A 57,671-nucleotide genomic window follows, 5' to 3' on the forward strand; every position below is an offset into this window, starting at 1 on the left:
GCACCACCACCCGTCGGCGGACCGGAAGCGCTACCGGACGCGCCGAGCGGCGAGCGGCCGTTCGGGGATACCGACACCGTCGTCCCTGAGCCCAAGCCCAAACCCGAGCCCGGCGGGCGACACCGTCGCGAAGAGCCGGAGGTGCCGGTCGACGAACCCGAAACCCCGCACCCGCGCGACGTTCTCAGCGGTGCCACGGCGGCGTGGGTCGCGGGCACCGCTCAGGGCTACGAGTGGCTGGTTCATCTGGAGCAGTGCATCGTTTCGCACATGATGCCCAACGTGGAGCAGCGCAGCGTGTAATCAACAGCGCGGGTTGCGGTACCTGCTTGCGTTTTGGCACTATTGCCCCACTTATGCCGCTGGTCTCCGATCCCGTTTCCGACAGCCTCGACGGTTTGTCCGTTGGTGATGCGCTGGGTGCACAGTTCTTCGTGCCCGGCCGGTCCGTCCCTGATCTGCTGGCCGGGCGACCGCCGGCCGCCCCATGGCCGTGGACCGACGACACCGAGATGGCCTGCTCGGTCTACGCGAAAATCCGCAGCCGCGGGCACATCGACCAGGCCGCACTCGCGGCTGTGTTCGCCGATCGCTGTGAACCGTATCGCGGCTATGGCGGCGGCACAGTCGTTGTGCTGCACGAGATTCGCGACGGCCGTCCCTGGGCCGAGGCCGCAGGCGCTGCCTTCGGCGGCCGCGGATCGTGGGGAAACGGAGCCGCGATGCGAGTCGCCCCGCTCGGTGCCTGCTTCGCCGACGATCTGGACCGAGCGGCCGCGCAGGCCGCACTGTCCGCCGAGGTCACCCATCGACATCCGGAGGCGATCGCCGGCGCGATGGTGATCGCCGCAGCGGCCGCCCACGCCGCGGCGACGCGCGGAAAGGGCTGCACGCCAAGCGAATTACTGCGGGCGGTCGAACCGTATCTGATCGACGGCCGAACCGCCGACGGCATCCGTCGAGCCGGAAAGCTACTCGGTCGATCGGTAGCGGAGGCAGCATACGAACTCGGCAACGGCGCAGAAGTCAGCGCCCAGGACACCGTTCCGTTCACCTTATGGGCGGCCGCAACCTTCCTCGATGACTACCCGTCCGCCATCACCGCATGCGTCGAGGCCGGCGGAGACGCGGATACTACGGCCGCGATAGTCGGCGGCATCGTGGCGGCGCACACGGGAATCGGACGTCGAGGCGATATCCGCGGCATTCCGGAGCGGTGGCTGGCCGCCCGCGAGCCGCTGCCGTCGTGGGCGACCGATTGACGCGGACGATATCCGGTGCCAGTTGCGCGCGAAACTATATTTCGAAATACGACCACACTGTTCTACAACTAGCCGGGATCGGCAGCACCCACTACAGCCCGTCCGCGCAGCCGCTCGGCATCTGCTGCCGCGCACGCCAGACTGCCCGGTCGGATAATAACGCGATAACGGTTGCAACAGATTAGCCACACACTCAGGCAAACGCTTTCAAGATTTCCACATGTCACGTCCAGAACCCAGTACGACCAGGCAAATACCCAGATATAGAGACCGCTCCGGCCGTAGTCGCCTGCGATTAGTTACGAGTCAAACAGAAGCCATAGTGTGATAACGGTCACACCAACGCAGGCAAACATCATCAGACCAGAGAGGTGTCAACCCCCTCGGCCGAGTTAAATTCTGGCTACTGAAACTTGTTTGCTGCACTTCGCGCATCTTGATACGATAATTTCATTCAACCAATGGTTGAAGATCAATGATGATCAGAATTTCCGTCAGCGTGATGATTTGTCAATGATTTCGGTTCAGAATACCTGGTTGAGCCGGTGGAAATCAAGCGCAGTTCACCGGAGGGAAAGCAGTGCAGGGGCTTACGCAAGAGGACGTTCGACATACGTTCGACGGGGGTCTCCCGTCGCAGAACAACATCGATTCGGTAATCATTGTCGGCGCCGGTCTCGCCGGATTGGGCGCCGCGTACGAATTAACTAAACAGGGAACCAAGGTCACCGTTCTGGAAGCGAATGACCGCCCGGGCGGGCGCACCTGGACCTACCATCACCCGTTCGCCGACGGCCTGCATGCGGAAGCAGGCGCGATGACGGTGACCGAGCATTGCCACTACACGATGCACTACCTCGGCGAGATGGGCCTGGCGACCGAACCGAGCGATCTTGTCGACACCGACTTCAGCTACTACCGCAACGGCATCCGGATCCGACCGGACCAGATCCCCGACCACGCCGAAGCGCTGGGTCTGCACGAGGACGAGCGAAACCTCACCGTCACCGACCTGTTCGCCAGATACGTCACCAAGTTCAACGAGAACATCGGCCCCGAGGTCGCGGAGCTCGACTGGACCCCGACGCCGAATCTGCTGGAACTCGACCAGATCTCGGTCCGCCGAGTGCTCGAGGACCAAGGCGCGTCCGCCGCGGCGATCAGCCTGATCGAGCCGCTGTTCCTCGAAATGCGCGGCGGCGAACTGGAATCCGCGTCGGCGATGGCTTGGGCCCGCTACGAGTCGAGCCCGCGCTCCTTCTCCACCGCGGACGCGCAGTGGTACAAGGTCAAGGGCGGCACCGACCGACTGGCCCAGGCGATGGCGGACAAGGTCAAAGATCGCATCTTCTATCGGAAGCCGGTCGTCCGCATCACCCAAGACGATCACGAAGCACAGGTCACCTTCCTCGACCGCGACCGGCTGCAGACGTTGCGCGCGGACCGGGTCATTGTCACCGCACCATTCAGCAGCGTGCGCAGACTCAACCTGTCGATGGCCGGACTGTCGGCCGAAAAGCATTCGGCTATCCGCCAACTCAGGTACGTATCGGTCCTGCGCATATACCTGCAGATGCGCAAGAAGTTCTGGCCGGAGAACCGCCTGATGCTGTCCACGGACACCCCGATCTGCACGATCCGCGACGCCACCCCGAGCCAACCCGGCCCCCGCAAGATCCTCGAATGCTGGCTCACCGGCTGGCCCGCCCAGGCGGCGGCGAGCATGAGCGAGGACGAGCGGGTGACTTTCGCGTTGAACGAGGTGGAGTCGATGCTGCCCGGCGCACGCGCCAACTTCGAGGTGGGCGCCTCGGTGGCCTGGGACAACGAACCATTCGCGGGCGGCGCCTACGTCCTGCCGGAAGTGGGCCACAGCGAGCTCATGGACCACACCCGAACACCTGAAGGCCGAATACATTTCGCAGGTGAGCACACCGCGTTCGAACCGAACGGCGGCTCGATGAACTACGCACTGGAGTCGTCTATTCGAGTTCTTCTCGAACTATCAGCCCTCTGACATTCTCGCCGACCGCCCCGATGCGCACCACAGGGACGGTCGGCACCATTTCGCGAGCAAGAAAAACTGAATCGCTACACCAGAAGGGAGGAGCGCTTTGCTTCATCCGCGCTTGCTGATCGTGTCGGATTGTGAGGGGATCGAGGATACGGTCAACGACCTCAAACGGCACGGTTTCGAACCAGAGCCGTCCTCGTCGGGAGCCAAAACTCTGGCGTCCTACCCCGACTTCGACGTCATACTCATCGATCTCGACTTCACCGATTTCGACGGACTCACCCTGTGCAGGGAAATCCGCCGGGCCAGCGACATCCCGATCATCGGCTTCTCCTCATTCGAACTAGACCAGGTCCTCGCGCTGGAAGCGGGGTGCGACGACTGCGTCGTGAAGCCGTACCACAGCCGTGAGCTCATGGCGCGTCTCCGAGGTCTGCTGCGCCGCGTGCACATGATGTCCCAACCTGCCCTCAATGTCGGCCAACTCGAGATCGACTCGGCGCTGCGCGAGGTCAGAGTCGGCAACCGGCTGGTCGAACTGACCCGCAAGGAATTCGAACTGCTGCGCCTGCTCGCCACCGAACCGCAGAAGGTCTTCTGCCGGGCCGAGCTGCTGCAACGGGTGTGGGGATATGACGATGTGGACGCCGAGGTGACATCGCTGGCCAGCCGGACCATCGACACTCACCTCAGCAGCGTCCGCAAGAAGCTCGGTTCGCCGGACTGGATCGTCACCGTGCACGGCGTCGGGTTCCGCTTCAACGACGAAGCGACCCGCGGCAAGTCGGCGCAGGCCGTCGAACCGGCCCGCGCCGGCGGTGCCGCGGGCTAGCCGCTACCCCGTCTGTATCTTCGATGGGGTGAGCTGCGTTGTGCCACGGTACAACTCGGCGAACTCCTTGATGATGGCGTCCTGTTCGGCTCGAACGTCACGCCCGTCACACAGCGAGTCCAGCACCGCGCTCGACTCCTGCTGCACCCGCTGCACCGCGTCGTACGGCATGTGGGTGAACGCCACCAATTGGTAAAGCGGCGTGTACAAGTCGGGACGCAGCTCGTGCAGCCGACGTTCCAGCGCCTTGCGCTCCAGGAACAGCGGACTGTTCACGTGATCGGAAAGCTCCTCGAGGTTCTGCATCGACAGTTCCGCGAGCGCGTGCCCCGCCTTCACCCGCACATCGCTGTATTCGTCGACCACGACCTCCGCGACGGTCTTGACGGTGCCGCCCTCGGACCGGACCGCGGCCTGGAACTTCTCCAGCAGACTCGCCAGCGTCGCGGCATCCTCGAAACTGCAGTTGATGCCCTGCCCGTAGAACGGGACCACCGCGTGCGCCGCATCACCGACCAGCACCGCGCGCCGATGGTGATACGGCGCGGTATTGATGATCCGCAGGTAACCGGGACTCCGACCGGCCAGCTCGTTGCCGACCGCCGCCATCCGCCCGAAGACATCGGGGAACTCGGTCGCGCAGTACTCGCTGATCGCCGCCGCCGACGGCAGGCCCGAAAAGTGCCGCTGCGCATTATCTCCCGCCGTCGGCTTGAACAGACTGGTGGTGAAGGTCTGATCCCGGTTCGGCTGGGCCTGCAGGAAGTGGTCGCCGCGCGGCCACAGGTGCATGCCCGTCGGGTCGGCGTCCCCGTAGTCCATGGTGATCTCGGCGTAGCCGTGCGCGATGGTGTCGCGCGTCATCCGCATGTCCGCCGGGTGCGCGGCGACGATGGCGTCGCGCACCGCACTGTTGGCGCCGTCGCAGCCGACGAGCAGATCCCCGCTGACCCAGGTCGACGAGCCGTCCCGATCCTGCAGCAGCGCCGAGGCGCGCGCGGTATCCACATCGATGCACTGCTGCCCGTAGTGGATTCGCGCGCCCTCCCGCAGCGCTTGATCGCGCAGCAGGTCCTGCAGGATGCCGCGCGGGATGGACAGCAGGTGGTGGTTGTACATCGTCCCGTACGCCTGCGTCGAGATCGCGCCGTCCCGATGGTGGATGATCCGCTTGGCCAGCACCGAGCCCTGCAGATACAGGCGGCGCCGGACCGACAGCGGCAGGCAGTCGAGCCCGCGCGAGGTGAGCGTCAGATTGAACGAGTGGCCCGACCCGGTTCCCGCCGACTCTGTTTGCCGCTCAAAGAGATCCACCTCCAAACCCTGCCGCCGCAGCAGCGTGGCCAACGCGCAGCCGACCGGCCCGGCGCCGATGATCACTACCGAGCGCATCGCTAATTCAGACATTTTCTTCTTCTCCTCCTTGGGCGGGCTGCGCGATGGCGCCGACGGCGCGGAAGTACTCGAACATCCGGTGGATCCATCCCGGATCCGCCTGCGGATAGGGGCAGCCGACGTCGGCGAGGGCGCGCCTGGACTTCTCGTTGTCGAAGGAATGCGCGCCGAGGCGCATCACGCCCTCGCGCATGAGCGGTACCAGCGGGCCGAGTCCGCGTCGTTCGTCGTCGTTCTCGGCGGTCTCGCGTTCCAGCGCGGCCATCCACTCGGATCCGCTGGTCGAGTCCGTCGCGTAGCCCTCCGCGCGAATGGTCTCGATGATGGTCGGCCAGGCGAGTCCGTCCGGGTGGTACAGATGCCAATTCTCGTTGTCCCGCTTGTCTTCCGACAGCCGGATGATGGCGCGCGCCACGTAGTCCACCGGCAGCAGGTCGATGGCCGGCGTCTCGACGATGTCGTCGGGGTAGCAGCCGAGCAGCGCGAAACCCTTCATCTGCAACCAGAAGAAGTCGTCGTGCCTGCACGCGCCGGTGCGGCGGTGACCGGCGATGCGGCCGACGCGGTGCACGGTGACCGGCAGCCCGGCCTCGCGCGCCCGGAACGCGAGTTGCTCGGCGACCCACTTGCTCTGGGAGTAACCGATGCCCAGCGACGCGGGGTCGCCCGGCACGGTGTCCTCGCCGACCCGACCGGACGTGGAGTCCGGCGGGAAGACGCCGAGCGTTGAAATCAGGCGCAACGGCGTGCGGTTGATCCCGCAGAAGTCCAACAGGTTTCGCAGTCCGTCGACGTTCGTGCGCTTGACGGTGTGATACGGCACGACGAAGTTGATGTGCGCGGCCGCGTGATAGACATCGGTCACCTCGCGCGCCAACGCGTCGTACTCGTTGCCGAGGCCGAACCGCGGTTGGTCGAGATTGCCGAGGCAGACGCCCACCTCGTCCAGCCCGGACGGGTCGAGCGCGAACTTGCGGAAGGTCCGGCGCAGGCGGTCCCGCCCGTCCGCGAGGCTGTCGGCGCGGACCAGGCAGTGCACGCGGCGCCCGGTGCGGAGCAGTTCGTCGAGCAGGTGGCTGCCGAGGAATCCTGTTGCGCCGGTGAGGAATACCGTGCCGTTGACCGGTTCCTGCCGCTCCCCCACGACCAGGTCGTGCAGCCGGGCATCCGTGCTGAGATCCGGGGCCGCGGCGGCAAAACGGTCGGCGAGGCTCTTCGTCATCCCGTGCGGGGTCGGCGTGCTCAGCAGCGTCGACAGCGCGACGTCGGTGTGGAAGCGCTGCTTGACCAGCCGGTGCAGGCGGGCAGCGAGCAGCGAGTGGCCGCCGAGGACGAAGAAGTCGTCCTCCGGCGTGGCCGGGCGGCGGCCGAGCACCTCGTCCCACAGCTCGGCCATCGTCGCCTCCGAATCCGTCCATGCGACATCGGAATTCGCGACGGCGTCCGGGGGCGTGGCCTCGATCGGCAAGTCCGCCAAGGCACGGCGGTCGGTCTTCCCGTTCGGCGTCACCGGGATGGTGTCGATGCGGGTGACCTGCCGCGGGATCATGTAGGCGGGCAGCACGGCACCGAGCCGGGTGCGCCAATCCGCCGGCGGCTCCGCGTCGCTCTGCACGAAGGCGTGCAGCGCGCGGTCACCACCGTCGGACACCACGATCACGGCCGCCGCGTCCACGGTCAATTCGCGTTCCAGCGCGGCCTCGACCTCGCCGGGTTCGACGCGGTAACCGCGGATCTTGACCTGGTCGTCCTTGCGGCCGCGGTAGTGCAGCCGCCCGTCCGGTGCCAGCACGACCACGTCACCGGTGCGGTACATCAGCTGCCCGGCGACGAACGGATCGGGGACCATGGCTTCGCGCGTCTTGTCCGGCAGCCCGATGTATCCGGGCGAAACGACCGGTCCGGCAACGCACAGTTCCCCTTCGACGCCGAACGGCGCCTGCCGGGCCGCGCCGGTCGAATCGGCATCCAGCACATAGGCGTCCACGCCCGCGACGACCCGGCCGATCGACGGAATGGTCGGCCACGTATCGGGATCGGCGGGCAGCTCGTCCCAGCTGCAGAGGTGGGCCTCGGACGGCCCGTAAGCGTTGATCAGCCGGGCGGCCGGATTCCGCCGGAACATCGCCCGCACGTCGCCGGTGATCACCAGTCGCTCGCCGGTGACATACACCTCGCGCAGATCCGGCAGTTCCACGGTGGACGACCGCAGCACGGCGGCGAGCTCGCGGAGCGTCACGTACGGCAGATAGGCCCGCTCGACCCGCTCTGCGGCGAGCAGCGCGGCCAAGGCCTCGAAATCGGTACGGGCCTGGGCGGGCGGTATCACCAAAGTGCCGCCGTTGCACAGGGTTCCGAAGACCTCGATGGCGAAGACGTCGAAGGCGGGCGGCATGTACTGCAGCGTGCGCATCCGGCGATCCGAGGTGAAGAGGGCCTGGTTGTGTACGAGGTTGGCGAGGGTGATCTCCGGCATCCGGACCCCCTTGGGGCGGCCGGTGGAGCCCGAGGTGTACACGATGTAGGCCGTGTCCTCCGGTGTCTTCCGCGGCTCCTCGAATGTGGCTTCCGTATCGGCGATTTCAGTCGAATCGATGACCTCGAGTCCCGCGGGCAACGAAGCATCGGTGAGGTCGATCTCGGGCACACGCACCAGAATCGTTGCGCCACAGTCGTTCAGGGTGAAGTTCAGTCGCTCCCACGGTTGATCGGCGTCGAGCGTGACGTAACTGCCGCCCGCGCGCAGGATGCCGACGACCGTCGCGATCAGGTCGAGCCCGGACCGCATCAGCACGGCGACCGGCTGCCCATCACGGACTCCTCGGGCCACCAGGACGGCCGCCACCGCGTCTGCCCGCCTTGCCAATTCGGCGTAGGTGGTTACCGTGCCGTCCACCGTAGTCGCGGGATCCGCACTTGCCGTCGCAGTGGTCGCCGCGAACAGGTCAGCGGTCAGCTCGGTGCCGAGCTCCGGCGCGTCGGTCCGGCGCGCGCACAGCTCGGCGATCGCCCGCTGCTCCGCGTCGCTCGTCCAGTCCAGGTCATCGACCTGCGCGTCCGGGTCGGTGAGCACACTGTCCAGCAGGATCTCCAGGCGCTGCGCCAGGTACTCCGTGAAGTTCTCGCCGTCGGCCGCGGCCGTCGCGTGCTCGACGACCAGCGTGTAATGGTCCGGGGTCTCGTCCACAGTGATCGCCAAGTCGTACTTGGCGCCGCCGGTTTCGTGCTCCCATGTCTCGACGCCCCACTCCGGCAGGTCCAAACGGCGCGCGGCGGCGGGCATTACGGTGACCATCGCGTTGAACAAGGCACCGTCCTGGCTGCCTCCGGCCGCGCGCAGCTCGCCGAGCACGGCCTCCAGGGGCGCGTGCCGATGCCGAAGGGCGTCCAGCACTTCCTGTTTCGCCGAACTCAGCACGTCGCGGATCGAATCACCATCGAATCGGTGCTGCAGTACAACGGTATTGGTGAGATGTGCCAGCACCTCGGCGTCGCCTGCTCCGCGCACGGAGATCGGAATACCGAGCAGCACGTCGTCCTGACCGGTCTGCCGGTGCAGCAGCACGAAGCTGAGCGCGACGAAGAACATACTGGTGGTGACGCCTTCGGCGGCGCAGAACTCACGCACCCGCGCCGACAGTCGCTCATCGAGCACCACCTGCCGGGTGACGTGTCGCGCAGGGCCCTCGGCGGGCAGCCCGAGCGGTGCCGCCGCCGGTGCGTCGGCCAGCTTGTCCCGCCAGTACCGCAGCGTCTCGGCGTCGGCGGACAGCTCGGTCCAGCGCTCGTAGGCCTCGATGGCCTGGCGGCGATCTTCCCGCGGCGGCTCGTCACCGCGCATTACCGCGGTGTAGGCGGCCTCCACCTGAGTGAGGTACGGCTTCCACGACATGCCGTCGAAGACGGTGTGGTGGATGTTGAACACCAGCATGCTGTTGCCCGCATCGCCGAACCGGAGGTGACGTACCCGCGCGAGCGGACCGGCGCGCAGATCGAAAGCGGCGCCGGCGATCTCGCGCACATGCTCGGCCACCCAGGCATCGGTGTCGCCATCGGGCCGGTCGCGCACGTCGACTTTCGGTGGCAGGTCGCGGTGCACCACCTGTTGCAGGTCGCCGTCGGCATCCATCTCGAAAGTGGTTCGCAGCGCGGCATGGTCGCGATGAACCACAGCCAATGCCTCGACGAGACAGTCGTGATCGAGCCGGGTGCCCAGGCGCAACACCAGTGGCTGGTTGTACGCCGTGGGATCGGCCCCGTAGATGCTGTCGAACCACAGTCCAGGTTGAGCCGGCGACGCGGGCAGGCGCTGCGCGCCGTTCGCGGTGTGTTGATCGGTAGCTGTCATCTCAGCCTCGCCGTTTGGTGCGGATCAGGTCGGCGACAGCACGGACGGTGCCTGCGCCGACGATGTCGTCGGGGGCCAAGGCGACGCCCAACACTTCCTCGAGCCGGGCGCCGAGGTCGATCAATTGCAGTGAGGTGACTCCGCTTTCGATGAGTCCGGCGTCCAGGTCGAGCTCTTCGGTCTTCGTGATGTCCGCCAGCGACGAGCGAACGACCGCGGCCAGCCGGTCCGGGGTGACACTGGATGTGGTGTCGTCGCTGACGGCCTCTTCCGCCTCCTCGGCGCTGTGCGCGGCGAGCCGCGAGCCGAGTTCCTTGCGGTCGATCTTCCCGTTGGTGTTGCGCGGGAACGCGTCGACCACCAGCACCGCCGACGGAACCATGTAGTCCGGCAGCTGATGTCGCAGATGATCCAGCAGTTCGGGTTCGGCGATCTCGTGCCCGGTGCTCGGCACACACCACAGCGCGAGCTGATCCGCGGCCCCATCGCTCGGGACGGCCTGCGCGACCGCCTGCTGCACGCCGGGGAACGCCTCGGCCGTCAGCTCGACATGCCTTGGCTCCACCCGGAATCCGCGCACCTTCACCATTTGGTCGGTGCGGCCGGCGAGCACGATCTCCCCGTCGGTGGTCCGCTTGGCCAGATCGCCGGTCCGCAGCAGTCGCTGACCGTCGTGCCGGACGAACTTCCGCTCGGTCTGTTCCGGGTCACCGAGGTACCCGGCGGCCACGCCGTCGCCGGCGATGCACAACTCGCCGATCCGGTCCGGCGGGCATTCCACCAATTCCTCGTCACGCACGGTCATTTCGACGGTGGGCATGGGCCGGCCGACGGGGATCTCGGCATTCTCCAGATCCGCAGCGGTGATCTTGTGCACCGCGGTCAACGCGGAGTTCTCGGTGCATCCGAAGGCGTTGAACACGTCGCCGTCGATAACCGCCAGCGCGCGCTCGAGGTGCGATGCGGAGGGGAAATCGCCGCTGACGATCACCGTCCGGACGTGCTTGAGATTCTCCGAGTGATGCTCGACGAGCAGGTTGAACAGGCCGACCGACAGGTTGAGCACCGTAATCCGCTCGCGGGCAATAAGTCTCGCGAGATCACCGAGCGGCGGCATCTCCTGTGGCGCGACCGTGAGGCGGCCACCGCGCAGCAGACAGGTCCAGATGTCGGTGGTCGACGCGGCGAACGCGGGCTGCGCGAGCTGCAGGAACCGGTCGTCCGGCCCGGGCGTGAAGCCGGTGAGATGCTGGGAGACCCGGGAGATCCCGCGATGCGCGATCACCACGCCCTTGGGCACGCCGGTCGAGCCGGACGTGAACAGGACGAACGCCGGCGCGGCGGCGGTGACCGCGGACGGCCCCGATTCCGTGGACAACGACGCCGCGGCCGACATCAGATCACTGACCGGCAAGCACGACTCCGCTGGAATCCCTTCCACCGCATCGGCATCCGTCACCGTCACGTCGGGCTCGGCGACCTGGAACATCCGTGACTTGTGCTCCGCGGGGTGGACGGGATTGAACGGAACCACCACCAGCCCGGCCTTGAGAACGCCGAGGAACACCTGATAGGTGGCGAGGCTGCGCTCGAGATGCACCCCGACCCGCGCGCCCGTGGTCAGCCCGCGTTCGCGCAACGCCCGCGCGATCTGGCTGCTGAGGTTGTCCAGTTCCGCGTAGGTCAGCGTGCTGCTGCCGTCGGAGATCGCCTCGCGGTCGGCATGTTCGCGCGCCGTCCGCACGAAGGCGTCGGCGATCGTTTCGGTGGTCGCGCCCTCGGCCGGGCCCGTCGTGACGGACTCGACCGGGGCGGTCAGTGTCTGTTTCATCGCGCTGATGTCACCGTTCCTTCCGGTGTGGATGGGCCTGGGCGGCGCGGCGCCAGGCCGAGGTGCCGCAGGCTGGTCCGGCCGAACGGGGTCGACGGATCCGCCAGGTCCAGCGGCAGATCGAAGTGGTCCCGCTCCGGCACGATCTGGGCCGTCACCGGGACCGACTGTGCGGCAAGATATTCCGCGTATACCTCGTGCTGACGCAGATACGTCCGGGTCTCGTGGCGCCCGGCGGCGAGCAGGATCGAATCACACCGCGGCGGCGGCATCCGCAACGGGCTGCACGCGGCCGCGAGCTCGGGCGTCAGCCGGACGGCCTCGTTGACGTAGGTCTCCGGGATCTCCGTGAGGTCGTACAGCCCGCTCAGCAGGCACGCGCTGCGCACCTGGGGCGCGCTGTCCCCGGTGAGCGCCGCGGCGAGCAGATGCGCGCCCGCGCTACTGCCTGCCACGTGCAACTGCTCCGGGTCGATGCCCAACATCGGCCCGGTGGTGACGAGCCACTCGAGCGCCCTGGCCACCGAGGCGATCATGCCCGGCACCGTGCGGTCCGGGGCGAGCCCGTAACCCACTGCGACATAAGCACATCCGTGCGCTACCGCGTGCTCGGCGGCGAAGCAGGCGTCATCGATGCCGGACTCCTGCCAGTGGCCGCCGTGCACGAAGACCAGCGCGGGCGTCTCCGGTCCCCGAGTGCCTTGCGGCACAGCGGGAAACACATGACACCGTTCGCCGTGTCCCTCGCCGTACGGCACCGCGATGTGCACGTCGAGCCCGGACCGGGCGGCGTCGCTGCGGGTCCGGTACCGCCGCAGCGAGCGGGCGGTATCGCGCGCGACCGAACTCGGCGAGTACTCGCGGTCGAGTAGCTTACTCATCGGCCTTACGCCCTTCGATGACGCCGTGTGGCGTCCAGCCTTCGTTGTGGATCTGCTTGATATCGACGAACCCGGCAGCGACGAGCCATTCTTCGTGCTCGTGCCACGGATAGATCGTGGATTCCTCTGCAGGCAATGTCGCGAAGTACACATTGTCCAGAGCGGTATAGAGCGGTCCGCGCCCGTCGTCGTCGGCGAACGCGTTGAACACGATCACCCGGCCGCCCGGCGGCAGCGCGGCGTACGCGCGCTCGAGCAGCGCCCGGTTCTGCTCGGGCGACCAGATCACGAACTGGTGGGCGAACAGCGCCATGTCGTATCCGCCGGGCAGCGGATCGCCGAACATGTCGCCGGCGACCACATCGATCCGATCGCCGAGTCCGGCGGCCGCGATATTGTCACCGGCCACCTCGACGGCGCCCGCGAGATCGAACACCGTGATCTTCAGGTGCGGATGGGCCTGGGCGAGGGCGATCGCGTTGACCGCGTCGCCGCCACCGACATCGAGGAGCTTGGTCACGCCGCTGTAGTCCACCTGGTGCAGCAGCACCGGATTCGACAGCTCCGACCAGGAGTGCATGCCGCGGAAGAACAGCGCCTCCAGCTCCGGCGTCTGCTCGAGCCGGGTGTAGAGGTCGTTTCCCTTGCCGGGCAGGTGCTTCAGGCCGAGGTTCTTCCCGGTCCGCAGCGACTCGGCGTACTCCTTCGCGGGCAGGTAGGACAGCCGCTGCTGGAAGTCGATGATGTTGCGGATGAGCGGCCAGGTGCCGTCGGCCATCGCGTCGTGCAGCATCGCGCTCAGCGTGTACTGCTCGCCCTCACGGTCGGTGAGGCCGAGCGAGGTGGTGCCGAGCAGCAGCTGGCGCGCGGATTTGCCGGGCAGACCCAGCCCCGCGGCGGCCTGGTCGCTGGTGGACGGGCCGTTCAGGTCGAGGTATTCGAACAGTTGCAATTCCGAGGCCGCGCGCAGCTGCTGAAAGGCAGCGAACCCGAACAACACCGGGACAAGCGAGGTGAGGTCGACCGGTTTCGTCAGCTCGGTCTTCAGTTCCGTCATCGTGATCGTAATCCTCCAGCGGTTGTTCTTGATTGGTGTCGGGCTTCTACATCCGGGTGCGGAAGGTCCACAGTTCCGGGAAGAAGCGGTGTTCGTTGATGGCACGGAGCCACGGTGCTCCGTCGGTGCCCGCAGTGCCGCTCTTGCCGCCGAGCATCCGTTCGACAACCAGCAGGTGGGTGGCCCGCCAGTGCGAGAATTGATAGGCGACCTCCAGGAGGCTCTCCGCCAGCCGGTGCGCGTTGTGATGCTGCTCCGGGTGCTGGTAGATCTGCAGCCACACGTCTTCGATCAGCGGGTTCGACTCATGTTGTTGTGCAGGCGGTTTCGCGAGGCACTCGGCCGGGATCGAAAATCCCTGCCGGGCAAGGTGTTGCAATACGGCGTCATATATTGACGGCTTCTCCAGTTCGACGCGCAGGAGCGGGTGCCCGTCACGGACTGCCGCCTCTACCTGTCGCTCCGGCCGGTTACCCATCACGAATTCCAAAGCGCGATAGGCGAAGGACTGAGTGCCGGAGGCGTCGTTGAGGACATGCCGGAACGCGATGAACTCGTCGACCGACATGCCGTTCATCGATTCCCAGCAGGCCACGAGCACCCGCTGGGTGCGGGTGGCCCGCGCCAGTGCCAGGCAGGTGTCGGCCACGTCGTCACGTGCCAACGCGGCCCGTGCGGTGTCGAGATCGTCGATCACCGCGCGGAACAGCAACTCCTTCACGTGACTGATCAGGATGAAGTTCAGCTCGCCGCGGGCGTCGCTACGCGGGACCTGCAGCTCGTGCAGCTCGTCCATGTGGGCGTAGGTGACGTACTCGGGCGCGAGATACTCAGGGGCGCTGGTCATCAGAGTCCTTCCAGGGCGCGGCACAGCACGTCGACCGCCTGTGCCACCTGCTCGTGCGTCACATACAGCGGCGCGAAGGCGAAACGGATCAGGTCGGGTGGTCGTGCGTCGACGAGCACGCCGTTGTCGGCGAGTGTGCTTTCGACCTTGTCCGCCTGGGGAACTCGCAGTGCGAGGTGCCCGCCGCGACGGTCCGCGTCCTCGGGGGACGCGAGCTGGTCCAGCATTTCCGGGCGGCGGTCGGCGAGGCACTCCAGGAAGAATCCACTGAGATCCGTTGAGCGCCGGTGCAGCTCGTGGATGCCCACCTCGATCAACGGGGCGAGGGCGTGATTCAGGCCGACCAGGCTCAGCAGCGGCGGTGTGCCGGTGCGTGCTCGATTGATGTCGTCGGCCGGTATGAAGGTCCGCGCCATCGCGAACGGCTTCGCGTGCCCGTGCCAACCCGACAGGGGGAAGTGCACGGTCGGCTGAAGTCTGGTGGGGACGTAGGTGAAAGCCGGTGCGCCGGGGCCACCGCCGAGGTACTTGTAGCCGCAGCCCACGGCGAGATCGACCGCATTGGCGTCGAGGTCGACCGGGAGCACACCGGTGGCGTGGCTGAGATCCCACACCGACAAGGCCCCGACGGCGTGGCACAGCGCGGTGATCGGCCGGATCTCGCGCCGCTCCCCCGTGCGGAAATCCACGGGTGCGGCGAGAGCCACCGCCACCTGAGAGCCGTTGTCCCGCAAGTATTCATCGAAGCCGCCGCTCGTCTCGACAACGAGCTCACGGTCCAGCAGCTCGGCCACCGAATCCGCGATGTACAGGTCGGTCGGGAACGACTCGCCCTCGATCAGCAGCACCGGACGATCCGGGCGCAGGCGGCAGGCGGCGATCAATGCGTTGAACAGCGTCGTCGACGTTGTCTCGCCGGCCACCATCACCTGTCCAGGCCCCGCGCCGAGCAGTGTGCCCAGCTTGTCACCAACTGTGCGAGGCAGTTCGAGCCACCCGTCCTGGAACCAGGCCTGCACCTGTCGAGGCGCCCACTGTCCGGTCACGACCCGATCGAGCTCGGCCGAAAGGGTGCCCCGCGGCGGGCCGAGGGAATTGCCGTTGAGGTGGATGGAGCCGTTGGTAGCGAACTCCCGCGCGTACTCGGCAAGCGGATCGACCTCGTCGCGATGCCGCGCTTCGTCGAGCAGGCGTGAGCTCGGCACGGTAACTCCGGATTCCGGTCGCACTGTCATGCCTGGCTCGCTTTCTGCTCGTCGTCGATCACGGGAACCCAGATCTGTCCGGTGATCTGCACGCTGGCGGTGCCGTCGTGGACGGAACCGGTGCAGCCGAAGACGGATTCGTTGCCGTCGCCCGTCACCTGGCGGACCGTCACGGGCGTCTTGCCGTCGGCGGTCAAGCCGAGCCCGGCGAGGCCGAGCGCGGCGGCCGCGGGGAGGCAACCGGCGTCCTCTGGAATGCCGAATCCCGGCGCGAAAACGCGGGCGAGCACTTCCTGTCGATCCGGGTCCCACCGGTAGGCGGTGAGATCCGTGAGCCCTACCTCCCGCATCCGCTCGAGATCCGGGACGGGCAGGGATCGCGGGTCCTCGGTGACCCGCACGAAGTTGAAAGCGCGGCCGATGCCGCCCGCATGGGAGGTACCCATGTTCCAGCCGAACAACCCGGGATGGTACGGAATCTGTTCGTGCACAACGGGTCCGTCGAACGGCACCCGGACCTCGGTGCCGTCGGTCCACAGCCATTGGCAGCCGACCTCGGCGGTCCGGCCGAGGTCACCGGGGTCGAGCTGACCGGTGCCGACCAGACAGGCGGCCACGCCGGCCAGCGAATGCGTGCCGAACGGTGTCTCGCCTTCGGTGTTGAAGATGCGCGAGGCGAAAGTCCGCTGCGCCCTGGAGCATTCGCTGACCAGCGCGCTCTCGTCCGAATTGCCGTGGCGCGCATACTCGGTGGCTTCGGCCACCACATTGTCGTCGCACCGGCCCGCCGGGATCAGCACGTCCAGCGTGCTGCCGCGGCCGGGTGCCGCGCCGAACATGTCCACTCGCAGTATTCGCATCACTCGCCTCCGAGGTGCTTCTCGGCGAAATCGGCAATGACCTGTTCGTCGCCCTGATATGGCTGGTCCGGACGCGGCCAGTGCACGACGAGGTCGGTGATGCCGATCTCCGCGAGCTCACCGGCGGCGTCCTCGTAGGCGGCCAGCGAACTGGTGATCCCGCCGACGGCCGCGTCGGCGACGAACAGCTTGCCGAGGGTCGCTGGGTCCCGGCCCACCCGCTCGCACGCGGCGTCGATGCCGCGCACCTGGTCCCGCAGCACGGGCACGACCTCGCGCAGCGGCCGCATGCGGAAGTCGTTGGGCGGGCCGGAGGTAACCCAATACCGCGCGTAGCCGGCGGCCAGTGCCATCCCGCGCCGGCCGGTCGCGGCCACGGCGAAGGGCAGGCGCGGCGCGTCGGCGGCGCGCGGGTGGAAATCCACGCCCGCCGCGGTGTACCAGCGTGACACCTTTGTCACGGAGCCGCGGACGAGCACGGTGTCGAGGAGTTCCACGAACGCCTCGAATCGGTCGGCTCGCTCACGCGCGCCGAGGTCCGGCCCACCGAGCACGCTGGCGTCGAATCCCGGTGCACCGGAGCCGAGTCCGCAGATCAACCGGCCGCTGGCGATGTCGTCGACGGTGACGAGTTCCTTGGCGAGCGCGACCGGATGGCGGAAGTTCGGGGTGGCCACGAGCAGGCCGAGGCCGATGGAGCTGGTGACGGTGGCGGCGGCCGTGAGGGTCGGGATCGAGCCGTACCAGTCGCGGTCGGCGAGCCAGCGCCACATCAGGTGGTCGTAGGTCCAGGCGTGCTGGTAGCCGAGCTGCTCGGCGGCCCGCCACCGGTCGGCGGCGACCTTCCACTCGTGCTCGGGCAACAGGACTATGCCGTGCTTCATCGGCGCGCCTCCTCGAGTCGCATGTCCGATACCAGCCGGGCCGCCCGGTCGAGCACGTGCAGGATGTCGCCGACCAGCGGTCGCATCGCCTCGTCGGACTGTTGGGTGACGACCGGGTGGTGCTGGCCGTCGACGTTGGGATACAGCCCGTGGTGCTTCAGGTCCGCGGCGAGGTCGGCGATGCGGGCATCGAGCTGTGCCACGAATTCGGCGTGGCTCACGGGGCGCCGGACGGTCAGGAAGAAGTTGTCGTACAGGTCTTCCTTCTCCCGGGACACGCTCACGCCGGGCGCGCCCACCGACTTCTGCAGCAGCGAATTACCGTCCGGCACCAGATGATCGGCGATGTGACTGTGCGTCACCTCGTTACGGGCGACCGCTTCGTCGAGCGCGGCGCACGAGCCGTCTTCCTGCCAGGGCATCTTGCCGCGGAAGAGTCGGCGAACCCCTCGATAGTCGGGCGCCCAGGTGCCGCTGAACGCGGGGTGCTGCAACGCCATTCGCGCCCTGATGTCGGCGTGATAGTGCTCCCTCGGGACGGTGGACGAGTAGAGCAGCGTCGCGCTGTACCCGTCGATGCAGGCGGACAGCAGGTCGAGCTCGCGCTCGCCGGGCCGGTCGGCGTCTTCGTCGGCATGCTGCCGCACGACGTCGTGCATGGCCCGCCACAGCAGGAACGAGATCTGGTGGCCCGCGATCCAGCGGTACCAGAACAGCCGCTCCTCCTCGACCGGCTTGGCGCCGAAGACGTTGTACTCCAGCGTCTCTCGGTCAACGGTGGTGGCGTCGTCATCAGGCGAGCCGTCGAAGTCGTCGCCGATCGGCGGCATGAACAGCACATGCGGCTGCAATGCGGGTGGACGGCGCCCCTTCGAGTCACGTCCGTTATGGCTACTCACGACCCTGCTCCAGGAAAGTAGATGAACTCCATCTCGAGACCGTTGGGGTCGACGACATACAGGCTCTGCATGCCGTCCGCATCGGTCACGATGTCGGAGGGTCCCTCGTCGCGGGCCCAGGCGAGATCGGTCGACTCGCGCGCCGTCAGCCACTGCTCCCGAAGTGCGACAAGGTCTTCCGGCCGGTTCACGGTGAGACCGAGGTGTTGGTATTGGTAGCCGAGCGGGTCCGGGCCGTCTTGCGTGTGCCCGGCCCGGTCGAAGACGTGGAATCGCACGTCCCCCGTTTTCAGCTCGACCAGCTTCTCGATTCCCGGCAGTCGGTCGAGAGTGAGTGGCGAGAAGCTGTCGAGCTTCCATTCCACCGTGGCGCCGAGGAATTCCTGATACCACCGGATCGTGGCGTCCACGTCGTCGGTCTGAATGGCGAGGTGGTGAAATCTCGGCGCGATGTCAAGCCCGTGCATCGGATGCCTTTCCGTCGCGAATGTGCTCATGGTGGGCCCCTCACCGCAGCGGGAGGGGTTGTCCCAGCACCTTCCATACTCGACGGACAGCGACGTCCGGGGCAATCAAATGGGGTTCAAGAAACTCTTAAATCGGTGTCAGACAACAATTGTCGATGATTGCCTGAAACCTTTGCCTGCCAGGGGGTTTAGTCCGCTCTGGCCGGGCTACTCCAGCGCACAATGGGATTCAAAGAGCGTCCACCGAAGCCGGGGCCCCGATGGACGCTCGAAATGGACGGTTTCGTCCACTAATACGTTACGCCACAATGCTGTCGGCGATCGTCACAAATGTTTCTCAGCGGACACCGGCTGCACCGCACCGTTGTCCTGGGTGGACGTGTGTGCGCGTTGCAGGAGATCCGGTATCAGCGTGAGCAGCCCGCACAACGCCATGGCGACACCGATCCACAGCGGTGCCGTGAGGCCGAGTCCGGCATTGATCCCGATGCCGCCGAGCCACGGGCCGATGACGACACCGATGTTGATGGCGGACCCGTTCACGGTGTTGACCAGCGCGCCCTCGTTCGACACCGACATCACCCTGGCCGCCATGGCCGGGTTGAGCGGCAGGCCGACCAGGCCGAGCAGGACGATGGCGGCGATCGTCGGCGCCTTGTACTCGACACACAGCGCGAAAGCGGTGAGTACCAGCATCAATGCGATCAGCCCGCCGAACAGGATCGGCCGCGTATAGCGGTCCGCGAACCGGCCGACCACGGCATTGCCCACCACCGTCGCGATCCCGTACACGGCGAACAGCAGCGGCACCGTCGCGGGCGCGAAGTGGGTCGCGTCGGTGAAAATCGGTGAGAGATAGGTGAATCCGGCCACGACCGAGCCGATGACAAGGGCATTGGTCGCGTACGCACCCCACAGTCGCAGGTTACGGAACGCCTGGATCTCCGAACGGAAGTCCATGGTCTGGGTATTGCCGCCGGACGGAACCAGCAGGACGACCGCCGCGATACACAGCACCGCCAACGCGTCGACCAGCCAGAAGCTGGCCCGCCAGCCGAAGTGCTGCTCGATGAACGTGGCCACCGGCAGGCCGACCACCTGGGCGACCATCATGCCGCCGTACAGCACCGACATCGCGCGCCCGCGGCGCTCGGCGCCGACAAGTCGCACGCAGACCGCGGCGGCGACGCCGAAGAACGCCGAAGCCGCCAGCGCGGTAACCACTCTCGCCACCACCAGCACCCAGTAGTCCTGGGCCAGCGCGCCGATCGTCTGCCCGGCCACGAACACCACGAGCAGCCAGATCAGCGACTTCTTCTGCGGCACTTTGGATAAGCCGACGATCAGCACCGGGCCGCCGACGACCATGCCGAAGGCGAAGATCGAGACGAGATAGCCGATGGCGGCGATGGAAACGCCGAGGTCGCTCGACATGCCCGGAATGAGCCCGGCGACCATGATTTCGGTGGTGTTGAGACAGAAAACGCCCAGGCCCAACACATATACGGCGAAAGGCATGGTTCCCCTCACGGCTGGGCGAACGCGGTCCACCGATTACCGAACGGATCGGTGAACTGTCCGATGATCAGACCGGTCGCGTCGGAGAACGGATCCATCAGGCGGTGCCCGCCGGCCTGTTCGCAGCGCGCGAGCAGGTCGGGGACGTCGGTGACGAGCAGTCCCGGAATCGCGTAATCGACCGGATTGGGCAGGGTCGACACATCCATCGTGCCGCCTATCGGTTCCTTTGCCCCACCTGGGTGAATGCTGTAGTAGACCACCCCTTGGGCGGCCTCGTCGCGCTCATATGCCCAGCCGAAGGCTTGTTCGTAGAACTTCTGTGTCGCCACGAAATCCGTTGTGCCGATTTCGAACCAAGCCGTCGAGTTCGGCACCGGCGCCGAACGAGGCTCGCGCACAGCGGGTTCGAACAGGCCTAGTTTGTTCCCTTGCACGTCGGTGATCACCGCGTGCAGGTCGCCTGCCGCGGTACGCGCTGGGCTCTCGAAAACCTTGGCGCCCAACGTTTCCAGTCTCGGAATTGTCGCCTCGATATCGTCGCAGACGACGCTGATCCACAGCGCGTCACTGCTGCCGCGTCGTAGTGCGCCCATGCTCGCCGGCGCACCCGGCGCGGTGATCGTGTAATAGCCGGGGCCGAACGAGGTGAATTCCCAATCGAATATCCGCTGGTAAAACTGCTTATCGAGCTCCGGATCGGTGGCGGCGATTTCGAACCACCCTACCGTTGTCGGGTTCGCGCCCGAGGTGCTCATAACCACTCCTCCTGTATGACAGAGTACGAGTCGGTCTAGCAATCGATACCGTAAACTAGTTTCCAGCAGGAAATCAAGTCCACGACCGGGCGAGGAGAGGCCAGTGCCTGTTGACGAAAACGAAAACAGCCAGGTACTCGACTGGCAGGACGGGATCGAGAACGCGCTCGCCCACCTGACGTGCGTGCTGGTGGCGCAGCGCACCCGGACGACACCCGAACGGGTGAGCTGGCAGCAGTACGACGTGCTCGAAATGTTGCGTCTACGTGGCCCGATGACGCCGTCGCTGCTGAGCGACGCACTGAGCGTGTCCCGCCCGACGATGTCGAAAGCTCTTCGCGTGCTGAAGGATCAGAACCTGGTCGAGCAGGCGTCGCTCGGTACCGACCGGCGCGAACAGACGACCTCGCTCACCCCGGCCGGACGCGAATTCCTGGACCGCGCAGCGGAATGCAGGCGGGACAACGCCGAGATCGCCGAATCCGTGCTCACCCCGGCCGAGCAGACCGTCTTCGCCGAACTGTGCGGCAAGGTAGCCGAGGCTATCCACGCGTCGACACAACCCGCGCCGATATCGTCATAGCCTGCACCGTTTTACGGCTTCAAGAGGTTTTGACAGTAACTTGAGGATTCTCTGGATGTGCCGGACATAGCAGTCCGGATATGTTCGATGTAGTGGAAATTGGCCGCAGCCATCGTGCTTGCCATCGGTCAATACCATTGCGTCGAAAGGAGTTTGCCGTGCCTGAATTCAGCGCCGGCACTATACAGTCCGCCGTCGTGGGTTTCGATCCGCTCGAGCGCAGTTGGGTCACCGGCGAGAATGCGGGCCTGTCGTTCGCTACCGCGCCCGAACTGGCGGGTGAGCTGCTCGTCGATGAGGAGTCGCGCCAGGCGGTCGCCACCGATCTCGGCAACATCACCAACCACATGCCCGCCGCGGTACTGCGGCCGCGCTCGGCGGACGACATCGCCGCGATGATCCGGTTCTGCCGCGCGCACGACGTCAGCGTGTCGGTCCGAGGCGCCGCGCACACCACTCTCGGCCAGGGCCTCACCGACGGCCTGGTGATCGACAACAAGTACCTCAACCGCATCCATTCCATCGGCAAGGATGTCGCCGAAGTCGACGCCGGAATCCTGTGGAAGGACCTGATCAACGCCGCCTACGAACAGACGCCGCGGCTGACCCCGCCCGCCATCACCGGCTACACCTCGCTGACCGTCGGCGGGACGCTCTCGGTGGGCGGCCTCGGCGGGCTCGTCGGCGCGCTGAACACCGGCCTGCAGGTCGACCACGTTCGCGAGCTCGAGGTCGTCACCGGGACCGGCGATATCGAGCGCTGCTCCCCCGAGCACAAGCCCGATCTGTTCGAGGCGGTGCTCGGCGGGCTCGGCCAGTGCGGCGTCATCACCAAGGCCGTGCTCGACCTCGTGCCCGCGACCGAACGTGCCCGCAGCTACGTGCTGGAGTACACCGACAACGGCGAGTTCTTCCGCGACATGCGCACGCTCATCGAGCGGCCCGCCATCGATCACGTCTACGCCGAGATGTACTCGCCGGAATCCACGCCGACCCACCGGCTGTACGCCACCGTGCTTTACGACCCGGCCACACCGCCGGACGATCGGGTCGCCGCGGAGGGGCTGACCACCGAACCGCTCATCGACGACACCCCGTACCTGGATTACGCGTACAAGATCGACACGCTGGTCGACGGTATGCGCGACGAGGTCGGCTGGGATCGGCTGGTCAAGCCGTGGTACGACGTGTGGCTGTCCGGCGCGAACGTCGAGGAGTACGTCGGCGAGGTGCAGTCGCAGCTCACCGCGCGCGATATCGGACCCTTCGGGATCAGCCTGATCTACCCGCAGCGACGTTCGCATATGACCAGGCCGTATCCGCCGGTGCCCGAGGCGAAGGGCTCCGACTGGGTCTTCGTCCTCGACATCAACACCGTGGCCGAAACCCCCGGTGTGGATCCGGAATTCATCGAGGAAATGCTCGATCGCAACGATCGAATGTTCGCCCACGCGCGGGAACAGTACGGCGCGGTGCTCTACCCGATCGGCTCGCTGCGCTTCACCGCGCAGGACTGGCGGGCCCATTACGGGGACAAATGGACGGCCTTCCGCGCCGCGAAAACACGCTACGACCCGAGCGCCCTCCTCGCGCGCGGTCTGCAGATATTCCAGGACAAGTAACCGGGAGAACCCCCATGCCTCCATCCAAGCCCGAGCTGACCGGCACCACCGGTGCCGTTGCCAGCACCCATTGGCTTGCCTCCGCGGCAGGCATGCGAATTCTGGCGAACGGCGGCAACGCATTCGACGCCGCCGTGGCCGCCGGATTCGTGCTCCAGGTCGTGGAACCACATTTCAACGGCCTCGGCGGTGACCTGTCCGTCGTGGCGCATTCCGCGAACAGTGGTGACGTGCAGCAGATTTGCGGCCAGGGTCCGATGCCGAGTGCGATCAGCATCGATACCTTCGCCGATCTCGGACTGAGCGGCATCCCCGGCTCCGGCCTGCTGCCCGCCTGTGTGCCCGGCGCGTTCGGCGGCTGGATGCGGATGCTCGCCGAGTTCGGCACCATGCGGCTGGCCGATGTGCTGCAGCCCGCGATCGGCTACGCGGACAACGGTTTTCCGCTGCTGCCCGAGACCGCGCAGGCGATCGAGGTGCTCGCGCCGCTGTTCCGCGACGAGTGGACCGGGTCCGGTCAGACGTATCTGCAGGGTGGCGTCGCCCCGGCTGCGGGTAGCCGCTTCCGGAATCCCGCGCTCGCCAACACATACCAGCGGTTGATCAAGGCGGCGGAGTCCGCGTCGACCGACCGCGAGGCGCAGATCCAGGCCGCCCACGACGCCTACTACAAAGGCTTTGTGGCGGAGGCGATCTCGGAGTTTCTCGCGTCCGGACCGGTGCTGGACTCGACCGGACGGCGGCACAGCGGACTGCTGACCGCGGACGATCTCGCCGGCTGGCAGGCGACCGTGGAGACCGCGCCGAGCTACGACTACGGTCCGTACCGGGTGTTCAAACCGGGGCCGTGGTCGCAGGGACCGGTGTTCCTGCAGCAGATCGCGCTGCTAGACGGCTTCGATCTGGCGAAGATGGGGCAGGGCAGTGCCGACTATCTGCACACCGTGACCGAGTGCACGAAGCTCGCGATGGCCGATCGTGAGGCCTGGTACGGCGATCCGGACTTCAGCGATGTACCGCTGGCCGCGCTGCTCGACGAGGGCTACAGCCGCGAGCGGCGCAAGCTGGTCGGCCCGCGGGCCGCGCTGGACCTGCGGCCCGGTGCACCGGGCGGGCGCACCTCGTTCATTCCAGAACGGTCCGTGCCGGACTATCCGGCGGCCGAGACGGAGTGGATGTCGCAGCTGCGCAACGGATTACCGACGATTCTGCTGGAGACCACGACGAAGGGCGACACCGTCACCGTCACCGCCGTCGACAAGCACGGCAACATGGTCGCCGCGACTCCCAGCGGCGGCTGGCTGAAGAGTTCGCCGGCGATCGCGAGCCTGGGCTTCCCGCTCGGCACCCGCGGTCAGTGCGGCTATCTCACCCCCGACCACCCGAACTCGCTGGCAGCGGGCAAGCGGCCGCGGACCACGCTCAGCCCGACCGTGGTGCTGCGCGACGGCCGCCCGTACGTCGCCTTCGGCACGCCGGGTGGCGATCGGCAGGACCAGTGGACGTTGCAGTTCTTCCTCAACGTCGTCGATTTCGGGCTGGACTTCCAGACCGCGACCGAAACCACGGCATTCCACACCGATCAGGTGCCCGCGTCCTTCACTCCGCACGCGCATCGCCCCGGCGTGCTGGTGGCCGAGGAGACCTGCGATCCCGCGGTCGTCCAGCAGCTGGAACAGCGTGGCCACGAGGTGGAACTCGTCCCGGCCTACTCGCTCGGCCGGGTCTGCGCGACCGGGTTCACCGAGGACGACGAGTTCGTCAGGGCGGCCGCGAGCCCACGCAAGCGGCACGCCTACGCCGTAGCCGAATAACGCTGGGCGACAAATTTTTCGAAAGGAACGACAATGACGATCACCGAACACCGTCCGGAGATCATCGAACTCACCGATGAGCAGCAACGCAGGGAGTGGCAGGCGTTCACGCTGTCCGACCTGCCGGAGATGATCAGCGCGATGCACGTCTGCTACGCGGTACGGGCTATCGCCGATACCCCACTGCTGGAACGACTCCGGCACGGTCCGCACAACCCCGCCGATGGCCTGCTGGCCGGGATCGATCCCGATATGGGGCCCGGCTTCCTGCGCTACCTGGTCAATCGAGGCATCCTCGAAACCCGGGGCGAGGAGTTCTTCCTGACCCGGCTCGGCGAATTCCTCACCACGGACGTCTCGCTGGCTCGCCTCGGCGTCTACGTCGACGCGTACGGCATGGTGACCAGCAGGACCGGCGATCTGCTCACCGGAAAGGCTGTATACGGCAAGGACGTGATCCGCGACGGCGGCAAGCTCGGCGCGCACTGCGACACCCTGTTCTCCGCCTTTCACACGCCGACCCTGCTGACCGCCATGCGTGGTCGCGAGGTGCAGCGCATCCTCGACGTCGGTTGTGGTGGCGGTCAATTGGTGGTGGACGCGTGCCTGCGTGATCCGTCGCTGACCGGTATCGGCCTCGACATCGATGCCGACGCCGTCGCGGTGGCCAACGAGCACGCCCGCACCTCCGGTGTGGCCGATCGGGTCAAGTTCGTCGTCGGTGACGCGTTCGCCCCGAAGACCTGGCCGAAGGAATGCTTCGAGGCCGACGGGCTCTGCATGATGAGCGCGTTGCACGAGCACTTCCGGCACGGCGAGCAGGCCGTGATCGACCTGTTGAACGAGATCTCCGCGACGTTCCCCGAGCTGAAGATTCTGCTGGTCGGCGAGCCCGAAATCCGTTACGACAGCAGGGATAACGACGACGACTTCTTCCTGATCCACGTGCTGACCGGTCAGGGGCTGCCCCGCGACCGTGCGGCCTGGTTCGACGTGTTCGAGAAATCCGAGCTGACCTGCCGCCGGATGTACACGCGGCCGGAGGCCGGGCCCCGGTTGTGCTTCTACGATCTGGCCGGAAAGAAGCGGGATCAGCCGTGACCAGTTCGACAACGACGTCTGCGGTCGAGACCGAGCTGGACCCGTTCTCGACCGAGGCACTGCTCGATCCGGTCCCCTGCTACCAGACCCTGCGTGACCTGGGCCCGGTCGTCCGGATGACCGAGCACGATCTCTACGGCCTGTTCCGGTACGACCAGGTGCGCGCCGCGCTCACCGACTGGGAGGGGTTCAGCTCCGCCCGTGGCATCGCGATGAATCCCACCGCCAACGAGCTCTCGGACGGGTCGCTGCTCTCGATGGACCCGCCGCGGCACCGGGCGGTGCGCAAGGTGATGGACGAGGCATTGCGTCCCAAATACGTGCGCCAGGTCGCCGGCAATATCGAGCAGCTCGCGGACGATCTGGTCGACGATCTGATGCAGCGCGAAACGTTCGACGGCGTCACCGATTTCGCGGCCAAGCTGCCGGTGGACATCGTCATGGATCTGATCGGCTTCCCCCGCGACGAACAGCGGGACAAGATTCTGGTCTGGGCCCTCGGCGCGTTCAATTACTTTGGGCCGCCCGGTGATCGGCAGCTGTCGACCTTTCCCGACGTGGAAGCGCTCATGCAGTACCTGGTCACCGACGCGACGCCGGACAAACTGTTGCCCGACAGCTTCGGCCAGATCGTCTGGGAGGCAGCCGATCGCGGCGAGATCACCGAGAACGAAGCCTTGATGACCATGAGCGCCTACGCGTGCGCCGGGTTGGACACCACCATCGCCGGGGTGGCGAGCACCCTGTGGTTGCTGGCCGAGAACCCGGACCAGTGGGCCGCCATCCGGCAGGACCCCAACCTCGTCCCCGGCGCTTTCCTGGAAGGCGTCCGGCTGGAGACACCGATCCAGCACTTTTCCCGAGTCACCACAACGGATATGGACGTCGAAGGCGTCACGATTCCCGAAGGTGCCCGAGTCCTGGTCTCGTACGCCGCGGCCAATCGGGACGAACGCCACTATCCCGATCCGGACCGGTTCCAGGCCGACCGCAACCCGACGGACACTGTCGGTTTCGGCTTCGGCGTACACAACTGCCCGGGCCGCACGCTCGCCTCTATGGAGGCGAACGCCCTGTTCGTCGCCCTCGCAAAACGTGCGACCACGCTCGAGCTCACCGGTGCCCCCATCCGGGAACCGAACAACATCACCCGGGGACTGGCGACGCTCCCCATCCGCATCTCCTGAAAGGGGCGACGATGAGAGCGGCACAGATTGTCGAGTACGGCGCGCCACTCGAGCTGCGCGAAATCCCCGATCCCGCACCAGAACCGGACGGTGTGGTGCTCGAAGTCCTCGCCACCGGCATCTGCCGTAGCGACTGGCACGCGTGGATGGGCGACTGGGGCTGGATGGGCGGACAGGTCGCGTTGCCGCGGACATTGGGGCACGAAATCGTCGGCACGGTAACCGCTGTCGGCGCCGACGTGCGCGGCGTGCATATCGGCGACCGGGTGACCACGCCGTTCCATCTGGCCTGCGGCACGTGCGCGTACTGCCGGTCGGGGCGGGCCAATGTGTGTGACAACATGCAGGTGCTCGGGTTCTGGTGTGACGGTGGCTATGCCGAGTATGTGCACATCGGCAATGCCGACTTCAACTGTGTGCCGGTGCCGGACGAGCTCACGCCGGTCGCGGCGAGCGCCATCGGCTGTCGATTCATGACGGCCTTTCACGCGGTTACCGGGCAGGGGCAGGTTCGGCCCGGTGAATGGGTTGCCGTGCACGGTGTCGGCGGAGTCGGGTTGGCGGCCGTTCAGATCGCTAGTGCCGCAGGGGCTTCCGTGGTGGCGGTGGATATCGATCCGGCCAAGCTCGCGCTCGCCAAGGAGCAAGGGGCGGCACACACCATCGACGCGAGCGTCGAGCAGGACGTGCCTGCGGCGGTCCAGGAGGCCACCGGCGGCGGCGCGCATGTCTCGATCGATGCGCTCGGCACCCGGGCGACGGTGGTGAATTCCGTTCGCTCGCTGCGTAAACGCGGCCGGCACGTCCAGGTCGGGCTGACCAGTGCGGCGGATGCCGGCGAGATCGCGCTGCCGATGGACATCATCACCATCGGCGAGCTGACCATCGTTGGCTCGCATGGCAATCCGCATTCCAACTACCCGCAGTTGCTCTCGCTGGTCTCCTCCGGCCGTCTCGCGCCGCAGACGCTGGTGCAGCGCACCGTTTCACTGGACCGCGCCGGGGAAGTCCTGTCCGCGATGAGCGATTTCACCACCACCGGCATCACCGTCATCGACCGCTTCTGACGCGGACCGGGAGGACTCGTGGATACCTTGTACAGCACCGTGGGCGTTGCGGCCCGAAACTTCCTGTCCCGCAAGCACCTGCTGTACATCGACGGTAGGTTCGTCGACTCGGCGACCGGCCGGACGTTCAGCACCGTCGACCCGTCGACCGGCGGGTACCTCACCGAGATCGCCTACGCGGGCCGGGAGGACGTCACGGCAGCTGTCGCGGCGGCCCGAGCCGCGCTCGACGGACCGTGGCGTCGGCTGTCCGCGGCCGATCGCGGCCTGCTCATCGCCCGTCTCGCGGACCTCATCGAGCGCAACGGCGACGAGCTCGCGGAGCTCGAAGCCCTCGACGGGGGCAAGCCGATCACCATGACCCGCGCGCTCGATGTGCCGGCGGCGGCAGCCCAGTTCCGGTACTTCAGCGGCTGGCCCGCGCGAATCGAGGGTGAGACCATCCCGGTCGCGGTGCCGAATACGTTGTGCTACACCAGGAAAGAGCCGGTCGGGGTTTGCGCCCAGATCATTCCATGGAACTTCTCGTTGTTGATGACGGCGTGGAAGGTCGGGGCGGCGTTGGCGGCCGGCTGCACCGTGGTGCTCAAACCTGCGGAGCAGACACCGCTTACCGCGCTGCGCCTCGCCGAGCTGATCGATGAGGCCGGGTTCCCGGCGGGCACGGTGAACGTGCTGACCGGTGACGGCGAGACCGGTGCCGCGCTGGTCGATCATCCGGGCGTGGACAAGATCGTGTTCACCGGGTCTACCACTGTGGGACGCGAAATCGGCGCGAAGGCGGGCGCGCAGCTCAAGCGGGTGACCCTGGAACTCGGCGGGAAGAGTCCGAACATCATTCTCCCGGACGCCGACCTCGAGGCCGCGATCGCGGGGAGCTACAACGGGATCTACTTCAATACCGGCCAGGCGTGCAATGCCGCATCCAGGCTGTATGTGCACCGCTCTGTGTACGACGAGGTTGTCGAAGGAATCGCGGCGCGGGCTAAGAGTGCGCAGGTCGGTCCGGCGCTCGATCCGACCACGGAGTGTGGGCCGGTGGTATCGGCCGAGCAGTACCGGCGGGTGCGTGGTTACATCCACGACGGGGTTGCCGCCGGTGCGACATTGACCTCGGGTGACATTCCCGAACCTGTGCCGTATGGCGGATATTTCATTCGCCCAACGCTTTTCACCGATATCACGCCGGACATGCGGATCTGCCGCGAGGAGATCTTCGGACCCGTTCTGGTGGCCGCGCCGTTCGACAGCATCGACGATGCCGTGCGCCTGGCCAATGACACCGACTACGGTCTCGCGGCCGGCGTCTGGACGCAAAACCTCAGCGACGCACACACTCTCGCCGCTCGCCTGCATGCGGGCTCGGTCTACCTGAACACGTGGGCGCCCGGCGATCCCGCCGCCCCGTTCGGCGGGGTCAAGGCGTCCGGCGTCGGCCGGGAAATGGGGCGGGCCGGGCTCGACGCGTATCTCGAACCGAAGACCGTGTGGGCGACCCTCGCGTGAGACGACGATAGCGAAAGGATAAGACGATGTGTGGAATCGTCGGTTGGACAGATTTCGATCGTGATCTCACTGCCGAGCGCCGGGTGCTCCAGAAGATGGTGGACACCATGGCTTTACGCGGTCCGGATGCCGAAGGGCTGTGGCTACACCCGCATTGCGCCCTGGGGCATCGACGGCTCTCGGTGATCGACCTCGAGGGCGGCAAGCAGCCGATGGTCACGCCGGAAACGCTGCCCGACGGAACACCGCTCGCCGCAATCAGTTACAGCGGCGAGGTGTACAACTTCACCGAGCTGCGCGACGAACTCGAGGCGCACGGTCACCGCTTCGCGACCAAGAGCGATACCGAGGTCGTCCTACGGGCGTACCTGGAGTGGGGCACGGAATTCGTGCGGCGACTGAACGGCATGTTCGCCTTTGCCATTTGGGACAGCCGGGTCGAGGAATTGCTGCTGTATCGGGATCGGCTGGGCGTCAAGCCGCTGTTCTACTATCCGACGCCGGACGGGGTTCTCTTCGGGTCCGAGCCGAAAGCGATTCTCGCGCACCCGGAAAGCCGGGCGGTCCTCACCATCGACGGGCTGCGCGACGTGCTGTCGTTTGTTCGCGTGCCCGGGCAGACACCACTGCAGGGTATGTACGAGGTTCGTCCCGGACATGTTGTGCGGGTTCGCGATGGCCGCCGGTCCGAGGAGAAGTACTGGGAGCTGGAATCCCGGCCGCACACCGACGATATCCCCGCGAGTGTCGGCAAGGTCCGAGAGTTGTTGGAGGACATCGTCGCCCGGCAGTTGGTGGCTGACGTCCCGCTGTGCACCCTGCTGTCCGGCGGTTTGGACTCCAGCGCGTTGACCGCGCTCGCGCAGCGCAGGCTCGACGCCGAGGGGGGCGAACGCATTCGGAGCTTCTCGGTGGATTTCGAAGGGCAGGTGGAGAACTTCGCGCCGGAACCGCTTCGGGAGGCCCCCGATCAGCCGTTCGCGGCGGAATTGGTGCGGCACGTCGGCACCGACCATCAGACCATCCTGTTGAACAACGCGGATCTGGTTGCCCCGAACATCCGGTCGGCGGTGTCGCGGGCCTGGGATCTGCCGTTCGGCGACGGCGATCTCGGTCCGTCGCTGTATCTGTTGTTCCGAGCGGTGCGTGCGCAGTCCACCGTCGCGCTTTCCGGTGAATCCGCGGACGAGGTGTTCGGCGGGTACCTGTGGTTCCATGACGAGAAAGCGGTGCAGGCCAATACTTTTCCCTGGCATGCGCTCGGCGAACGCTCGATCACCGAACAATCGACGGCATTCCTGGATCCCGACCTGACCGCGAAACTGAATCTGCCGGAGTACATCGCTGACCAGTATCAGACGGCGCTGCAAGAGGTTCCGCATCTGAGCGGCGAGACCGGGCACGATCGGCGGATGCGGATCGCGAGCTACCTGAATCTCACCCGGTGGCTGCCGGTGATGCTGGATCGCAAGGACCGGTTGAGCATGGCCAGCGGGATCGAGGTCCGAGTTCCGTTCTGCGATCATCGTTTGGTCGAGTATGTCTTCAATGTGCCGTGGTCGATCAAGACCTTCGACGGGCGGGAGAAAAGCCTGCTGCGTGCCGCGTCGGCGGATCTGCTGCCGGCTTCCATTGTGAAACGCCGCAAAGCACCATATCCGTCCACCCAGGATTCCGGATACGACCGGGCGATCAAGCAGATACTGGGGAAGATCGTCGCGGAACCTAGTTCGCCTGCCCTGCCATTGTTCAACCTGGACGCGATCGACAAACATCTCAACGCGCCGGTCGACAGCGCATCATCGATGCAGGAAAGGGGCCTTTACAACGAGACCCCGATTCGCCTCGCCGAATGGCTCGCCGCCTATGACGTGAGCGTAATGATATAATTTCCAATTGGAAACTAGTTCTGGTCACGCTGAGGGGAGTGGATATGTCGGATCGAGTCGGACGGCAAGCGAACGACAGTATTACGCTGCAAGGCGTCCGAGAGCACAACCTGAAGAACGTGTCGCTGGAGATCCCGAAGGGGCGACTGACCGTCTTCACGGGCGTGTCGGGTTCCGGTAAATCGTCACTGGTGTTCGGCACCATCGCGGTCGAATCACAGCGCCAGCTGAACGAGACATTTCCCTGGTTCATCCGGAACCGGCTGCCGAAGTACGAGCGGCCGCACGCCGAGGGCATGTCGCATCTGTCCACCGCGATCGTGGTCGACCAGCGACAGATCGGCGGCAGCTCCCGGTCGACTGTCGGCACCATGACCGAGATCAATCCGATTCTGCGCGTGCTGTTTTCGCGCCATGGCAAGCCCAGTGCGGGCGAGTCGACCATGTACTCGTTCAACGTGCCGCAGGGCATGTGTCCCGAGTGCGAGGGTCTCGGTCGCACCGCGCGACTCGATCTGGACCTGCTGCTCGACCGGAAGAAGTCGCTCAACGAAGGGGCCATTACCTCACCGCTTTTCGCGGTCGGCGGGTATCCGTGGATCACCTACGCGGAATCCGGGGTGTTCGATCCGGACAAGCCGTTGCAGAAGTTCACCGCGGAAGAATGGGAAAAGCTGCTCTATGGCGGGGGTTTCAAGGTCCGGCGGCCCGGCAAGGACGTGACGCATTCCAACGAATACGAGGGGATCGTCGTCCGGTTCAATCGGCGCTACCTCAAGAACGGCCTCGACGCGCTGAAGGAGAAGGAGCGCAAGGACGTCGAGAAGGTCGTGACGACCGGCACCTGTGAGGTGTGCGGCGGCGGGCGGCTCAACAAGGCCGCGCTCGCGTCGAAGATCAACGGCAAGAACATCGCCGACTACGCGGACATGGAGGTCAGTGAACTGATCGTCGAGTTGGGGCACATCGATGATCGGGTCGCCAAGCCCGTCGTCGAGGCCGCTGTCACGGCGCTGACCCGGCTGGAGTCGATCGGACTCGGCTACCTCAGTCTCGGTCGCGAGACGTCCACCCTGTCCGGGGGCGAAGGTCAGCGACTGAAGACGGTGCGGCATCTCGGCAGCAGTCTGAGCGATCTGACCTTCATCTTCGACGAGCCGAGCGTCGGCCTGCATCCGCGAGATGTGCACCGGCTCAACGAACTTCTCGCCGAACTGCGCGACAACGGAAACACCGTGCTCGTCGTGGAGCACAACCCCGACGTGATGGCCGTCGCCGATCGCATCGTCGACATGGGCCCGGGGGCCGGCTCGCACGGTGGCGAGATCGTGTTCGAAGGGACCTACCAGAAGCTGCTGAAGGCCGACACGCTCACCGGCCAAAGGTTGCGTGAGCACACCGGTTTGAAGGATCAGGTGCGCAAATCGACTGGCACGCTGGACATCACCAAGGCCACGCTGAACAACCTGCACAACGTGTCCGTCAGCATTCCTACCGGGATCCTCACCGCGGTCACCGGTGTGGCAGGCTCGGGTAAAAGTTCGCTCATCTCAGGGGCTTTCGCGGCCCAGCACCCGGATGCGGTCATGGTCGATCAGTCGGGCATCGGCATCTCCTCGCGATCGACGCCTGCGACCTATGTCGACATCATGGATACCGTTCGTAGCTTGTTCGCGAAGGCCAATGATGCCGAGCCTGGGCTGTTCAGCTTCAACTCCACCGGGGCGTGCCCAGCGTGCAAGGGGCGCGGGGTAATCGAGACAGACCTCGCCTACATGGACCCTGTAACGGTGACCTGCGAGGTGTGTGAAGGTAGCCGGTACAACGACGAGGCACTACAGAAGACGTTGCGCGGCAAAAACATTGCCGAGGTGCTCGGACTCACCGTCGAAGAAGGGTTGTCCTACTTCACCCAAGAGAAGGTGACCGGAAAGCTCGAACTGCTCCGCGAGGTCGGTCTGTCGTATCTGACACTGGGCCAACCGCTTTCCACGCTGTCCGGCGGTGAGCGTCAACGACTCAAGCTGGCGCTTCGACTCCAGGACACGGGCACCGTTTTCGTCTTCGACGAGCCGACCACCGGCCTGCACATGGCCGACGTCGACCGCCTGCTCGTGTTGTTCGATCGCCTGGTCGACGACGGAAACACCGTCATAGTCGTCGAACACGACCTGGAAGTCGTCAAACACGCTGACTGGGTGATCGATCTCGGCCCCGACGCGGGCCGCCACGGCGGTCGGGTGCTTTTCGAGGGCACTCCCAAGCAACTCGCCTCCGACAAGAAGTCGGTCACCGCCCAGTATTTGCGCACCGACCTCGAGCGGGCGGATCGCTGACCTATCTGGACGTGTCGAGCGCACGGTCGGCCAGTGCGGCGACGATCGGTGTGAGGGTTTTCGCGTAGGTGACGGTCAGGTGGTTGTCGTCGCGGTAGATGAGGTTGTTGCGGGCGATGAGTGGGCAGCGGGCGGTGGTACAGAACAACTCCGTGAGGTCGACGTACTGCGCGCCGCCCGCTGTCGCGGCGGCTCGTTCGGCGGCGATACCTTCATCGTCGACTGCGACCTGACGGGTCGGCGAGCAGGCCAGGGCGTTATCGAGGTGGTCGGACAGGCAGGTCGGTGCGGTGGTGTGCGGGTCCGGGATCGGGCCGAGGACAAGGACATTCGCGCCGGTCGCGCGTAGCTGGGCCGTCAGGCGGGACAGGCTGTCGATCCAGGCCTGGTCGTAGGTGGTGAAACCGAAGTCGCCGCCGTATCGGCGGGACATGCTCAGCACGATCAGCTTTGGATGCTCGGCTTGCAGGCGGGTCAGGATCTGGTGGCGCCACTGCACGCACTCGGTGTACTCCCGGCCGAGGTAGGGGCTGGTGATGGGCAGTTCCATCAGCGGGCAGGTGACCTTGCTCATCGTCTCCAGTCGCCAATGCCGTTGCTCGGCAACCTGTTCGAACGCGGGACTCCACATCGCGGCGTGTGAATCACCGACCAGCGCGACCCTGCTGGTCGAATCCGGATCGCCCGAAACACATTCTGGCTGCCCGACGTCGAGCCACGAACGGACGCAACCGTTTCCGAATACTGTCGCCTTGTCCCCCGGCGCATCGGCGAGTGCCGGTGAGAGATTCGAGGGAACAGCACGCTGGTCGGCCGACGCCGCCACTGCCGCCTGCACCTGCGCGGTCAGCTGTCGAACCGCCGCATCGTACGGATCGACGGTTTCCGCGGACGGTGCCGCAGGTGCCGCCACCACGGTGAGCGCCTCAGCGGCCGCCCCACGCCCGACCGGCGCGGGCACAAACACGAGCAACGCCACCGCGGCACCGACCGCCACCGCGGTAACAACACCGCCGCTGGCGAGACTCAGCCCCGCCGAACGCCGTAACGGCCGGGCAAACCGCACCGGATCCTCGACGAACCACAACGTGAGCATCGCGAGCCCAGCGGCAGTGACCACCGCACCCACCGCCCCGACCGAGCCGAGCCCATGACCGAGCACCCGCGGCGCGAGCAACAGCACCGGCCAGTGCCAGAGATACCAGGAATACGAAAGACGACCGAGCGACCGCAGCGGATCCACCGACAGTGCCCGACCGACTCCCCACCGAGTCATCCCACAGCCCGCGACAACAATCAGCACCGCACCGAGCACCGGCAGCAACGCCGCCGTTCCCGGATACGGTGTCCGCCCGTCCAATCGAGTACAGGCGAACACAATCAACCCCAGGCCCAACCACCCCGCAACAGTCGCCACCGATTCCGGCAACCGCCGCCACAGCGGAACCGAAAGCGCCACAACACCTCCGAGCGCCAACTCCCACGCCCGCGCAGGCAACGCGAAGAACGCCCACGGTGGCAAAGTACGAGTCCAATTCAGCGACACCACAAACGATCCCGCGGCCACCACCGAAAGCGCAACCAGATACGGAACCGGCGAAGCACCGCCCCTCGTCCGCCGCCGGCGCCGCACAAACCAGGCAACCCCGATGATCAACGCAGGCCACAACAGATAGAACTGCTCCTCCACTCCCAACGACCAGTAATGCTGAAACGGCGAAGGCGGCGCATCAGCCGCAAGATAATCCGTCCCCGTCAACGCAAGCCGATAATTCCCCACATACAAAGCACTAGCAATCCCATCCCCCAACACCGCCCGAGCCTGCAACGGCGGCAACAACACAGCCGCCCCCACCGCAGTAGCAACCAGCACAATCCCCGCCGCAGGCAACAACCGCCGCGCCCGCCCACCATAAAACCGCGCAAGCCGGACAGTCCCGCTACCCGCCACCTCCCGCCACAACATCCCGGTAATGAGAAACCCCGAGATCACAAAGAAAACATCAACCCCGACAAATCCCCCACCAACTCCCCACACCCCCGCATGAAAAGCCACCACCGCCAACACCGCAACGGCCCGCAACCCCTCGACATCAGCCCGAAACCCCGCCCGCGCAGCTTCCACCCCCCGCTCCCCCACATCCCCCCGCCGAACCATCAATTCCCCGGAGGCAGTCCCTATCATGGGACGCATTCTTACCAACTCCCACCAAAAATGTCCCCACAACATTTGCAAATCAAGGTGACCTGAACAAATCCATAAGCCCCACTTACAGCGGCAATTACACCGCTACATTCTCAGCAGATGCTGTTTCCTACTCCTGAGCGCCGCCGACGAGCGCATGCTCGCCTACGAGCAAATGATGACTTATATCCAAACCTTGCACGATGTCGAGGATTTGGCGGATTGGCTGGATAACGAGAAACGATCGCATCTATTGGTTCGCGCCGCGATGGCGTGCCCTGCGTGATGCGGCGCGGTCGTGGTAGTGCGGCGTGGCGGTACCCAGCTTCGTCGATCATCGCCACGTGCGTGTAGCGGTCTATCCGTGGAGGAAGTGGGCGGCGGAGTAGCCGATCACGGCCGCGATCAGACCTGCGGCGACGCTCACCACGGCGTTGAGGATCGCGTCCCGGTAGGCGCCTTGTTCGGCGAGGCGGAAGGTTTCGTAGCTGAAGGTGCTGTAGGTGGTGAATGCACCGCAGAAACCGGTGCCCGTCAACAACATCCACGGCGCCGACAGTCCCGCGCCGGTCAGTCCGCCCAGTACGAGGCAGCCGAAGACGTTGACAACCAAGGTGCCCCAAGGGAAACGGCTGTCGTGGCGCACCTGGATGGACCGATCGAGCAGGTAGCGCGAAGGCGCGCCCACGGCCGCTCCCGCGATCACCAGCAATGTGTTCATGAGGCCACCTCTACCCGGACGAACCGTGCTGCGGCGCGGGTGAGCATCACGGCGGCAGTGGTGGCGACCAAGGCCACGACGAGGGTGGCGACCAGGTAGGCGGCGGCGATGACGACCGTGTCCGAGTCGAGTAGTGCGCGAATGTCTTCGGCGTAGGTGGAGAAGGTGGTGAATCCACCGAGTATCCCGACGCCGAGGAACGGGCGAACCAAGGGATGCGCCGGGCGGATCTCGGTGATCACCACCATCAGCACACCGAGCAGGAAACTCCCCGCAACGTTGATCGTGAACACCGCCCATGGGAACGCGCCCGCCGGTGCGGGCCAGGCGAGGGTCAGGCCGTAGCGGGCCAGAGCTCCGAGAGCGCCACCGACCGCGATGACGGCCAGGACTGCACCGTGCGTGCCCGTGAGCTCGGATCGCTGGTCAGGGTTGTGCAGATCGATATCGGAATCGACGGAAAGGCATGCTCGCGGGTCGATGGGCACAGCTGTCTCCTACTCCAAGGCCGCCCGAAGGCAGGGTTATGGGGTAGGGACTGTTGGCCGGCGATGCCCGCGGTTGTTCCGAATCTCTGTCCGGAGCGGCGAGCCCCACCGCCGCAGCAACAAGTATATGCCGTGTCAACACTGCGGTGTGCGCGGGGTAGCGCCAGCGGATTCCGAGGACGTCAGCGCGTCAACGACGACGGCGAAGATCCAGCACGAAGCGAGCCGCCCATGAGACCGCAACCCCCGCCGCCAACCCGGTCAGCGGCGCAAGGACCCGACCCCAGATATCCCGGATCGGCCGATACCGCACGCCCCCATGTCTGATCTCGATGTACCCCATCGGCCGTGCGTCGACGCCACCGCCAACCCAGCCCTCCGCACCACCGAGCCCGATGCCCGCACGCGCAACGGGGACAATCGTGACACCGTCGGCCGTAACCGGTTCACCGAAAACCATTGCCGCACCGGCTCTCCCACCGACCAACTCCACCATCTGCTCCCGCGTCATCACGCCAGAGCCAGCATCTGCCCCTGCGGTCAGCGAAACCGGATCCTGCGATGCCTGCATAGCCATGAACCTCCGTCACCATCGAAAACACCCAAGCCCGAGGCTAGTTGGACAGGTGATCACAGAAACAGGTGCCACTCCCCTCCACCCGGTCGCCACAACCACGTGCCGTCGATCCTGTCCCCCACCCCTCCCTATCAGCCGCTCACCGTTTCTGTGAGCCGGACACCTGGTACAGCCGGTGTAAGGCTTACGGAGGGGGTGTTCGGCCAGTACAAAGGGCGCGCATCGGAGGCCCGGCGGACGCCAAAACGCCCGCACGACATCCGCACCCCTTCCTGAGCGCTCGAGAACAGCACCACAGCCAGTCCTCCCGCATCCAACCGCATCTGCACTACCCAGGCCGCGGAAGAGCAGGTCGGGGACCCCACCTGACGCGCCCAGCACTACTCCGGTCATCCGATGAACCAGTCGACAACCTCTGAGCCAGCACACCACCGGAGATCTCTTGGTACACGAACCCGGACCAGTACACCCAGAGACCCTCGGAAAGGTTCACCTATCCGGGCAAGAGCTGCTTAGGACTCCAGGCGATGACCTGTCCATAGAAGCTGAAGACCTGTCCCCACGTTTTCTTGTGAGTAGTGCTGGGCACGTCGTGTGCCGTACCCGGCTTTAGGTGCACGTCAGGCGCGCGATGTCGCGTTCTGGAGGTGGTCATCTGGCTGTGGTGGCGTTTCGAGAGCTCGAGAATCAGCGAATCACAGGCAGACGACCCGCTGGCGGTGCGGAGAGGGGGTTGCACAGAGCGTGGATACCCCTCACAGCAGTTATAGCTGCTGTGAGGGGTGTGGAGGTTCTGTGAGATCGGTGGGCAGGCTCGGGCTGACCGTGAGGCATACCCAATGAGCATGCGGATTCCACTGTCCGCCCCGGCTCACGGCTGTTGCCCGAAATCTGCACTCTCACTCGGGACATGCACTCGGAATAGGGCCCTAAAGACAGTGCATGTCCCGAGTTCGGGTGCAGATTTTGCTGGCAGGGGGCGGGCGGGCGGCGGGGGGACAGAACGCAACCCGGCGGGGTGGAGCCGCCGGGTTGCGTTCTGCCGGAATTCGTTCCAGACCTACAGGGCGAGTCCACCGTGATGGGTCTGGGTCTTTCCGCGCTGGGCCGGAGCGGTCTTTGCGACCGGGGTGCGGCTGGGTGGGTTGTCGCTGAAGGCGAAGGTGGCGACGGAGTAGGCGATGGCGCCGGTGTTGACGGCCAACGCCTTGTCGTTGATGTTGCTGATCTTGTCGCAGGCCGAGTGGTAGCAGGAGTCGTAGGCTTTGCCTGCTTGGCCACCGAACATCTTCTGTTCGTCGGCGGTCTTGATGCCCTCGGCACCGGTGAACAAGCCACCGACCGGGATACCGATCGCCATGAACGGGCCGTAGTCCGAACGCCCGTCGAGCGCGGTCGGGACGTGCGGCAGGCGGAGGAAGTCGAAGTAGCGGGCCAGGTTCTTCTCGATCTCGGCGGAACCGGCCGGTCCCCCGCTGCCGTCATAGATCATGTACGCGAAGTTCGGCGACGCGATCATGTCGTAGTTGGCGTAGAGCCCGATCTTGCTGCGATCCGCCTCCGGCAAGTTCGCCACGTAGTGATCGGAGCCGAGCAGGCCGAGTTCCTCGGCACCCCACCAGGCGAACCGGACCTTGTTCTTGGTCGGCACCTTGGCCGCCTGCAACGCGACCTCGAGCAGTCCCGCAGTGCCGGAACCGTTGTCGTTGATACCGGGACCGGCCAGCACGGAATCGAGGTGCGCTCCCGCCATCACGACCTTGTCCGCATTACCGCGCTTGGAATCCGCGATGATGTTGTTGGTGGTGCGGGTCGTGCTCTCGGTATCGGTCTTGAGGTGGACGACCGTGTTCGGCTTGGCGATGAGCTCCTGGCCGATGGCGAGGCTGGTGCCGACCACCGGCAAGGTGAAGCCCGGCCCGCCGAGGGTTCCGGTGAAGGTGTCGGTGCGACCCGGCTGCCCCTCGTTGAAGATGATCACGGCCGACGCCCCCGCGGTCTGGGCGTTGCGGGCCTTGTCGGCGAAGGGACAGGTGCCACGCTGGATCAGGGCGATGTTGCCCGCGGTGAAGCCGGCGAAGTCCTCTGCCTCACAGCCGGAGGTCGAGCTCGGCGTCGGAGTGGGCGGCAGCACCAGGTCGACCGCCTGGACGGTGCCTTGTGCGTTGCCCGAACCCGAGTAGGTCAGGGTGGCGAAGTCGCCGAGCTCGCTGCTGCCCGGCGCGGTCGGCTTGTAGGTCTTGGCGACGGGTGCGACCTGCTCCATGGCCGCCGTCGACTTCTCCTGGAAGAACGGGAAGTCGAACTTCTGCACCGTCACCTGGTAGCCCGCGCCGCGCAGCTTGCCCGCCACATAGTCGCTGGATTTCTCGAAGCCCGGCGTCCCGGAGGCGCGGGTGCCGCCGTTGGCGTCGGCGATTTTCTGCAACTCCTGCAGGTGCCGTTTGATGTTGGGCGCCTGGACCGAGTCGGCCAGTTGTCGCTCCGGTGGCGCGGGGTCCGCGTGCGCGGTCCCGACCAACGCCAGGGAAAAGACGAGGGGCAAAGCGGCGGCAGCGGCGATGAAGCGACCGGCACTGGCACGGCGGAAGATGTGGGGCATGTGGGCTCCTCCAAAGGGACGGAATAATCCCGATGGTCGGAGGTTAAGCCGGTTTGTCGCATTCTTGAAACCCCAGTCGAAGTGGGGAAAGTGGTTGCGCACGTGCGCCATCCGCGGCGCGGAGTGGGGCGCGCGCAGCGCTCTGACGTCGGCAAAGTGGGTGCGATGTCGGCTCTGGACAAGGAGTTTCGCGCCGGTCGAGAACGACGAAACCCCCGGTTGCGTACGCAACCGGGGGTTTCGAATTATTGAATTGCGGTCAGTGCTTGATCAATTCCGCTGCCGCGGTTTCGGATTCATCGGACCCCTCCGGATCGGCCGCCCGATTCGGCAGCAGCACCGCCGCGACGATCACGATCAGCGCCAGGACGGCGGACACGAGGAAGGCCAGGCGCATGCCGTCCAAGTGGGCGGTGACCGCGTCGACGCCGTCCTCGACGAGCGACGTGCTGCGAGCCGACATCACGGTCACCACCAGTGCGGTACCGAAGGCCGCGGCCACCTGCTGCAGGGTGCCCAGCATCGAGCTGCCGTGCGAGTACAGGTGATGCGAGAGCGCGCCGAGCCCGAGCGTGAAGACCGGCGTGAAGGTCAAGGCCAGCGAGACCATCAACAGGATGTGCAAGCCGAGCAGCTGCCAGTACGGCATGTTCATCGAGATCTGGGTGAACCCGGCCAGCGACGCGGCGATACCGATCGACCCGGGAATCACCAGCAACCGTCCGCCGAACCGGTCGAACAGCCGCCCGATGCTCGGTCCGAGCAGACCCATCGCCAACCCGCCCGGCATCACCAGCAGGCCGGTCTCGAGCGGGCTCAGGCCACGCAGGTTCTGCAGGTACAGCGGCAGCAGGATCATCGACCCGAGCATCGCCATGAACGCGACCGACATCAGCACCAGCGCCTTGGCGTAGGTGGCCGCCAGCAGGACCCGCAGATCCAGCAGCGGCGTGCCGGAGCGCTGCAGACTCAGCTGACGGAACACGAACCCGGCGATCAGGGCCACGCCCGCGGCGACGATGAGCGCCGGGCTGGTCAGGTTGCTCGCCTCGAATCGGCTGAGCCCGAACACCAATCCGCCGAAGCCGAGCGCGGCGAGCACCACGCTGGCCCAGTCGATCGCACCGGCTTGCGGCTCACCGACGTTCTCCAGCTGACGCAGGCCGAGCCAGGCGACCACCGCGGTGATCGGCAGCACCAGCACGAAAAGCCAACGCCACGAACCGACCTGCAGCACCAGCCCGGAAATCACCGGCCCCATCGCGGGCGCCACCGAAATGGCAAGGGTGACATTGCCCATCACGCGGCCGCGGTCGCGTTCGGGCACCACGGTCATCAGTGTGGTCATCAGCAGCGGCATCATCACCGCGGTGCCGCCGGCCTGGATGACCCGCCCGAGCAACAGCACGGCGAACGTCGGCGCGACGGCCGACAGCGCGGTGCCGGCCAGGAAGACGCTCATCGCCGTGGCGTAGGCCGTTCTGGTCGAAACCCGTTGCAGGAACCAGCCGGTGGTGGGAATGATGGCCGCCATCGTGAGCATGAACGCGGTGGAGACCCACTGCGCCGCGCGCTCGGTGACATGCAGGTCCTCCATCAGGCGCGGGATCGCGTTGATCATGATGGTTTCGTTCAGGATCACCACGAAGGTTGCGAGTACCAATACCCGGATTACCAGCGGTGTCCGTCCTCCCGTTGTGGGAGCGGATATGTGGGCGGACATCGGGTACCTCCGGCATAGACGTTGAGAGCAAGTACGTGGCCCAGGGTTGCGGTCCCGGCGCCTCAAAGGATCAGACGGTCTCGGGTGCTCGAACTCATCGGGCGCGCATCAGTAAACCGTTCGGTACCGACAAAGTTCATCGGGTTTTCCAGCTGATCCGGCTACGATCTCCGCCGAAGTGCCTGATCAGAGCTATTTTACAAACTAGGTACAAGATCAAATCGTGAGCCTGATCACTTATCGTGACGTGACAGCAACGGTCGCGTCGCGGGATCTGTCACGAGTAGACCAGTGCGAAGTTCCCTGGTCGGGATGGAATCGCAACGGGGAGCTCATGTTATCGATGCGTGCCTGCTCAGGAAGTCGTCGATCAGCGCGTTGACGGTGTCCGGTACTTCCAGCGCGACGAGGTGGGCGGCGCCGTCGAGCAGCACGAACTCGGCTCCCGGGATGCACCGCGCCATTTCCTCGACCTCCGCCGGCGGGAACGTCGCGTCCTCGCGACCCGCCACGACGAGTGTCGGCGTACGGATTTCGCCGAGCAGTCGACGTTGATCCGGCCGCAGCGAGACCACACTGCGTATCGCCGGGGAGACCGACGCGACGTCGTTGGCCCGCGCGACGCGCAGCATCGCCTCGACCACCTCGGGCCGGGTCCGGCGCGAGGTCGGTCCGAGGAACGCGGCGACGACGGATCGGGTGAGCGGCGGCCGGATGCCGCGCAGCAGCCGGGCGATCGTCAGCAGGGCCGCGTACTCGAGGCGTTGGCGTCGTGGCGCGGGCGAGGCCGTGCCGTTCATCAGCACGGCGCTGTGTACGCGGTCGGGGTAGCGGGCGGCGAAGGTGGCGCCGATCATGGCGCCCCAGGAGTTGCCCACGATGTGAGCGCGGTCGATGCCGAGCGCGTCGAGGATCTCGGCGATGCACAGCGCGCATTCATCGAAGGTGAAGGTTCGGGTGAGCGGACCGCTCGCACCGTGGCCGGGTGGATCGACCGCGATGGTGGTGAATCGCGGGGCGAAGTGCTTGATCTGGGCTTGCCACAGCGTGTGGTCCAGCAACAGGCTCGGCCACAGCAGGATGGGGTCGCCCGCTCCGGCGATCTGGACCCGCAGCGTGCCCAATCGCGTTGGTATATCCCGGGTCTCGACTAACACCATGGTGTCCTCCACGTGCCTGCTGCCGGTCCGCTGAGCTCACAGCAAACGTTACGCTGACGGCCCGCTCTTTCGGCAGCGGCAGGACGCTGTCTACCCGGAACAGCGGCCGAAACGTTTTCGGGAAAGACGGGCGAACGTGAGGGAAGGTTCAGCCCCTGACCGGATCACCATTCGGCGAAAGCACCGTCTTTGCGGTGCCACACGGGGTTTCGCCAACGGTGCCCCAGTTCGGCGGCTCGGGCCACTGCTTTCTCGTCGATTTCGATGCCGAGTCCCGGCGCGTGCAGCAGGTCGACGTAGCCGTCGCGGTACGCGAAGACGGCGGGGTCGACGAGGTAGTCGAGCAGGTCGGACCCGGTGTTGTAGTGGATGCCGAGGCTTTGTTCCTGGATGAGCAGGTTGGGGGTGGCGAACCCGACCTGCAGGCTGGCCGCCAGCGCGATGGGGCCGAGCGGGCAGTGCGGCGCGATGGCCACGTCGCGGCTCTCGGCGAGGGCGGCGATCCGGCGGACCTCGGAGATGCCACCCGCGTGTGAGAGGTCCGGTTGCACCACGGCGACGCCTTGGTCGAGCACGGTGCGGAAGTCCCAGCGGGAGTAGAGCCGTTCGCCGGTCGCGATGGGAATGCTTGTCGCGCGGGTGATCTCGCCGATCCGGTCGCTGACCTCTGGCACCAGCGGCTCTTCCACGAAGAACGGCAGGTACGGCTCGAGCAGCGGCAGCACCCTGCGCGCCATCGCGACGGACAGCCGGCCGTGAAAGTCGACGGCGATATCGAAGTCGTCGCCGGTGGCCGCGCGCACAGCGGCGACGCGGTCGACGATGCCGGTGGTCGCGCGTGGTGTATCGATCGCCTCGAGCTCGGCCGATCCGTTCATCTTGATCGCGGTGAAGCCCTGCTGCTTTCGCTCGAGCGCGGCCTGTGCGACGTCGTCGGGGCGATCGCCGCCGATCCAGCTGTACACCCGGACCCGATCGCGGACCGCACCGCCGAGCAGCTGCCAGACGGGGACGCCGAGGGCCTTGCCGGTGATATCCCACAGGGCCTGGTCGATGCCGGCGACCGCGCTCGACAGGATCGGGCCGCCCCGATAGAAACCGCCCTTGCTGAGCACCTGCCAGTGCGCTTCGATGCTCATCGGATCCTTGCCGATGAGATAGTCGGCCAGTTCGTCGACGGCGGCGGCCACGGTGTGTGCGCGGCCTTCGATCACGGGTTCGCCCCAGCCGGTGAGGCCTTCGTCGGTATCGATGCGCAGGAAGCACCAGCGGGGCGCGACCAGGTAGGTGGTCAGTGCGGTGATCTTCACCGTGATTCCTTTCGTACGCTCCAGCCGCCGTCGACGACCAGGTTGGCGCCGGTGATGAACGAGGCATCGTCGGAAGCGAGGAAGGCGACCGCGGCGGCGACCTCCTCCGGCGCACCCAGGCGGTCCAGGGCGGTGGCTCGCGCGGACAGTCGTCTGCCCTCCTCGTCGACGTCGTCCCAGACCGGGGTGAGGACGGGACCGGGCAGGATGGCGTTGAATCGCACTCGGGCCGAACCGTATTCGACGGCGAGCTGCCGCACCAACGCGGTCAACCCACCTTTGGCGGCGGCATAGACCGGATATCCGGGCAGCCCGAACTGCGCGTGCACGCTGGAGATGGCGACCACGTTGCCGGCGCGGGCGCGCAGATCGTCGATGAAGGTGCGGACACCGAGGAATAGCGGCGTCAGATTGATCGCCAGCCCTTCGTCCCACTGTGATCGGGTCAGTTCGTGCGCCGGGATGGTGGCCTGTTTGGATGCGTTGCTGCACAACGCATCCAGCGGACCGAACAGCTCGTTGACCCGGCCCCGCAGCTCGGCCCACGAATCTTCTTGCGAGACATCGCATCGGACGAACTCGGCGCGATGACCTGCCGCGCGAATCTTCGCGGCAACTTCCTCGCCTCCCGCCTCTGCGATATCGGCGATGACGACCGAGGCTCCCTCGACGGCGAGACGCTGCGCCGTGGCGGCACCGATACCCGATGCCGCGCCGGTGACGACCGCGACTCGGTCTGCCAGACGACTCAATGGGTTTCCTTTCGTGGTCAACGTTGAATGTCTGTGCCGGTGAGCAAGTCGAGTTCGTGCCGGAACGGCAGACCTGCCCAGTCGCCGGGGACGGATACCGCGAACGCGCCGCAGGTGGCGGCCAGTTGCAAGCGGTACCGGATCGAACCGCCGTCGAGGACACCCGCGAGGTATCCGGCGACGAAGGCATCGCCGGCCCCCACTGGATCGACCATGGTCACCGGGACCGCCGGTTGCCTGAGCACCCTGCCGTTGTGCAGCGCGAGTGCTCCGTCGGCGCCGAGTTTCAGCACAACCTGCGACGGGCCCAGTGCGGCAAGGGATTCGGCCATTGCCGCCGCGCTGGCGGTGGGCACGAGCAGTGCCGCTTCCTCCGGTCCGGCGAAGACGATGTCAGATCGTGCCACCAGTTTCGCGAGTTCCGCAGCGGCCTCGGATCGAGGCCACAGCGCGCTGCGGTAGTTGATGTCCAGCGATACCGTCACGCCCGCGTCAACCGCAGCGTCCAGCGCGGCATGCACCGCGTCGCGGGCGGTCGAACTCAGCGCCGGGGTGATGCCGGTCAGGTGCAGGACACCCGCCCCAGCGATCTGCTCCTTGTCCACCTCGCGCACCGACAGCCGCGAACCCGCAAGTCCCCGACGGTAGTAGGTGACCCGGATCCGGTCCGCCGTACGCCGTTCCCGCAGCATCAAACCGCTAGGCAACTCCGAATCGATCCGGCACCGCGAAACATCCACGCGCTCAGCCCGCAGTCGATCCAGCACCATCGTGCCGACCGCATCGGCACCGACACTGCCCACCCACGCGCTGTCGTGCCCCAACCTGCTGACACCGATGGCGACCGTCGCCTCGGCCCCCGCGAAATCCATCCGCATCGCCGCCCCCGGAGCCAACGGTCCGGGTTCCGTCGCGGCCGCCACTCCGATTGCTTCGCCGAGAGTTACCAGCTTGCCCCTCATGACAATCCGCTCCGCCCGACCGCCCAGTCACTCATGAAAGCTGCTCGCGGAGGACGGCTATGCGTTCGCGCAGGGCGTTGAGGTCACCGCCGGTGCAGGCGTCACCGATCAGGGGGGAACCTATTCCGAGGGCGGTGGCTCCTGCGGCGAGGTATGCCTTGGCGTCGGTGAGGGCTACGCCACCGGTTGGTACCAAGGGGATTTCAGGTAATGGGGCGCGGATGGCTCGGAGGTAGTCGGGGCCGCCGACCGAAGCGGGGAAGACTTTGATCATGGTGCTGCCCGCGGCCCAGGCGTGGTGAATCTCGGTGGGGGTGAACGCGCCTGAGATCACCGGGACGCTCAGGCGGTTTCCCTCGTCGATGACCTCGTCGCTGACGATCGGGGTGATCAGGTAGGCGGCGCCGGCGTCGATCGCGCGGCTCGCGTCTTCGGCGGTGCGGACGGTGCCTGCGCCGATCGGGTGGGCGAAGTCCGCGCAGTCCCGCAGCGCGTCCAGGGCGCCTGCGGTGGTGAGCGTGAATTCCACTGCGGTGATGCCGGATTCGTGCAGCACGGCGGTGACTTCGGCGAAGCGGGTGGCGGTGGGCGCACGCAGGATTGCGATCACCGGTGTATCCAGTTGCAGGAGATCATCGGCCATCGCTGCGCACCAATCTCGTGTCGGAGTATGGAGTTGCCTGCAGCCCAACGGCTCCTGGGACGCAAGCAAACAGGCGTCCGGCACCGGGCTCACCGGCGGCCTTGCCCTCCGCTGCGGTGGTGATCACCAAAACATCCAGGTCGGGCCCCGCGAACACGCAGCTGGAAACCTGCGAGGGGCCGACCTCGATGATCACGCGCCGATGCCCGGTGGGGTCGAAGGCGTGGACCTGGCCCGCACCCCAGACCGCTACCCACACCCAGCCCTCGCCATCGACGGTCAACCCGTCGGGCTCGCCGTTATCGAATCGCGCGAACGGCTTGCCATTGCCGAAAGTGCCCGTGGCAATGTCATATTCGAAGGCGTCGACCCGTCGGGTCGGGCTGTCCACGTAGTAGAGGACAGTGCCGTCCGGACTCCAGTCGAGTCCGTTGGAGATGGTGACCCCGTCGCGCAGGATGCTCAATGCACCGTCAGGGTCGAGCCGGTAGAGGGCGGCGCTGCCCTGGACACCGTCTTCGGACATGGTGCCCGCGAGCAGACGTCCGTGCGGGTCGACCTTCGCGTCGTTGAGTCGCCGCCGAATTCCGTCGTCCGGCAACGGTATCGCGGCGATCGGGGTGGCCGTGCCGTCCCCGTCGATCAGCGAGAAGGTGTCGCCAACGGTGGCGAGCAGGCTGCCGGATGCGCAGGGCACCACCGCGCTGACCGGCGGTGTCAGGCTCACCGTGGACCTGTGGGCGAGATCGAGTGTCGCCCGGTCGAGTTCGGCTCGATGGATGTGCCCGCCGCGGATGTCCACCCACAGCAGCTCGCCGGTTCGGTTGTCCCACACCGGGCTTTCGCACAGTCGTCCCGGTGCCGGAGCGCACGGATGTGCGCGCAATGTGATCATGGTTCGCTCCTGAAGTCTCGGTCGGCCCGCGGCCGTCTGCTTGCAGGCCATGGCTTATGTCGGCAACCCGACCGCACGTTCACCGCTGCGCCGCTGCTGGATCACCACGGCGGCCACGAGCAGCGACCCTTGCGCAACGTTCTGCCAAAACGTATTGACACCAACGACATTCAGTCCGTTGTCCAACGCTCCGAGCAGCACAACCGCGAGCAACGTGCCGCCGACCGTCCCCTTACCGCCCTTGAGCGCGCACCCACCGAGCGCCGCCGCGGTGATCGCCTTCAGCTCCAGACCTTCACTACCCGACACCGGCTGCCCGGACCCGGTGCGCGCGGTCAGGATGATGCCCGCGAGCGCGGCCACCACACCGGCCAGCACGAACACCGCGATCAGGTACTTGTTGATGTTGATGCCGGAAAGCCTCGCGGCGGTGTCGTTTCCGCCGATGGCGTAGATATTGCGGCCGATATCGGTGTATTTCAGCAGCACATGCACGGCCAGCGCGACGATCGCGAGGATGATCACCGGAACCGGCAGCCCGACGATCTTGCCGCGGGCCAGGAAGATGAACAGGTCGTTGTCGAGCACGAATCCCTGCGCCTTACCGCCCGAAATCAATTGGGCCAGGCCCTTATACGCCGCCAAAGTGGCCAGCGTCGCAATCACCGGGTTCACCCGCCCGTAGACGATGATCAACCCGTTCACCAGGCCGAGAACCACACCGACACCGACCGCGGCCAGGATGCCGAGAAACGCGTTGCCCGAGGTCGCGGTGAACGCCATCGCACTGATCACCGACGCGACGCCCGCTTGCGAGCCGACCGAGATGTCGAGCGCGCCGCAGATGATCACCACGGTCTGCACGACGGCCAGCAGGCCGAATACCGTTACCGCGTCACCGATTCCGGCCAGGTTCGCCGGATCGAGATAGCCGTCGTTGAGCGAGCCGAAGATGGCGACGATCACCGCGAGCGCGCCGATCAGGCTGAGGTTTCCGGGGCCGATCGCGTGCACCAGCCGTCGCGGGGTGAGCGCGGCGGTGTAGCGGTTGAGTGCGGGTGCCGGGGTGGAAGTCGCCGCCACCGGCGGCAATTCGAGTTGTTGCTCCGTCATTGGTTCCCTCGAGATGTAAGCGACGTGAGGTCATCGGCCATGGCCAGCGCGAGGATGGCCTCCTCGCTGGCCGCGCTGCGGTCCAGCTCGCCGGTGACGCGGCCGTGCTGCATGACGACGATCCGGTCGGCCAGGCCGAGTACTTCGGGTAGTTCGGAGGAGATCACCAGCACGGCCACCCCCGCCTCGGCCAATTCCTCGATGATTCGGTAGATCTCGGCCTTTGCGCCGACGTCGACGCCGCGGGTCGGCTCGTCCAGGATCAGCACCTTGGGTTTGCGGGCCAGCCAGCGGGCCAGCACCACCTTCTGCTGATTGCCGCCGGAGAGTTTGCGCACCTCCTGCTCGATCGAGGGCGTGCGCACCCGCAGCGAATCGACGTACCGCTGGGCGAGCCGCCGCTCCTCCCCCGCCTTGACGAAGCGCCACCGCCGCAGCTGGTCGAGCATGGCGAGCGAAATGTTGTCGCGCACACCGCGATGCAGCAGCAGCGCCTGCGCTTTGCGCTCCTCCGGCGCGTAGCCGACGCCGGCCCGCACCGCGTCCCGCGGCTGCCGCAATCGCAGCTGCTTGCCGTCCACCGACACCGTGCCGGAGCGGATCGGATGGTCGCCGGCCAGCGCACCCGCCAATTCGGACCGGCCGGCACCGACCAGTCCGGCCAGCGCGACCACTTCACCGGCGCGGACCTGCAGACTCACGTCTCGCACGTCGTCGGTGGTCACCGCGTCGACCTCGAGGACGACCCGGCCCGGCGTGCTCGGCCCGCGGGTGAACAGCGTGGACAGGTCGCGCCCGACCATCATCCGGACGATCTCCTGATCGTCGGTCTCCTCGGTCGCCCGCACACCGACCAGCGCACCGTCGCGCAACACCGCGACCCGGTCGGCGAGCTGGAAGATCTCCCGCATCCGATGCGACACGTAGATCACCGCCAACCCGCGCTCGCGCAACCGGCCGATCAGTGCGAACAGCGATTCGGTCTCGTGGTCGGACAGCGAGGAGGTCGGCTCGTCGAAGGCGATCACCTTCGCCTCGGTGGTCAACGCCCGCATGATCTCGACCAACTGTCGTTGTGCGGCAGTCAGTTTGGAGCCGAGAGTGTCCGGGTCGAGGTCGCGATCGAAGCCGAGCCGGGCCAGGTCGGTGCGCATCCGCTCGCGCAGGGCCGCCCGGTCGAGCAGGCGGCCCGCCCGGCGCGGCAGTGCGCCGAGGTAGACGTTCTCGGCGACCGAGACGTGCGGCACGATCTCCGGCTCCTGGCCGATCACCCGGATCCCGGCGGCCCGCGCGTCGGCCGGGGTGGCCGGCTCGAGCACGATCCCGTCGAGCTCGAGCCGGCCGGTGTCGGGGCGATGATCGCCGCCGATGATCCGGATCAGGGTGGACTTGCCCGCACCGTTCTCCCCCATCAGCGCGGTCACCGCGCCGGCGGGGAAGTCCAGGCTCACGTCGCGCAGGGCGGGCACCCCGGCGAAACTCTTGCTGAGGCCGGTGGCGCGCAGGCCGGTCAGCTGCATGTGACGCCCGCCTGCTGCCAGCTGCTGGAGTCGACCATCGTGGTCGGCGCGAAGGCCTCCGCGGGCATGGCCTTGCCGTTCTTCAGGTAGTCGTAGATCGTCTGGACCGCGAGCGCGCCGACGTCCTTGCCGTTGATGAACAGCGCCGCCTTGAAACCGGTCGGCTTACCGCCGCGCCACTCCTTGCAGGCCAGGTAGGCGCCGAGGCCGACGCCGAGCACATTGTCGGCGGCGTAGCCGGAGTTCTGGATGGCCGCGACACCGCCGCTGACGTTTTCGTCGTTGCAGCCCATGACAATCCAGTTCTTGACCGACCGGTTGCCCGCGACTGTCGCGGAGATCTTGTTCTGCGCATCCGACGGGGTGTTGTCGGTGCCGACATCGATCACCTTGACGTCCACTCCGGACGCCTCGCGGAAGGCCTTCTTATTGGCCTCGACGCGGTCGGTGCAGACCGTCACGTCCTGCTTCCAGGCGTCGACGATCGCGGTCTCCTCCGGCTTCCAGCCCGCCTTCTTGAAGTCCTCGCCGGCCCGGCGGCCGACCTCGGTGCCCATCTGCGTGCCGCTGAAGCCGACGCGCGGAACCAGTTGGTCCTTGGCGCATTTCGACGGGTCCGGGCCGCTCGTGCAGACCTGGTCGTCGGAGGTGAGCAGCGCGACGCCACCGGTCTTGGTGAGCTGAGCGACCTGCGGGCCGACCGACGGATCGGGCACCACGACGATCACGCCGCTCGCCTTCTGATTGATCGCGTTGTTGACCTCGGTGACCGCCTTGTTCGCGTCATTGCCCAGGTTCACGACTTTCAGGTCGATGCCCAGCTCCTTGGCCTTCGCCTTGGCACCTTCGGCCTCGCCGATGAAGTACTCCTGGTCGCCCTGTTTCTGGGCGTACACCAGGCTGACCGCGCCCGTCTGGTGCTGTGGGCCATTGGCGGCCGAATCGGATTCCTTGCCCGATGAACAGGCGGTCGCGGCCAGCGCCAGCGACACCCCGCACAGCACGGCACTGGTCCAACGTCGTCGATGGGTCCAGGACATGGGCACTCCTCGGTGATCTGACGCACACTCGCGTCGTGTAGTGATGCCGGTTACAGTAAGACTTCCGATAACTGTTGTAAATACTGTTGGTCGAAGTCGTTGGGTATGTTTGCGACCACCAGCGGACGAGGAGGCCCGACCCGTGTATCAGCTGACCGCGCGCGACATCCGACGGCGCAACAGGTTCGGCGTACTACAGGCGGTGTATGCCGCCGTCGGTCATATCAGCAGGCAAGAGATCGCCCGGGTCACCGGCCTGTCCTTCGCCACGGTCGGCAACATGATCTCCGAACTGCTCGACGTGGGCGTGCTCGCCGAACTCGGCTACGACGCGCCCGGCATCGGCCGGCCGCGCGCCCAGCTCGCGATCAATCCCGAGCGCGGCATGCTGGTCGGCGTCGATATCGCCGAAACCGCCATCCACTTCGACCTTTTCGACCTGGCGATGACGGTGCTGCGCTCGGTCGAGATCCCGGTCGACCCGGCGGCCACCACACCCGACGATGTCGTCGCGCTGATCACCCGCGGCATCGGCGAACTGACCGCCGCCGACGCCGACAAGGTGCTCGGCGTCGGACTGAGCGTGCCCGGGCTCGTCGACCCGATCGGCGGCACCTCGGTGTTCTCGCCGTACTGGCACTGGCACGACGTGCCGCTCGCCCAACTGCTCGAACAGCACGTCTCCCACCCGCTCTATCTGGACAATCCGCTGAAAGCCAGTACCGCAGCACATCTTTGGTTCGGTGCGGGCCGGGACGTGGACGATCTGATCGTCGTCACGCTGCGCGCCGGGGTCGGTATCGGCGTGGTGGTCGATGGCGCGCTCTATCGCGGTGTCACCAACAGCGCGGGCGAATGGGGGCACACCAACCTGGTGCTCGACGGACGCGAATGTCGTTGCGGGCGAATGGGTTGCGTCGAGTCCTACGTCAGCGCGCCCGGCATCGTGCGCACCCTGCGCGAACTCGCGCCGTCGAGTCCCATGATCGATACCGACGACGCCACCACCATCGCCGCCATCGCCGAGGCCGCCACGGCCGGTGACGCCGTCGCGCTGGCGGTCATCGACAAAACCGGCCAGTACCTCGGTGTCGCGGTAGCCAACCTGGTGAACCTGTTCAATCCGCGAACCATCGTCTTCGGCGATCTCGTCGCGGACCACCTCGGCGCTCCCCTTTTGGACGTAACCCGCCGCGTCGCCGCACACCACGCGATGACCGACCCCTTCGACGCTGTGACACTGCAACTTTCGACACTCCCCCACAACCCCGCCAGCCTCGGCGCAGCAACCTTCGCCCTGGAAGGTTTCCTCGCCGACCGCGAAACATTCGGCTCGATCGCAGCCCGCCGCGCCCAACGAACATCCACCCCCTGAACGTCCCATATTGCCGAATTCCAGGTGTTTCTGGAGGCTTAGAGGGCTTTGCGGGCCTTCACTGCCAGCACGATTGGTGTTGGGTCGCCACCTTCGATGAAATCGTCAAGGATGAGCCCGTTTTCGACGAATGTACGGAGCAGGAGCGGCAGGGGCAGATGGAAAGCGGCTCGCCGCGAACCGCAGCATCGGCCCCGATAGATCTATACCAATGGGTTCCCAGCCGAGTCTGCCTATCTGCTCGGCGAAAATACCAGTGCCACAACCAATGTCCAGACACGGTCCCGTTCCGTCGCCTAACAGCGCGTCCAGTGCGTGCTCGATGCCGAGTGGGTCCGCGACCTTCCCATCGTGCTGCACTCGTTGACCAGCGAGGAAAGTATTCTCATACCACTCGGCGATCGTGTCGTATGCAGCCTGCGTCATCGCCTGATCAAATCACCAGTGCGACACCAGACTCCATGCGTTCGACTAGGAGCAGAAACCCGTTGCCGACGAGAGACCTAACATCCGCTATGCCGCGTGGCGTGCGTTACTCATCCGTTCAAACTGGTTGGCCAACAGCGCTTCCCGACGCGCGCTCATTCCGAGTTTCGTGCGCGCACCTGGTCACGCCGAGGTTCCAGTAGCAGTTGGACAATTCACCAACATTGCGTAGAAAGGGATTTCGATCACGGTCAGCCAGATCGAGCCGTCGCCCCGGCTGTCGGACCATGCGGCCACAGCGCGGCGCGGGTTAATCGGATGCGGGCCGCAGGTTGGTCATGAGCAGGCCGAGGGTGAATTCGAAGCGGTCGTGTCCGGTGCCGGAGATCAGGTCGGTGGCGTGGCGTCGAGTGAGCGGGAATTTCTCGGCGGGCAGGGCGGTGAAGCGGTCCAGCAGTTCCTCGCGGCTGAGCACCCATTCCTGATCCTGATGCCGGCGGCGTTGCTGTACGAGTGATTGTTCCAGTGCATAGGCGCTGACGTAGAGGGACAGCGCGTCGCGGGCCCATCCGGCTGTCTTCGGTTCGATGCAAGCCGCGAGCAGGATCGCCAGGATTCCTTCGCCGACCCGCAGTGTCTCGAGATTGGTCGGCACCATGGCCAGAGCGGCACGGGCGACGCCTGGGTATTTCAGATACTGGTCACGGATCTGGGTGTACACCCCGAGTAGCTGCTCTTGCCAGGCAGCCGGGTCCGGTTCGGGAAGCACGACCTCTGCGTAGAGCCTGCCGATCAGCAGATCGTCGATGTCGTCCTTGTTGACGATATGCGCGTACAGCGACGAGGGGCCGGTGCCGAGCACCGCGGCGACCCGGCGGACGGTCAGGGCGTCATACCCCTCGGTGGCGACGACCTCCAGGGCGGCATCGGTGATCCGTTCGACCGTGATCGGCTTCTTGCGTGGTGCCGCCGCGGCCTCCGCCGCGGGTTGGGCGTGGCGAGCTGCGCGGCGTTGGCGGGGATCGGCGGGCATACCGAAACTCTACCTTGACACGATCTAAGTTCGTTAAGTAGAACTTAGATCGTAATAACGAACTTAGTTCGTGTTGATGTTTATGGAGGTGTGTGATGCGAGTTTCCGTTGTCGGAGCCGGTCTGGGAGGTCTGGCCCTCGCGCAGGGTCTGCGTGGTGCCGGGATCGAGGCCGAGGTATTCGAGCGCGACCCGGGGATCGTCGCAAGGTTCCAGGGTTACCGCCTGGTGCTGAACCCGATCGGTTTCCAGGCGGTGCGCGACTGCCTGCCGGAACGCTGGCACCCACTGCTGGACGAGATCGTCATGGACGCCTCCGCCGAACAGCTGATCCTGGACCCGCAACTCAACGAGATCGGCAAGCTCGGCGCGGGCCGCACCGGCATCGTCGTCGACCGGCAGGTGCTGCGACACCTGTTGCTGACCGGGCTCACCGTGCACACCGACGCCGCGCTCACCGGCTACGACATCCTGCCCGACAACACAATCCAAGCCCAGTTCGCCCACCGCGCCCCGGCCACCGCCGACCTGCTCGTCGGCGCGGACGGCGTGACCTCCGCGGTCCGCGGGGTCCTCTCACCGCAGACCACCCCGACCGACACCGGCGTCCGGTTCGTCATCGGCCGCACTCCGCTGACCGAGCAGTTCGCCAGCCTGTCCAAGGCCTACGGCTCCAAGATCGCCGGCGACGGCGTCAGCCTGCTACTCGGCGCCATGCTCTTCCCTACCCCGCCCAAGCAAGCCGCCGCACAACTGGCCCCCGAGGTCACCCTGCCCGACATCGGTGATTACGTGCGCTGGGCCATGATCCTGCCACCCAACGGCTCGCTGGACGGTCTGACCGCGCAGGACGCCGTGCTGTCCAGGATGGACGGTTGGCACCCGGACCTGCGTGCACTGATCGAGCAAGCCGACCCCGACAACAGCACACTGCTGTCCATCCGCGTGGTCAAGCCCGGAAAGCGTTGGGCCCCAGGCCCGGTCACGCTGCTCGGCGACGCCATCCACGCCACCTCCCCCACCGGCGGCAACGGCGCCAACACCGCACTGCGCGACGCGGACCTGCTGCGCCGCAGCCTGATCGAGGCCGATCAAGGTCGCCAGGACCTGCTCGGCGCAATCGACGACTACGAACGCCAAATGTTCGAGTACGGCACCGAAGCCGTGCAGAGCAGCCTCGACAAACTGCCTGCCTTCGCCCCCGAAGCGAAACTGTCCTGAGGCCCAAATCTGACCTCGCAGAACAACACTGCGGTGCTTTCCCGCACAGCGCACGAGCGTCGGCCTTGGCACGATCATCGAAAGTCCGTTCCCCGCAAAGTCAAAAGACAAAATCTGTGACCCGCGCGGCCACCAGGGTCTCGAAGGTATAGGGCCGCAGGCCATCGGTACGGCCGGCGAAGTACCGCTGCTGGAGGTCTGCACGGGTGGGGTGGTCCACGACCTTCAGCCCGCACCGGCTGATCAGCCTCTCGATCTCGGATACCGGCCAGCCAGGCTGAAGAGGCTCGCCGACAGAAGCCGCGATCGGCGTGTAGATACGGGCGAATTCCGTCCCCGCGTCGTCGAGCGCACAGTCCTCGGCCCGGTAGGAGAACACCACCTCAGACCCGGGAGCAGCCCCCGCGATCGTGCGCAACGTCGACTCGATCGCCTGTGCCGTCAGATAAGGGGCGACGCCCGTCCAGCAGAACATCGCCGGCTGCGCCCAGTCGAACCCGGCCGGGCCCAGCACATCCCGAACCGGCCCGGCCTCGAAATCAACCGGCACGAATACCTGCGAGTCGCTGAGCGGCAGGCCGAGCTCCCTGACCCGCTCGAGCTTCCAAGCCTGGGAGGCAGGGTGATCAATCTCGAACACCGTCAGCGAGCCGAGCAGATCCGGCCGCCGCCACGCGAACGAGTCGAGCCCCGCGCCGAGGATCACGTACTGCGTGAAGCCACCAGCAGTCAGCCGGTCCTCGGCGTACCGGCTACGGGTGCAGACAGCCGCACGGGACTCGAGGCGGACCGGGCCGGGGAACAGCGGATCGAACCGGTCTCGCAGCTGCTGCCATACCGGGCCGACAAGCACCAAGGCCAGCACATCGTCCAGTACCCACGGCGGCGCCGTCTCCAGGCGAATCAATCCACGCGACACGGCCGCGAACATCGCCGTCCTGCTCGGCGCGCTTTCCATGCATTCCTCCTCGCCGGCCAGAACCCAGCATGCTGGCCACGCCCGCCTACTCCGCGCACTTCACAGGATGCTCCTGAAGCGCCCTGACGGCCATAGCCAGATCACCTGGCAGCCACGATCTGTCGCCACCGGGATCCGCCAGGCGCGTTCCGAGCGGATGGTGGCCGGCCTCGGGCTGGCTGGCAACCTTCCGAAGCGTCCGGAACTGCCGATGAGCGTGCGGGATAGGTTGGAGACCGGCCTCAGCGGACAAACATCGTCGTCAGGCCGCAAATATTGCAGTGATACCGCGACTTTTGACTACTCAGACCGACGGATGAACGTATCGTCCAACGTCGAGACGGCCACTGCCGGCGCCGGCCGGGCCGCGACAACCCGCCGAGGACAACACCTTCCAGTCCTCGACGCCGGACACAGCATCCAACTCCACAAACCCGCCGCCGTCACCGACGCCATCCACCGAATCGTGGACCATATCGACCGTCCCCTGACACACAGCGGCGACTGAGTCATCAGCGGAATTCGATGACGACCATATCGGCATCTGCAAGCGGACAAAGACGTTCTATGCCGCATGGTGCGGGTTGACCGGTCATCCAAAACTGTTGGTCGACACGGCGTCCCGGCGCGCAAATGACGAATTCCGGGTGTTCCTGGAGGCTTAGAGGGCTTTGCGGGCCTTCACTGCCAGCACGATTGGTGTTGGCTCGCCACCTTCGATGAAATCTTCAAGGATGAGCCCGTTTTCGACGAACATACGGAGCAGGTGCGGCAGGGGCAGATGGAAAGCGCCCACCTTGTCGCG

The 57,671-nt window shown here is 66.2% G+C and carries 48 protein-coding genes (2 of these 48 running past the window's edge); 16 read left to right on the top strand and 32 right to left on the bottom strand.

Annotated features, from left to right (window positions below; all coding sequences use genetic code 11):
- The 4 genes from ACFWF1_RS26460 to ACFWF1_RS26475 all read left to right on the top strand — a co-directional run.
- On the top strand, positions 1-303 hold the 3' portion of the coding sequence (locus tag ACFWF1_RS26460) for a hypothetical protein (RefSeq protein ID WP_379287781.1). 171 nt of this gene lie to the left of the window's left edge; the window shows 303 of its 474 coding nt (coding positions 172-474); its start codon lies off the left edge, out of view; it ends in the stop codon at positions 301-303.
- Positions 304-356: 53 nt separating this feature from the next.
- Positions 357-1,262, top strand: a complete 906-nt coding sequence (locus ACFWF1_RS26465) for an ADP-ribosylglycohydrolase family protein (RefSeq protein ID WP_379287782.1) — start codon at positions 357-359, stop codon at positions 1,260-1,262.
- A 580-nt stretch (positions 1,263-1,842) separates the two neighbouring features.
- The gene (locus tag ACFWF1_RS26470) at positions 1,843-3,279 is read left to right on the top strand and encodes a flavin monoamine oxidase family protein (protein WP_379287784.1); all 1,437 of its coding nucleotides are present in this window, start codon (positions 1,843-1,845) and stop codon (positions 3,277-3,279) included.
- A 97-nt stretch (positions 3,280-3,376) separates the two neighbouring features.
- A complete protein-coding gene (locus tag ACFWF1_RS26475) occupies positions 3,377-4,108 on the top strand; it encodes a response regulator transcription factor (RefSeq protein ID WP_379287786.1) in 732 nt (243 codons plus the stop codon).
- A gap of 3 nt (positions 4,109-4,111) precedes the next feature.
- Here ACFWF1_RS26475 and ACFWF1_RS26480 read toward each other — a convergent pair whose 3' ends face one another.
- The 13 genes from ACFWF1_RS26480 to ACFWF1_RS26540 all read right to left on the bottom strand — a co-directional run bounded on the left by ACFWF1_RS26480 (position 4,112) and on the right by ACFWF1_RS26540 (position 21,058).
- Positions 4,112-5,515, bottom strand: a complete 1,404-nt coding sequence (locus ACFWF1_RS26480; protein WP_379287787.1) for an FAD-dependent oxidoreductase — start codon at positions 5,513-5,515, stop codon at positions 4,112-4,114.
- Entirely contained in the window at positions 5,508-9,851 is a 4,344-nt protein-coding gene (locus ACFWF1_RS26485) for an amino acid adenylation domain-containing protein (RefSeq protein WP_379287789.1), read from the bottom strand. Before ACFWF1_RS26485 ends, ACFWF1_RS26480 begins: the two co-directional genes overlap by 8 nt.
- 1 nt (position 9,852) lies before the next feature.
- The gene (locus ACFWF1_RS26490; RefSeq protein ID WP_379287791.1) at positions 9,853-11,682 is read right to left on the bottom strand and encodes a non-ribosomal peptide synthetase; all 1,830 of its coding nucleotides are present in this window, start codon (positions 11,680-11,682) and stop codon (positions 9,853-9,855) included.
- Positions 11,679-12,563, bottom strand: coding sequence for an alpha/beta hydrolase (locus ACFWF1_RS26495; protein ID WP_379287792.1), 885 nt, complete (start codon positions 12,561-12,563; stop codon positions 11,679-11,681). The genes ACFWF1_RS26490 and ACFWF1_RS26495 overlap by 4 nt, the downstream gene beginning before the upstream one ends.
- Positions 12,556-13,620 (bottom strand): methyltransferase, encoded by a 1,065-nt coding sequence (locus tag ACFWF1_RS26500; RefSeq protein WP_379287794.1) that lies wholly within the window; start codon positions 13,618-13,620, stop codon positions 12,556-12,558. The genes ACFWF1_RS26495 and ACFWF1_RS26500 overlap by 8 nt, the downstream gene beginning before the upstream one ends.
- Positions 13,621-13,666: 46 nt before the next feature.
- Positions 13,667-14,467 carry a tryptophan 2,3-dioxygenase gene (locus tag ACFWF1_RS26505; protein WP_379287795.1) on the bottom strand — a complete coding sequence of 267 codons (801 nt, stop codon included), beginning with the start codon at positions 14,465-14,467 and terminating at the stop codon, positions 13,667-13,669.
- Positions 14,467-15,702, bottom strand: coding sequence for an aminotransferase class V-fold PLP-dependent enzyme (locus ACFWF1_RS26510; protein WP_379287796.1), 1,236 nt, complete (start codon positions 15,700-15,702; stop codon positions 14,467-14,469). The genes ACFWF1_RS26505 and ACFWF1_RS26510 overlap by 1 nt, the downstream gene beginning before the upstream one ends.
- Entirely contained in the window at positions 15,699-16,532 is an 834-nt protein-coding gene (locus tag ACFWF1_RS26515) for a phenazine biosynthesis protein PhzF (protein ID WP_379287798.1), read from the bottom strand. The genes ACFWF1_RS26510 and ACFWF1_RS26515 overlap by 4 nt, the downstream gene beginning before the upstream one ends.
- Positions 16,532-17,416: an LLM class flavin-dependent oxidoreductase gene (locus ACFWF1_RS26520; protein ID WP_379287800.1), complete on the bottom strand. Its 885-nt coding sequence runs from the start codon at positions 17,414-17,416 to the stop codon at positions 16,532-16,534. Before ACFWF1_RS26520 ends, ACFWF1_RS26515 begins: the two co-directional genes overlap by 1 nt.
- Positions 17,413-18,315 (bottom strand): L-tyrosine 3-hydroxylase, encoded by a 903-nt coding sequence (locus tag ACFWF1_RS26525; protein ID WP_379287802.1) that lies wholly within the window; start codon positions 18,313-18,315, stop codon positions 17,413-17,415. The genes ACFWF1_RS26520 and ACFWF1_RS26525 overlap by 4 nt, the downstream gene beginning before the upstream one ends.
- A complete protein-coding gene (locus ACFWF1_RS26530; protein ID WP_379287803.1) occupies positions 18,312-18,812 on the bottom strand; it encodes a VOC family protein in 501 nt (166 codons plus the stop codon). The genes ACFWF1_RS26525 and ACFWF1_RS26530 overlap by 4 nt, the downstream gene beginning before the upstream one ends.
- Positions 18,813-19,106: 294 nt before the next feature.
- The gene (locus tag ACFWF1_RS26535) at positions 19,107-20,300 is read right to left on the bottom strand and encodes an MFS transporter (RefSeq protein ID WP_379287805.1); all 1,194 of its coding nucleotides are present in this window, start codon (positions 20,298-20,300) and stop codon (positions 19,107-19,109) included.
- Between the two features lie 8 nt (positions 20,301-20,308).
- Positions 20,309-21,058: a VOC family protein gene (locus ACFWF1_RS26540; RefSeq protein WP_379287807.1), complete on the bottom strand. Its 750-nt coding sequence runs from the start codon at positions 21,056-21,058 to the stop codon at positions 20,309-20,311.
- 103 nt (positions 21,059-21,161) lie between these two features.
- Between ACFWF1_RS26540 and ACFWF1_RS26545 the strand changes: the two genes are divergently transcribed.
- The 9 genes from ACFWF1_RS26545 to ACFWF1_RS26585 all read left to right on the top strand — a co-directional run bounded on the left by ACFWF1_RS26545 (position 21,162) and on the right by ACFWF1_RS26585 (position 34,163).
- Complete coding sequence (locus ACFWF1_RS26545) at positions 21,162-21,641, top strand: MarR family winged helix-turn-helix transcriptional regulator (RefSeq protein WP_379287809.1); 480 nt, start codon at positions 21,162-21,164, stop codon at positions 21,639-21,641.
- Between the two features lie 158 nt (positions 21,642-21,799).
- Positions 21,800-23,263 carry an FAD-binding protein gene (locus ACFWF1_RS26550; RefSeq protein ID WP_379287811.1) on the top strand — a complete coding sequence of 488 codons (1,464 nt, stop codon included), beginning with the start codon at positions 21,800-21,802 and terminating at the stop codon, positions 23,261-23,263.
- A gap of 14 nt (positions 23,264-23,277) precedes the next feature.
- Entirely contained in the window at positions 23,278-25,077 is a 1,800-nt protein-coding gene (locus ACFWF1_RS26555; protein ID WP_379287813.1) for a gamma-glutamyltransferase family protein, read from the top strand.
- Positions 25,078-25,110: 33 nt separating this feature from the next.
- Positions 25,111-26,178 (top strand): methyltransferase domain-containing protein, encoded by a 1,068-nt coding sequence (locus tag ACFWF1_RS26560; protein ID WP_379287815.1) that lies wholly within the window; start codon positions 25,111-25,113, stop codon positions 26,176-26,178.
- Positions 26,175-27,365 carry a cytochrome P450 gene (locus tag ACFWF1_RS26565; protein ID WP_379287823.1) on the top strand — a complete coding sequence of 397 codons (1,191 nt, stop codon included), beginning with the start codon at positions 26,175-26,177 and terminating at the stop codon, positions 27,363-27,365. The genes ACFWF1_RS26560 and ACFWF1_RS26565 overlap by 4 nt, the downstream gene beginning before the upstream one ends.
- A gap of 11 nt (positions 27,366-27,376) precedes the next feature.
- Entirely contained in the window at positions 27,377-28,432 is a 1,056-nt protein-coding gene (locus tag ACFWF1_RS26570; protein ID WP_379287825.1) for a zinc-dependent alcohol dehydrogenase family protein, read from the top strand.
- An 18-nt stretch (positions 28,433-28,450) separates the two neighbouring features.
- Positions 28,451-29,938, top strand: a complete 1,488-nt coding sequence (locus ACFWF1_RS26575; RefSeq protein WP_379287827.1) for an aldehyde dehydrogenase family protein — start codon at positions 28,451-28,453, stop codon at positions 29,936-29,938.
- 26 nt (positions 29,939-29,964) lie between these two features.
- Positions 29,965-31,827: an asparagine synthase (glutamine-hydrolyzing) gene (gene asnB / locus ACFWF1_RS26580; protein ID WP_379287829.1), complete on the top strand. Its 1,863-nt coding sequence runs from the start codon at positions 29,965-29,967 to the stop codon at positions 31,825-31,827.
- A gap of 44 nt (positions 31,828-31,871) precedes the next feature.
- Positions 31,872-34,163, top strand: a complete 2,292-nt coding sequence (locus tag ACFWF1_RS26585) for an ATP-binding cassette domain-containing protein (protein ID WP_379287831.1) — start codon at positions 31,872-31,874, stop codon at positions 34,161-34,163.
- Position 34,164: 1 nt separating this feature from the next.
- Here the strand turns inward: ACFWF1_RS26585 and ACFWF1_RS26590 are convergent, their stop codons facing one another.
- The 15 genes from ACFWF1_RS26590 to ACFWF1_RS26660 form a co-directional block, all read right to left on the bottom strand.
- Positions 34,165-36,321: an acyltransferase family protein gene (locus tag ACFWF1_RS26590; protein WP_379287892.1), complete on the bottom strand. Its 2,157-nt coding sequence runs from the start codon at positions 36,319-36,321 to the stop codon at positions 34,165-34,167.
- A 385-nt stretch (positions 36,322-36,706) separates the two neighbouring features.
- Positions 36,707-37,069 carry a fluoride efflux transporter CrcB gene (crcB, locus tag ACFWF1_RS26595; protein ID WP_379287833.1) on the bottom strand — a complete coding sequence of 121 codons (363 nt, stop codon included), beginning with the start codon at positions 37,067-37,069 and terminating at the stop codon, positions 36,707-36,709.
- Complete coding sequence (gene crcB / locus ACFWF1_RS26600; protein WP_379287835.1) at positions 37,066-37,557, bottom strand: fluoride efflux transporter CrcB; 492 nt, start codon at positions 37,555-37,557, stop codon at positions 37,066-37,068. Before crcB (ACFWF1_RS26600) ends, crcB (ACFWF1_RS26595) begins: the two co-directional genes overlap by 4 nt.
- Before the next feature lie 190 nt (positions 37,558-37,747).
- On the bottom strand, positions 37,748-38,134 hold the full coding sequence (locus ACFWF1_RS26605) for a hypothetical protein (protein ID WP_379287837.1): 387 nt from the start codon (positions 38,132-38,134) through the stop codon (positions 37,748-37,750).
- Positions 38,135-39,194: 1,060 nt separating this feature from the next.
- A complete protein-coding gene (locus ACFWF1_RS26610; RefSeq protein WP_379287839.1) occupies positions 39,195-40,736 on the bottom strand; it encodes a M28 family metallopeptidase in 1,542 nt (513 codons plus the stop codon).
- A 259-nt stretch (positions 40,737-40,995) separates the two neighbouring features.
- The gene (locus tag ACFWF1_RS26615; RefSeq protein WP_379287840.1) at positions 40,996-42,459 is read right to left on the bottom strand and encodes an MDR family MFS transporter; all 1,464 of its coding nucleotides are present in this window, start codon (positions 42,457-42,459) and stop codon (positions 40,996-40,998) included.
- A gap of 332 nt (positions 42,460-42,791) precedes the next feature.
- Positions 42,792-43,619: an alpha/beta fold hydrolase gene (locus tag ACFWF1_RS26620; RefSeq protein WP_379287841.1), complete on the bottom strand. Its 828-nt coding sequence runs from the start codon at positions 43,617-43,619 to the stop codon at positions 42,792-42,794.
- Between the two features lie 164 nt (positions 43,620-43,783).
- Positions 43,784-44,929, bottom strand: a complete 1,146-nt coding sequence (gene dgoD / locus ACFWF1_RS26625) for a galactonate dehydratase (RefSeq protein ID WP_379287842.1) — start codon at positions 44,927-44,929, stop codon at positions 43,784-43,786.
- Positions 44,926-45,681, bottom strand: coding sequence for an SDR family NAD(P)-dependent oxidoreductase (locus ACFWF1_RS26630; protein ID WP_379287844.1), 756 nt, complete (start codon positions 45,679-45,681; stop codon positions 44,926-44,928). Before ACFWF1_RS26630 ends, dgoD begins: the two co-directional genes overlap by 4 nt.
- A gap of 17 nt (positions 45,682-45,698) precedes the next feature.
- Positions 45,699-46,643: a sugar kinase gene (locus tag ACFWF1_RS26635; protein WP_379287846.1), complete on the bottom strand. Its 945-nt coding sequence runs from the start codon at positions 46,641-46,643 to the stop codon at positions 45,699-45,701.
- Between the two features lie 31 nt (positions 46,644-46,674).
- The gene (locus ACFWF1_RS26640) at positions 46,675-47,286 is read right to left on the bottom strand and encodes a bifunctional 4-hydroxy-2-oxoglutarate aldolase/2-dehydro-3-deoxy-phosphogluconate aldolase (protein ID WP_379287848.1); all 612 of its coding nucleotides are present in this window, start codon (positions 47,284-47,286) and stop codon (positions 46,675-46,677) included.
- Positions 47,276-48,181 (bottom strand): SMP-30/gluconolactonase/LRE family protein, encoded by a 906-nt coding sequence (locus tag ACFWF1_RS26645; protein ID WP_379287850.1) that lies wholly within the window; start codon positions 48,179-48,181, stop codon positions 47,276-47,278. Before ACFWF1_RS26645 ends, ACFWF1_RS26640 begins: the two co-directional genes overlap by 11 nt.
- A gap of 54 nt (positions 48,182-48,235) precedes the next feature.
- Positions 48,236-49,294: an ABC transporter permease gene (locus tag ACFWF1_RS26650; RefSeq protein WP_379287852.1), complete on the bottom strand. Its 1,059-nt coding sequence runs from the start codon at positions 49,292-49,294 to the stop codon at positions 48,236-48,238.
- Positions 49,291-50,814 carry a sugar ABC transporter ATP-binding protein gene (locus ACFWF1_RS26655; RefSeq protein ID WP_379287854.1) on the bottom strand — a complete coding sequence of 508 codons (1,524 nt, stop codon included), beginning with the start codon at positions 50,812-50,814 and terminating at the stop codon, positions 49,291-49,293. The genes ACFWF1_RS26650 and ACFWF1_RS26655 overlap by 4 nt, the downstream gene beginning before the upstream one ends.
- A complete protein-coding gene (locus ACFWF1_RS26660) occupies positions 50,805-51,854 on the bottom strand; it encodes a substrate-binding domain-containing protein (RefSeq protein WP_379287856.1) in 1,050 nt (349 codons plus the stop codon). The genes ACFWF1_RS26655 and ACFWF1_RS26660 overlap by 10 nt, the downstream gene beginning before the upstream one ends.
- A 142-nt stretch (positions 51,855-51,996) precedes the next feature.
- Here ACFWF1_RS26660 and ACFWF1_RS26665 point away from each other — a divergent pair, with 142 nt between their 5' ends.
- Positions 51,997-53,229 (top strand): ROK family protein, encoded by a 1,233-nt coding sequence (locus ACFWF1_RS26665; RefSeq protein WP_379287858.1) that lies wholly within the window; start codon positions 51,997-51,999, stop codon positions 53,227-53,229.
- 105 nt (positions 53,230-53,334) lie between these two features.
- On the opposite strand, the gene ACFWF1_RS26670 is transcribed toward ACFWF1_RS26665, so the two are convergent.
- Complete coding sequence (locus tag ACFWF1_RS26670; protein ID WP_379287859.1) at positions 53,335-53,655, bottom strand: methyltransferase domain-containing protein; 321 nt, start codon at positions 53,653-53,655, stop codon at positions 53,335-53,337.
- A gap of 310 nt (positions 53,656-53,965) precedes the next feature.
- Positions 53,966-54,688 carry a TetR/AcrR family transcriptional regulator gene (locus ACFWF1_RS26675; protein WP_379287861.1) on the bottom strand — a complete coding sequence of 241 codons (723 nt, stop codon included), beginning with the start codon at positions 54,686-54,688 and terminating at the stop codon, positions 53,966-53,968.
- A 95-nt stretch (positions 54,689-54,783) separates the two neighbouring features.
- On the opposite strand from ACFWF1_RS26675, the gene ACFWF1_RS26680 reads away from it, so the two are divergent.
- Positions 54,784-55,908 carry an FAD-dependent oxidoreductase gene (locus ACFWF1_RS26680; protein ID WP_379287863.1) on the top strand — a complete coding sequence of 375 codons (1,125 nt, stop codon included), beginning with the start codon at positions 54,784-54,786 and terminating at the stop codon, positions 55,906-55,908.
- Positions 55,909-56,008: 100 nt separating this feature from the next.
- Here ACFWF1_RS26680 and ACFWF1_RS26685 read toward each other — a convergent pair whose 3' ends face one another.
- Positions 56,009-56,866, bottom strand: a complete 858-nt coding sequence (locus ACFWF1_RS26685; protein WP_379287865.1) for a class I SAM-dependent methyltransferase — start codon at positions 56,864-56,866, stop codon at positions 56,009-56,011.
- Positions 56,867-56,933: 67 nt separating this feature from the next.
- On the opposite strand from ACFWF1_RS26685, the gene ACFWF1_RS26690 reads away from it, so the two are divergent.
- Positions 56,934-57,374 carry a hypothetical protein gene (locus ACFWF1_RS26690; protein WP_379287866.1) on the top strand — a complete coding sequence of 147 codons (441 nt, stop codon included), beginning with the start codon at positions 56,934-56,936 and terminating at the stop codon, positions 57,372-57,374.
- Between the two features lie 153 nt (positions 57,375-57,527).
- Here the strand turns inward: ACFWF1_RS26690 and ACFWF1_RS26695 are convergent, their stop codons facing one another.
- Positions 57,528-57,671, bottom strand: the final stretch of a protein-coding gene (locus ACFWF1_RS26695; RefSeq protein ID WP_379287868.1) for a class I SAM-dependent methyltransferase. Its footprint extends 540 nt past the window's final position; 144 of the gene's 684 nt are visible here — the last part of the coding sequence; its start codon lies off the right edge, out of view; the stop codon is at positions 57,528-57,530.

The organism is Nocardia sp. NPDC060255, assembly GCF_042727395.1.
Taxonomy (GTDB): domain Bacteria; phylum Actinomycetota; class Actinomycetes; order Mycobacteriales; family Mycobacteriaceae; genus Nocardia.

What these genes read in the sequence shown, in the direction of transcription:
- ACFWF1_RS26465 (WP_379287782.1), top strand. Translation starts at nt 357, where the DNA reads ATGCCGCTGGTCTCCGATCCCGTTTCCGACAGCCTCGACGGTTTGTCC.
- ACFWF1_RS26480 (WP_379287787.1), bottom strand. Translation starts at nt 5,515, where the DNA reads ATGTCTGAATTAGCGATGCGCTCGGTAGTGATCATCGGCGCCGGGCCG.
- ACFWF1_RS26485 (WP_379287789.1), bottom strand. Translation starts at nt 9,851, where the DNA reads ATGACAGCTACCGATCAACACACCGCGAACGGCGCGCAGCGCCTGCCC.
- ACFWF1_RS26490 (WP_379287791.1), bottom strand. Translation starts at nt 11,682, where the DNA reads ATGAAACAGACACTGACCGCCCCGGTCGAGTCCGTCACGACGGGCCCG.
- ACFWF1_RS26495 (WP_379287792.1), bottom strand. Translation starts at nt 12,563, where the DNA reads ATGAGTAAGCTACTCGACCGCGAGTACTCGCCGAGTTCGGTCGCGCGC.
- ACFWF1_RS26500 (WP_379287794.1), bottom strand. Translation starts at nt 13,620, where the DNA reads ATGACGGAACTGAAGACCGAGCTGACGAAACCGGTCGACCTCACCTCG.
- ACFWF1_RS26505 (WP_379287795.1), bottom strand. Translation starts at nt 14,467, where the DNA reads ATGACCAGCGCCCCTGAGTATCTCGCGCCCGAGTACGTCACCTACGCC.
- ACFWF1_RS26510 (WP_379287796.1), bottom strand. Translation starts at nt 15,702, where the DNA reads ATGACAGTGCGACCGGAATCCGGAGTTACCGTGCCGAGCTCACGCCTG.
- ACFWF1_RS26515 (WP_379287798.1), bottom strand. Translation starts at nt 16,532, where the DNA reads ATGCGAATACTGCGAGTGGACATGTTCGGCGCGGCACCCGGCCGCGGC.
- ACFWF1_RS26520 (WP_379287800.1), bottom strand. Translation starts at nt 17,416, where the DNA reads ATGAAGCACGGCATAGTCCTGTTGCCCGAGCACGAGTGGAAGGTCGCC.
- ACFWF1_RS26530 (WP_379287803.1), bottom strand. Translation starts at nt 18,812, where the DNA reads ATGAGCACATTCGCGACGGAAAGGCATCCGATGCACGGGCTTGACATC.
- ACFWF1_RS26535 (WP_379287805.1), bottom strand. Translation starts at nt 20,300, where the DNA reads ATGCCTTTCGCCGTATATGTGTTGGGCCTGGGCGTTTTCTGTCTCAAC.
- ACFWF1_RS26540 (WP_379287807.1), bottom strand. Translation starts at nt 21,058, where the DNA reads ATGAGCACCTCGGGCGCGAACCCGACAACGGTAGGGTGGTTCGAAATC.
- ACFWF1_RS26555 (WP_379287813.1), top strand. Translation starts at nt 23,278, where the DNA reads ATGCCTCCATCCAAGCCCGAGCTGACCGGCACCACCGGTGCCGTTGCC.
- ACFWF1_RS26560 (WP_379287815.1), top strand. Translation starts at nt 25,111, where the DNA reads ATGACGATCACCGAACACCGTCCGGAGATCATCGAACTCACCGATGAG.
- ACFWF1_RS26570 (WP_379287825.1), top strand. Translation starts at nt 27,377, where the DNA reads ATGAGAGCGGCACAGATTGTCGAGTACGGCGCGCCACTCGAGCTGCGC.
- asnB (WP_379287829.1), top strand. Translation starts at nt 29,965, where the DNA reads ATGTGTGGAATCGTCGGTTGGACAGATTTCGATCGTGATCTCACTGCC.
- ACFWF1_RS26585 (WP_379287831.1), top strand. Translation starts at nt 31,872, where the DNA reads ATGTCGGATCGAGTCGGACGGCAAGCGAACGACAGTATTACGCTGCAA.
- ACFWF1_RS26590 (WP_379287892.1), bottom strand. Translation starts at nt 36,321, where the DNA reads ATGGTTCGGCGGGGGGATGTGGGGGAGCGGGGGGTGGAAGCTGCGCGG.
- crcB (WP_379287833.1), bottom strand. Translation starts at nt 37,069, where the DNA reads ATGAACACATTGCTGGTGATCGCGGGAGCGGCCGTGGGCGCGCCTTCG.
- ACFWF1_RS26605 (WP_379287837.1), bottom strand. Translation starts at nt 38,134, where the DNA reads ATGGCTATGCAGGCATCGCAGGATCCGGTTTCGCTGACCGCAGGGGCA.
- ACFWF1_RS26610 (WP_379287839.1), bottom strand. Translation starts at nt 40,736, where the DNA reads ATGCCCCACATCTTCCGCCGTGCCAGTGCCGGTCGCTTCATCGCCGCT.
- ACFWF1_RS26615 (WP_379287840.1), bottom strand. Translation starts at nt 42,459, where the DNA reads ATGTCCGCCCACATATCCGCTCCCACAACGGGAGGACGGACACCGCTG.
- ACFWF1_RS26620 (WP_379287841.1), bottom strand. Translation starts at nt 43,619, where the DNA reads ATGGTGTTAGTCGAGACCCGGGATATACCAACGCGATTGGGCACGCTG.
- ACFWF1_RS26635 (WP_379287846.1), bottom strand. Translation starts at nt 46,643, where the DNA reads ATGAGGGGCAAGCTGGTAACTCTCGGCGAAGCAATCGGAGTGGCGGCC.
- ACFWF1_RS26640 (WP_379287848.1), bottom strand. Translation starts at nt 47,286, where the DNA reads ATGGCCGATGATCTCCTGCAACTGGATACACCGGTGATCGCAATCCTG.
- ACFWF1_RS26645 (WP_379287850.1), bottom strand. Translation starts at nt 48,181, where the DNA reads ATGATCACATTGCGCGCACATCCGTGCGCTCCGGCACCGGGACGACTG.
- ACFWF1_RS26650 (WP_379287852.1), bottom strand. Translation starts at nt 49,294, where the DNA reads ATGACGGAGCAACAACTCGAATTGCCGCCGGTGGCGGCGACTTCCACC.
- ACFWF1_RS26655 (WP_379287854.1), bottom strand. Translation starts at nt 50,814, where the DNA reads ATGCAGCTGACCGGCCTGCGCGCCACCGGCCTCAGCAAGAGTTTCGCC.
- ACFWF1_RS26660 (WP_379287856.1), bottom strand. Translation starts at nt 51,854, where the DNA reads ATGTCCTGGACCCATCGACGACGTTGGACCAGTGCCGTGCTGTGCGGG.
- ACFWF1_RS26670 (WP_379287859.1), bottom strand. Translation starts at nt 53,655, where the DNA reads ATGACGCAGGCTGCATACGACACGATCGCCGAGTGGTATGAGAATACT.
- ACFWF1_RS26675 (WP_379287861.1), bottom strand. Translation starts at nt 54,688, where the DNA reads ATGCCCGCCGATCCCCGCCAACGCCGCGCAGCTCGCCACGCCCAACCC.
- ACFWF1_RS26680 (WP_379287863.1), top strand. Translation starts at nt 54,784, where the DNA reads ATGCGAGTTTCCGTTGTCGGAGCCGGTCTGGGAGGTCTGGCCCTCGCG.
- ACFWF1_RS26685 (WP_379287865.1), bottom strand. Translation starts at nt 56,866, where the DNA reads ATGGAAAGCGCGCCGAGCAGGACGGCGATGTTCGCGGCCGTGTCGCGT.
- ACFWF1_RS26690 (WP_379287866.1), top strand. Translation starts at nt 56,934, where the DNA reads ATGCTCCTGAAGCGCCCTGACGGCCATAGCCAGATCACCTGGCAGCCA.